The following is a 57,671-nucleotide window of genomic DNA, read 5'->3' as shown; positions in this document are numbered from 1 at the left end:
TAGCGCCGCCGTGGCAGCGCAGTGCCATGAGTTCCGTCAGCCTGAGTCAGGCGCTGGTGGGAATCAACATCCTTGTTTATCTCGCCATGGGCATAGTTGGCGGCGGACTGTTCTCCGATCCCACGTCGCAGCAGCTCATTCGTTCTGGAGCCAATTTCGGTCCACTTACGTTTGGCGGAGAATGGTGGAGGCTGCTCAGCTACGCCTTCCTCCACGGCAGTCTGCTTCACGTCGGATTCAACATGTGGTGCCTCTGGAGCCTGGGCTCGCTCTGCGAGTCCCTTTATGGGACATGGACCTTCGGCGCAATTTATTTCACTAGCGCAGTCGCCGGTGGACTTGCGAGCGTTGGAGTGCATCCGGAGCGGCTGAGTGTTGGAGCTTCCGGCGCGATCTTCGGGCTTGCTGGGGCGCTGATCGCCGGCTTCTATCTCGGCGAGTTTTCGCTGCCGCGTCCGGTGATCCAGGCGCAGCTGCGCAGCCTCGTTTTTTTCGTGGGATACAACATCGTCATCGGGGCGGTCTCGGGGCCTACCGACAACCTGTGCCATCTTGGCGGACTCGTAGCGGGATTGTTTTGCGGCGCGCTCATTGCGCGCGTCGCGCCATCGGAACACGACGTGGGAGCCCGCTTCGCGATTATCGGATTCGCCGCCCTCACTCTCGCGGGAATCACCTTTGGACTCGAGCGTTCGCGTGGTTACGTGATTCATGCCCGGCATGGAATCGAGCTCCTCAGGGAGCAAAAATACGACGCGGCGATCGCGGAACTACGAACCGCGGTGCAGATGAGGCCGGGCTATGTGCCTGCACGTTTCAATCTCGCGAATGCCTATTACGGCAAGCAACAGTACGCGCAAGCAGAGGCCGAGTTGAAGCGCGTCCTCGAAATCGACCCTGAAAACGACGACGCCACATATTTCCTCGGATTCAACTATCTCGCCGAGAAGCATGCGCCGGAAGCCCGGCAAACATTCTCGCGCTTAGTCGCCAAGCATCCCAATCTCCCTGGCGGGCACTATGGACTTGGCATGGCGCTGGCTGCCGAAGGGAATCTGCGCGAGGCCGTTGAGGAATTCAAGACCACTGCAAGGCTGCGTCCGGAGTTCGAAGGCGTGCACTACCGGCTGGGCCAGGCGCAGGCAGACCTGGGACTCTACGATGACGCCATTGCATCGTTCCAAAATGAAATTACAAATACCGATGATTACGACACAGAAATAGCGCTGGCTCACGCCTACGAGAAAAAGGGAATGCACGAGAAGGCGGCCGAAGCGCTGGAACGAGCGGAGAAGTTGAAGGGGAAGTAGAACCCTCTTTCACCACGGAGACACGGAGGCACGGAGAAAAATAAAAGCTAACCACAAAGGACACAAAGGCAGACGAAGGGAATCAAAGCCGCACGCCTTTGTGATCCTTCGTGTCCTGTGTGGTTTCCCTCCGGGGACTTTTCTCCGTGTCTCCGTGGTGAAAAGATTTCCGTCCAGGAGCCGGCATTGACCTCTTCCCACATCACGATTTCCAATACCTGTCGCAAGGAGAGATCCCATGCAACCTGCTGAGGTTGATTTTTCTGCGCTGAAGTCGCGGATGCGCGATACCTGGATGGCCGGCGACTTTGGCGTGATCGCGCGCTATGCCGAGAAGGCGATGGAGGAATTTGTCTCGCGTCTGAAATTGCGGCCGGGCACACGCGTTCTAGACGTGGCCTGTGGTACCGGCAACACTCTGATTCCAGCGGCACGAGCGGGAGCTGTAGTCACCGGCGTCGACATCGCCGCGAATTTAGTGGAGCAGGCCCGTGCGCGAGCCGCAAAGGAAGGGCTGAAGGTCGAGGTGCGCGAAGGCGATGCCGAGCAGTTGGAATTTCCCGACGGGTCGTTCGACGTCGTGATCTCAACCTTCGGAGCGATGTTTGCGCCGCGTCCCGAATTGGTTTCGCGAGAATTGTTGCGCGTTACCAAGTCGGGCGGGCTGATCGCGATGGCCAACTGGACGCCGCTGGGTTTCGTAGGAAAGATGTTTCGCACCAGCGGAAAGCACGTTCCACCGCCTGCAGGTATTCCTATGCCCGCGCTGTGGGGAGACGAAGAGGTAGTGCGTCAGCGCCTCGGCGGCGGAGCAAAGGAGATAGACTGTACGCGCCGCATCTGCGACTTCGAGTATCCGGTTCCGCCAGCAGAAGTGCTCGCGCTGTTCCGCAAATATTTCGGACCCACTCAGGTTGCGTTCTCCAAGCTGGACGAGAATGGCCAGGCGGCTCTCAATGCTGACCTGGACCGGCTGTGGAACGAGTACAACCAGGCCACCGACGGCACCACGAAGATCAGAGCGGAATATCTCGAGGTTCATGCGACTCGGGATTGACAAGCGCTTTCAACCACCGAGGACACGGAGGAAAACATGATCGAGCGGTTTCTCTGTGAACTCTGTGTCCTCTGTGGTTAAGACGTTGCTTACACCTTGCTCTTGAGGATTTGCTCGACGCGCTTGAGATCTTCCTCGGTATCGATTCCCACGGTGTCATACGGGGTTTCCGCGACGTAGATTTCGACGCCATGATCCAGGAAGCGCAATTGCTCGAGACGTTCGGAACGCTCCAGTTCCGATTCGGGCCATGAACAGAACTTCTCCAGCGCTTCGCGGCGATAGCCGTAGAAGCCCAGATGCTTGAATCGCTTCACGGCGCCGGTGTTGTCACGGTCGAAGGGAACGGTGGCGCGCGTGAAGTAGAGTGCGCGTCCTGCGAGATCGGTTACGACTTTTACGGCGTTGGGATTGTTTACATCGGCGGAGCTGCACGGCGTCTTCACGGTTGAAACCATCACGCGCGCGTCCTTCATTGGCGCCAGCAGCGCTGAGATGTGCTCGGGACGCGCCAGCGGCTCGTCGCCTTGGACATTCAGGTAAACGTCGGCTGCAATTCGCTGCGCGACCTCCCACATACGATCGGTGCCGCTGCGATGGGTGGGAGAAGTCATCTCAGCGCGCCATCCGTTCTTTTTGCAGACGGAGAGCACCTCGTCGGAGTCGGTTGCAACGATGACATCGGACAGTTGAGGACATTGGCGCGCGGCTTCGACTACATGGGCGAGCATCGGGCGTCCGGCTATCTCACGCAGAACTTTTCGCGGCAGACGAGTGGAGGCGAGACGGGCGGGGATGATGGCAAGAGCGCGCATGAGCAGCTTCTAAGCTACTAAGCTTCTGAGCTGCTAAGCAAAGGCAAAAGCGAAAGCATTGAACACGGAGGACACGGAGGGCTCAGAGGTAAAACCTAAAACCAACAGCAAGAACACGGATTTAACGGATTAGACGGATCGGACGGATGACGAGGAAGTTTGTGATTTTGTGATTTCGCGATTGAAAATCACCCAATCATCCGGTTACGAAATCACCCGATTTAGTTGTATCCGTCAGATCCGTTCGATCCGTGCAATCCGTGTTCTAGCTTTTGGTTTTACCTCTGTGTCCTCCGTGTTAAACGCCTTCGCTTTTGTCTCTGCTTAGCAGCTCAGGAGCTTTAGAAGCTCTGCCGTTTGACGCTCCATTCCTCGAAAACTTACAATCAAAAGCAGCGGCCGATCAGCCGGCTGCGGTCCTGAAGCCACCTCTTCAGGCTCTCTCCCGACCGAAATCCCAGGTCATTTGTTATGTGGCGGTGTAGCTCAGGTGGTTAGAGCGACGGTCTCATAATCCGTAGGTCGTAGGTTCGAGTCCTACCGCCGCCACCAATCAGGTAGTTGGCACAACCCATTGCGGAGTGCCGACTATGCACCACAAGCTGCAGATTTTTCCACCGAAGAACGACGTACAGAATTCCGTCGTTCGCAACAACAACTCAACTTCACCAGCAGAAATCGCCAGTAATGACGAGGGTTTGGCATCGGGCAAGCAAAGCCTCCTGCGAGACAGCCGTCGGCGATCGGCCTTCGCTGCGAGGTTGCTCGCTCGAATGGCTACGATCCGACCGGCGAAAATGCCGTCGCCTGCGGAGCGGCAGGGCAGCTTCTCTGCGAATACTGCGGACCGATGTGCTCCTCGTGCGCCGAGGAGACGTTCTGTTTCTACGGCGAGCACCGGTTCGTCGATCTTCAAAGTCAAACTGGGGCTGATTCAGGGGATTCCGAGGCACTTTCGGAGCCCTCGCAGCCGCTTTTTGAGGTCATTTATCTCGAGTTGAGGTGCGCTCAGTGCGACACGGTTCGCCTGGCGCTGCCGCGCTCGCACACGCCAGATGCAGACTGGTCAATCGTTTGCCCCATCTGCTCCAGGCAAACTACCTGGCGCTATCTCGCACACGGTCTCACACAACGCGAATTGCCTTTTTACGAATGCTTCGATCCTGACGCCGTGCAGCATGGCCGAATCCCCTGGGATCTGCTTGCTCCGCTGCTCGAGGAGGACGACGAATGAGCGGCGCGGCAGGCAAGCCGAGGCGCAGAAAAAAAGAATCTTTTGGAAAGTCGAGTCCTTTTCCTCATTCGGGAAGGCGGCATATAGAAAGAGTGGCGATGCGCGGGAAATCCACAAAACCGGCGATACCGTCGTTCCATAACCGGAATTTTGCCGTTGACTTTCGACCCCATTTCGTCGTACCAAGCATCTGCAGACGGGGAATGAAAACAAGCCCAGCGAAGCGCGATCGAGCTGGGCCGGCACATCACGAGAACTCGGCGGACCCAGGCAGGTCCGCCGACCACCGGCAGGAGCGGCGCTGCCAAAGATTTTCGGAAGACTCTCTTCCATCGGCCTGCACCTCTTGAACATTCGGCGACGTGTGACCGCCTGAATCACAGGCGGTTACTTCACCCGATCACCCGATGGCCCGATCACCCGATTGTCGGGGATACCTGGGACCAGTTTGAAACGAAATACTGAGGCCAAGTACATGCCCATTAACCGCGTACCTGTTTTTCGTCTCTTCCAGCCCACCTGGGCCGAACCCGCGTATTACGTGATGCGCGAGGTCGCGATCCGCATGGTTCGCGATCGCGCGGCTACCTGCATCAATCGCGGCAAAGCGATTCGGCTTGCGTTTCATCGTCCGGAGAATCTGCGTGATGAGAGCGCGCGGATTGGGCCGGCGACGATTCATGCTTATGCGTGTGGATCGAAGCGCGCGATTGCGGCAGTAGAGGGATGGGGAGGAATCGGGTGAAGCTAAAGGATGGGCTTCATCGTCAGCAACTCCCTTACGGTGATGATGCTTTCACTTCCTGGGCCGTAGACACGAGGAGGAATACAAGGGGTGTCGAAGAGTGTGTAACCGAACGTTGCGAGCACGAGCGGCTCGGTTTTGTACCCCGCAACAAAGCCGGTTCTAATCTCTTTGACCAGGTCCTCTCTAGCTTCCTGTGCCATGACTATACGGAAAAATCGCCTTAGCGTTCCGATCTGGGCAGAATCGATGTCCTTGAATTGTGCCTCCGGTAGGTGATCGTATCTGTACGAATCTGAGAATTTAACATTCACAGCCTGGGCTTCGACGATGCCACCATCCCACAGGATGTCTATCTCAGCCGTCACCTGCTTGAGTCCCATATTGCGCAGAACTTGCATGTAGGGTTTCTCAGCACGTTGTTGATGAGACTGCTCCTCCATTCTTAAATGCTCTAGCGCTAACTCTGATTTTGGAAACAATGCAAAGTAGTCCCTAAGAACTGCGTCGCACGAAGTCTGCGCTGCACTCTGCGCAACCCCAGAAACAGAAGTTACGCACACTAGGCAGCAAAGCCGGAACCAAAGCGCAATTTTGTGAAGCATTGTTCCTCCAGAGGCCGACTACACGGGACGAATAGCTTAACAAGCCGGCACAAGTCGGGGGCGGTGCTGCTAACGGCTAACGAGAACTCCCACAAGCACACTCCGACGGCGTTGAAAGCGGCTAACCCATCGCATTTCGGCGTCGCCGGAGTGCCCGCCATGCGCGGACCCTGCGATTACCGGCACGAGGCGCGGCGGATGATCAGGAAGACGAGAACTAGCGCGAGGATCATCCCGATAACTATCGTGAGAGCTCGCAGTGAGATCAAAAACATCACAGGTGCACATTATGCGCCTGAATGGTCAACTCTTATTGCTGCTGCTGGTAAGTCAGCGGCCGGAAACATGTCCGCCGGAGCACAGCGGTACCGGCGGCAGTAGCTGCCGGTTAGCGAGTCACGAGAGCAGTAGTCGCTTGCGCTCCCATCAACCCGGCGGCTACCGCCGCCGGTACTGATTTAGGAATCACTATGAGCGGAACCAACGAACAAGCAAAGCCGAAGAGAAAACGCGTTTCGCGCGCGGACGCTAAGGCGTTTACGCGGGCGTGTCGCAGAACGCTGAAACAGAAACCAGAAGGTTCGGACGATCCTTGGGGCGAGATATTGAGTGTGACTCTGTATGAGGTCGCAGTTCATCCTGAGTCGTCCTTGAGCCTGCGTCTGCAGGCAATCAAGACGGCCATCGCCTTGTGCGGCGATCAGCCCATTGACCTGGCGAAGGTGAAGCACGAGGAACCAGAGTCGAAGAGCAGCAAATCATGGCTCCAGCCGACGGCTGAGGAAGAAGCGCTGAGTGACGAAGACTTGGACGCGCAAATCGCCGAACTTGAAGGCCGCCTCGGCTCCATCCCGGCGATCAGCTAGTAAACCAAAAAGAGGCGACCGAGCCAAGCTCGGGCGCCTAAGGTATCTCAGGCGCAGGCACACAGCTGAGCGCGACCTCAAGGCATTTGTTCACGTCTTCTGGTCCATTCTGGAACCTACCACGACGCTCCAATGGAACTGGCATCTCGATCTCCTCTGCGACTACCTCAACGAAGTTGCGCAGGGTAAGTGCCGCCGGCTAATCATCAACGTCCCTCCGCGGAGCATGAAGTCGCTGCTCTGTACGGTGTTCTATCCCGTTTGGCGATGGTGCACCCAGCCAGAGCGGCGATTCATGTTTGTGAGTTACTCCGATGAGCTCAGCACCGATCATTCGGTGTTTCGCCGGAACGTGCTCAACTCCGCGATGTACCGCGCTGCCTGGGGAAATCGCGTGAGGTTCTCGAAGGATCAGAACCTGAAGACGCAGTACGAGAACACGCGCCGTGGCGTGATGTTCTCCACCTCGATCACGGGATCGGCGACCGGCAAAGGATGCGACGAGTTGATCGTCGACGATCCGATGAACGCGAAGAAGGCGTTCAGCGACCAGGAGCGTGAGGCGACGAATCGCAACTTTGACGCGACGTTCCGGTCACGGCTGAACGATCCCGCTACGGGAACGATCATCCTGATCATGCAGCGGCTGCACGACAGCGATCTCACCGGGCACGTTCTCAGTCAGGAGCCGAACGCGTGGACGCACCTGAAGCTTCCGGCCGAGTTTGAAGAAGACATGCGGTGGGAGGTCAACGGGCATACCTACGAGCCCACAGCCGGACAGTTGCTGTGGCCAGAGCGCTTTTCTCACCAAGTCCTCGCTGAGCTGAAGACCGGCATGGGTTCATGGGCGTATGCCGGCCAGTATCAGCAGAATCCGGCGCCGCTCGAAGGTGGCATCGTCAAGCGCAATTGGATTCAGTACTACCGGGAACTGCCGGCAACAAAAGGCACGTGGGTGCAGAGTTGGGATTGCAGTTTTAAAGATACTCGCGAGGCGGACTACGTGGTTGGGCAGGTTTGGCTGCGCTTGAACAGCAGTTACTACCTGGTGGATCAAGTTCGCGAGCGCATGGACTTTGTCCGCACCAAACAGGCTATCCAGCAGATGACGAACAAGTATCCGCAAGCCACGGCCAAGCTGATCGAGGACAAAGCCAACGGTCCTGCGGTGATCTCGGCGCTGCGAACGGAGATTAGCGGCATCATCGCCGTGCAGCCTACGGATTCCAAAATGGGCCGTTTGCATGCGGTCTCGCCGCTGTTCGAAGCTCGGAATGTATTTCTACCCGAGCTCGCGGCCGGGGGAGGCTGTGCCACATGGGTGGGCGACTTTGTCGAAGAGCTAACCCGCTTCCCCAACGCTCCGCACGACGATCAGGTCGATGCCTGCACGCAGGCACTGCTCCATCTGAATCAAGACAAGGGTGGCGTTTGGCAGTACTACAAGGAACTGGCCGAAGGGCTGCGCTAGGTGTGCGGTAGTTCCGCCGCGATCACACCTCGAGCAGTTGCGCGCACTGCCGGCCGCGTTTTGTGACCGCTTCGGCGAGGCGCTTAATGATGGGATGTTTCAGTTCGCGCTCAATGCGGCGCGCCACCGAAGTTGCCTGGTCGGGCAGCTCGGCTGCGAGCGTTTGCAGGCGTTGAACAAGCTGTTCCTCATCGAGACGAAGTTGGGTTGCCATGGCCTTCCATTGGCGGAGGCCGATCATACGCAGGTCGTAGTGACCTCCAATTTTCATCGCCATCTTTAGTTTCGGGACGTGGATCCCCGGATAGGGAAGAATGCTGGCGACGTCGTAGAGCGGAGCGAGACGAATCGTGCCCTGCGCGCCGATCAGTATTGAATAGTTTTTGGCGTGCGCATCGGTGCCTGCGATCAACCAGTTGAACGCAACGGCGTCAACGAAGGCGCTGAGATCTTCATCCGGGCGTTTGGAGTTGGTTCGCAACAGCTCTGCGATGTCTTGAATATTGGGACCGCCTTCGCTCTCGTACTTCCGCGTCGGCGGCAGACCCATGGCCTGGCATATATCTTCCTGATGGATTCGAATGAATCCTGAGGAAATTGGGATGCGGTCATAGCGTTCGATGACGATCGCGACTTCGTCCTGGAAGCGCTCCACCGTGGTTTTGGCGGCGATGAGACCCATGCGGGCGGCAAGCTCCAGGCAGAAGTGTTCGTTCTCGGCGTGGCCTTCCCACTCGCCCATTGGCGGTTTCAGAATGTGCGTGGTTGGTGTTCTCCCTGAGGGAACTCCCCATCGTCCTTTGCGAAACAGGAGTGCCGTTTTGGGCTGGGCGCCGGCGAGGCTAAACTGGCCGGTATCCCGAGCAATTCGCCAGGCAGAGTGATCCTCTCGTAATAGTCTCAGGCGCTCGGCGACGTCTTGCTCGGTCAGCCACTGGATCTCCGATTTTGCCGATTCGGTACGTAATTGTTCCCGGCGCTCGGGACGAATGAACTGGATGGCTCCGGCGCAGTCCTCGCCTACGTGTTTCATCAGAGCGAACGGGTTTCGGGCGGATACATGGAACCGTTGAGCCCATTTGTCGAGAACGTTTACATTGTCGGGCAGCAGTCCTAGCAAAAATGCCTCGATCGGAGCATGGCCATGATCGGTCATAATCAGCGGCATGGAAAGCGACATGGGAAAGCCGTCTGCATGGCGCTGCCAGGCGTGGTTGTAGGTAAAAGAGATACGCCCGCCCTGCTTCAGGACGCGCCCGACTTCAAAATTGTCTGCCAGCGCGATGAGTTCTTCAGTCATTGCGTCGCTTGAACGACTCCAGATGAGCGTCGAGATCCACTTGAGGAAACGATGGCGAGGACTTAGGACGACGCTCAGGCTGGCCCGAAGTGTTGACCTGCAACGTTACGCCAAGCGAACGAAGGGCTCTCAGGATTAAACCAACAGCAGCACGGGGTTTTCCGGCTTCTACTTCAACGATCCATTTGCGGCTGGTTCCAACGGCCTTCGCCAGTGCTTCCTGGTCCAGCTTGAGTGCGATTCTTCTCTCTTTTATGAGGGCTCCCAGGTCAGCGGGTGTTCTTATCAGCATGATGGTTCACTGAGGCGTACGGGCTTGGCTTTGTTTGTAAAGTAACCGATCGGTGACATTCCACAAAGTAACCGATCGGTGACATCTTTGTCAAAGTAACCGATCGGTGACATTCCACAAAGTAACCGATCGGTGACATCCTGGTTATCTCTTCTGTGGCCGCTGCGATTGATTCCGAGCTCGGCACCGGGGCTTTGGTCTTCTTGCGGTGCAATCCAACCTTCCTACCTAAGGAGCCTTCATGAATCGAATCATCTTGCTCGGCCTGCTTGCAGCGAGTGCGGCGCTCATTGCCATAGCGCAATCGACCAACATTCCGCCGGATGTGGACAAGGGTGGAAGGACCATCACGCCGCGGCCGCAGCCTCACTTGGTCTACTCACCCGCGGACCTGGCACACAACGCGGTCACACTTCCCGCATCGGGAACAACCATCGTGAGCGCCGTGGTGAATATGAGTGCGGTTACCAAGTCGACGCTGTTCGTGAATTGCACGCAACCGGTCGACGTACTCAAGGCTTCATCCGTCGTTCGCTGTGGAAAACCGCTTTGCGGAGCAAGGACCGGCGGGGCTTTTGTTGCTAAAACAGTCTGGGAGTCTTTTTGGGAAGAGCCCGGCCGAGGGCGGCCGGAACCACGTTAAACGCAACTCACGTTAACCGAACCATCTTTGCACACTCGGCAGAGTCATTGGATTCGGCTAGTCTTGTTTGCATGGCTCATGAACATACGGATCTTCTCCATGTGGAGCGGCATTTTGCTTCGGGAAATCTGGTACGGGACATTGTCATTGGAATGGCCGACGGTTTAACTGTGCCCTTCGCGCTGGCGGCAGGATTGACGGGCGCCGTGAGCCAGACTCGGCTGATCGTCCTTGCAGGATCGGCCGAGATTGCGGCTGGCTCGATCGCTATGGGACTGGGCGGATACCTAGCGGCCAAGGGTGACGCGAGTCACTATCACAGCGAGCGCCAGCGCGAGGAGCGTGAGATCGTCGAGCGTGTTCAGGATGAAGAGCGGGAGATTTACGAGATCTTCAGCACCTATGGTGTGAGTCAGGAGGAGAGCACGCCGGTTTTGAATGCACTGAAGCGTAAGCCGCAGGCCTGGGTGGATTTCATGATGCGCTTCGAGCTTGGGTTGGAGAAGCCTGAGCCGCAGCGCGCGAGGAACAGCGCGTCGACGATTGCAGCGTCGTATATCGTGGGAGGACTTATTCCGCTTGCGCCTTACATCTTTCTGCACAACGTGTATTCGGCGCTGATGTGGTCAGTGCTCATCACGATCGTGGCGCTTGCGGTCTTCGGTTTCATTAAGGGGCGAGTTGCTGGAATCTCCCCGCTGCGCAGCGCGATACAAACGACGCTCACGGGCGGCCTCGCGGCAGCCGCTGCGTTTGGACTGGCACGATTGTTTTCGGTAGAGTAAGAGAAAATAACCAAGAATTCCGATGTACTGAATTTCCATCCCGGCTCGATTCAACAGCGCCCCAAGAATTGCGGGCTTTCCTGAGTCTGTTAGGTTCGTTCCATAATCTTCTCTAGTACTCAATTCAGGATTTTTAGAAGATACCCCTCGGGCCGAAGAACCGGGATGTTGCAAAGCAGTTCGAGGCATTGCGGGAGATTCTTCGGCCAACTTCAGGCCTCAGAATGACAGGTTTAGATTTTCAGGGTTCGATTCGAATTGGAACGCAAATAAATATGACCAAGAGATTTCTCCAGGAGATTAAGTCGGAAGCCCGCAGCGTGTTTACGTTGGCGTGGCCGCTCGTCCTGGCTGAGATCGGGTGGATGGCGATGGGCCTGGTGGACACCATCATGGTGGGCCACATGCCCAACAGTGCTCAGGCCATCGGCGGCGTCAGCCTGGGCGGCGTCATCTTTTATACGGCTGCCATGTTTGGCGGCAGCGTTCTGTTTTCACTGGACACGAAAGTTTCACAGTCTTTTGGCGCTGGAGATTTAGCAGACGCGAACCATTCACTGCTCAACGCGATATACATCGTCGCTCCGCTCGCGCCGGCTTCCATGTTCGTTGTGTGGCTCATCGGGCGGCTGCTTCCCGGAATGGGAGTGAATCCCGAAGTTCTTGCGCAAGCGTTGCCGTTCTTGAGAGCAATGAATTGGAGCACGCTTCCTTTGCTGCTGTATTTCGCATTTCGCCGCTATCTTCAGGCGGTGAATCTGGTGAAGCCGGTGACCTTCGCGCTCATCTCGGCCAACGTTGTGAACCTGGTTGGAGACTGGATTCTCATTTACGGGCATCTGGGATTCCCACCATACGGCGTTGCGGGATCGGGATGGTCCACGTGCATCTCGCGCACATATATGGCGGCTGTGTTGTTTGCGGTCGTAGTGTGGCAGCACCGTCGGCACAATCTGCCGCTGCTCGATCGTCCACTACGTCCCGATTTTGCACGAATCTGTGAGCTGGTGCGGATCGGATTGCCGGTGGCCGTACAGATGTTCTTCGAGATTGGCGTTTTTGCGACGGCAACGGCGCTGATTGCGCGTCTCGATGCGGCGTCGGTTGCTGCGCATCAGATCGCGCTCAACTGTGCGAGTCTGACCTATATGGTTCCCTTGGGTGTTTGCTCAGCGGCGGCGGTGCGCGTTGGGCAGGCGATTGGACGTCGCGATCCCGTCGCGGCCGGCCGTGCGGGATGGGCGGCGCTGTCAATGGGTGCAGGATTTATGACCCTCGCCGCGCTGGTGCTCGTGTTTGCGCCGCGGATGATTGTCCGGGCTTTCAGCCCCGATCCTCAGGTGATGCGAGTTGGCGTGATGCTGCTTTTGGTGGCCGCAGCCTTTCAGCTGTTCGATGGACTACAGACCGTTGCGACAGGAGCCTTACGCGGAGCAGGCGAGACGCGCATTCCGATGTTCAGCTCGTTCGTCGCATATTGGGTTGTGGGTTTGCCTCTTGGGTATTACCTAGGATTCACGCGCGGTTTTGGCGCAGTGGGTGTGTGGACTGGCCTGGCGGTTTCCCTTGCGGTTATCGGAACGGCTTTGGTGTTTGCTTGGAGACACAAAGTGCGAATGTTGGTCGCGAGTGCAGGAGTGAAAGTCGCATCGGTTGCGTGAGCTCGCAGATTCTCTCTCATTGTCTCGGGGGCACGTGCAGGTGCCGTCCCTCCGGGACTCGAATTCAAAATAGAACCTGAACCCAGGGCTCACGCCGCTGGTCTGCTTCTTTTGGCCCTTCGGGCCTAGATGACGTTGGATGTCCTACTGCAGCAGATGAGGATTCTTTCCTGACTGCAGCACCTGCTGGGCGCGGGAATAGAGTTCCAGTACTTCGAGCGGTTTAGTTACGTGGGGGAGCATAGCGATTTCCAGAATCTCTCGCGTTTCGCGGCTTGGCTTCCGTGACACCGTGAGCAACATTCGTTCGGCGAGTTCCGGCCGGTTTTCGCGGACCCACCAGACCAATCGCTTGCTGGAGAGAGGTTCTTCCAATTCGTCATCCAGAACGATTGCGTCCATCTTTGTGGTTCGAAGGTGATCGAGCGCGTCGCTGGCGGAAAGTGCGGGAATTACTTCGGCACCCAGGGCGCTCAGGACCGAGCGCTGGAATTCGAGCACGGCTTCACTGCGCTGCACGAGCAGAATGCGTGCTCCGGCGTTTGCTTGTGGAGTGGTCGTTTGCCATATCGGCGTGGCCGCTGCTTCCGTCTTTGGCTTAGACGGAGCGATTGGCCGCTCGAGTTCTGCCCGCGGGACGGTTGGAATATCGCTTCCCCGTAGTTTTTGTAGTTCCGAGCCGGTGGAGAATGTGGCGATGACCTTGCGTGCCTTTTCGATCTGCTCTTCCATGCGCGTGACCAGATGCGCCGAGCGTGGCTCCACGGATTCGGCCTTCAGCAATTCGATGTAGCCAAAGATCGCCGTGACCGGATTGATGAGATCGCGGGCTACGCCCCCCACCAGCTTCGAGAATTCGTGATAGTTCGCCGCCTCGCTGCTTTGCAGCGTCTGACGGCCTGCTTGCGATTCCAAACCCAGGCGGATCACGTGCGCGATCAGTTCAGAGATCTTCTGCTGAGTGCGGTCGAAGCGGCGCGAGGCGTGATCGAAGAAGGCCAGGGTACCGAAAGTGTAGTCTTCGTTGCCGAGTGAGATCCACAGCGACGCACAGCAGGAAAAGTCGAACGAGGGCAGAAGTGTGCTGAGTGCGTCCCAGTCGCCGGAGACGATGATGCGCCGTGGCTGACGGCGCAGATAATCGCTGAAGGCCGTGGGGAGGTTTTCGGGAGTCTCAAGATCACTGCCGGCGCGCTGGTTCACGCGCAAGGTGCCGATCTGACCAAATGGAGAGCCAGTTGCGGGATAAAAGACGACGCAGCTCACCTCCAGCAACTCGCCGGCGGCCTGCAGTGCACAGAGGAGAAAATCCTGTTCACTGCGGCAAAGGGCTGCGGCCGATCCTGCAGTGATCATCGCATCGCAAATCTCTTCAATTGAGTACAAGGTGCGAGTTCCCCGATTCGCGGTCGATCTTTTTTCTCAAACTCAATCGCGGAAAACACGAATGCAGATTTTCACGCCGAATACACTCGATGCCCCGTGAGGCGTCCTACAAGGTCGCAAGAAAGCTTGTCGATATCTGCCACGGTGACCTGCGCCGTCTTTTGTTGTGGCAGCAACCGTGTGGCGCTCTTGTTCTCCAGATCGCGCCGTAAGTGCACCAGCAACGCCTGCACCACACTCGAATCGAACTTCGACGGAGATAGCCTGACAAGTTCGTGACACACGCTCATCACCGAATTAGATTGCCGGTATGGACGATCACTAGTCATGGCGTCAAACGTATCGGCGACAGCGACGATGCGTACCGAAAGCGGAAGCTCGTCGTTATGAAGGCGATCGGGATACCCCGACCCGTCGGCACGTTCGTGATGCCAGCGGACGACCTCCGGTACCTGCGGCCAAGGGAAGCGGGCTGAGGAGACGATCTGGTGGCCCATCACAGTGTGGTCGGCAATTGCGCGAAACTCCTCCGGCCGCAGCGTGGAGGCTTTAGCGAAAAACTGCTTGTCCACCGTGACCTTGCCGATGTCATGCAAGTGGGCAGCCGCGCGAATTCCTACAACCTCGTCCTCGTTCATTCCCAAAGTGGTCGCGATTCCGGCAGAGAAACGCGCAACATGGACCGAATGTCCTCGCAGATAAGTATCCTTCGAGTCAATCGTGGTGGCGAAGGCCTCGAGAGCATCGTCATAGGAATGGTGAAGCGAGCTGAGCAGCCGGAGATTGTCTGCGATCTGATGACGCAGTGATTCGGCGAGGGAGTGATTGTGCAGCACCAACGCCAAGTGCGGAGCCAGCATCTCCAGCGCTTCGAGGTCAGCGGCGCCGTAGGTTTCCTGGCCTTGCCGTGCACCGAGCACGAGAGCGCCAACCGGGCCAGTACTCACACGCAGCGGCGCAAAGCATTTGATGGAATTGAGGAAAGGAGTCTGCGAAGAGCCGAAAAGTTCCTGGATGTCCTGCTGGCGGTTGGTTACTCGCGGTGCTCGCGTCTGGTTCCAGTGATGCTGGGGAACGCCAACGAGCGGCAGCACACAGTGAGCAGTCAGGCCAGCAAATCCGGTGGCAGCGACGCAAGTGAGCTTCGCAGCGGCACCATCCAGAAGCAGGAGCGCGGCCTGCTCGGCATCAAAAGCGCGCAGGATGCGCTCGAGAATCTGCCGGGCAGCATCGGAGAATTCGTGATCCGCGGTGGCCACGGGCCCGACCTCGGCAATCGTTCTCAGGACGGCAAAGAGGCGGAAGATTTTCGAATTGTTATCCACCACAGACGAAGTGACGGATGTCGACAGAGCAACTACAACATAGCACCGGGTTTAGGGCAGCTAGTTGAAATTGTGATTACTAAGTTAGTTGCTGATTTGGTTCAAGCAGGTACTCGGGTGGATGATTACGTGCTTTGGGGTGTTCGTTGCGATGCATCGACTAACCCTGTCCCTTCTTTTCTTTCGCCAGATCAATCCCCAACTGCTGGCATTTCTTGTAGAGATGACTGCGCTCCACGCCGAGCGATTTTGCCGTGTTGGTAATGTGGTGCTTTTGGCGATCGAGTTCGGCCAGGATGATGCTTCTTTCGACTTGATCCATGCGCTCAGCGAGAGTGCCGTGACCATCGGGCGCAGAACTTGCCGGCATGCTCTCCGTTGCAGGTAGCGCCATTCTCACCGTTGCCTCATCAACAACATTGTTGTTCGCCAATAGGAGCAGACGCTCGATCACGTTACGCAGTTCGCGGACGTTTCCGGGCCAGGGGTACCTCTGCAATCCTGCGATGGCATCGGCTGTAAATTCGGCCGGCTTCCAATTGTTCTGGCGGGCGATCTGTTTTTGGAAGTGCTCAATCAGGACGGGAATGTCGTCGCGCCGCTCGCGCAGTGGTGGCAGCGTAAGGGGAAAGACATAGACGCGGTGGAATAAGTCCTGGCGAAACTTGCCTTGCCGAACCTGCTCGGCGAGATCGCGATGGGTCGCCACTATCACGCGTACGTCGACCTTCACTGTTCCAGTCCCCCCGACGCGCTCTACCTCTCCTTCTTCCAGGACGCGCAATAGCTTGGCTTGCATGGCCAACGGCATATCACCGATTTCGTCCAGAAAGAGCGTGCCTCCGTTGGCCTGTTCGAATTTGCCAACATGACGGGCGGCAGCTCCAGTGAACGATCCCTTTTCGTGCCCAAAAAGTTCGCTCTCGATTAATTCAGCCGGCACAGCGGCACAATTCAGCGTTATGAACGGCTCTGCATTGCGTGGACTCTTCTGATGAAGCGTACGTGCAACCAGCTCTTTTCCCGTCCCGGTCTCTCCAAGAATGCACACGCGAGTCTCGCTCGCGGCCACGCGTTCAATCTGTGCCATCAGGCGGGACATTACCTCGCCGCGCCACACCAGTTCATGTTTCCCCAGCGTGCCCCTCAGCTCGCGGTTTTCTCGCTCGAGACGAGTGAGCCGCATCGCGTTTTCGAGGGTCAGCAGGAGCTTGTCGGTGGAGATGGGTTTTTCCAGGAAGTCGATTGCGCCCAGTTTGGTTGCGCGAACGGCCATCTGCACGTGCGCCTGGCCGGACATCATGACTACGGGCGTTGTGACTCCAAGTGCTTTAATCTCTTCGAGCAATGCGATCCCATCTTTTCCCGGCATTACGACATCGGAAAGGATCAAATCGAAAGCCTGGTTCTTGACGAGTTCGAGCGCCCGCGCAGGTTGATCGCAAACCGTGGCTTCATGCCCAGCGAGGCGGAAAGCGCGCGACAACGAGGCCAGAGTATTCGCTTCGTCGTCGATGATCAGCAGATGCGCCTTGGCCACGCTAAGCCCTTCCTACTACCGCGTCGTTGCTCCGTTTCGCGGGCTGCCGCGGAAATTCCATGCGGAAGGTGGTGCCTTCCCCTGGACGGCTGTGTACCGAGATTCTCGCTCCATGGTCACTGATCACTGATTGAACAATGGCTAATCCAAGACCGGTGCCGTGTTGCTTGGTCGTGTAATAAGGAGTAAAGACGCGACTCGCCTCCTCGGCATCCATGCCGGCGCCTGTATCTGAGATCTCGACAGCCACGCTCCCATCATCGGCCGAGGTAGCCATTCGCAAAACGCCACCGTCCGGCATGGCATCGATCGCGTTCAGCATTAGATTCTCAAAGGCCCGCCGCAGGAGTTCTGGATCAGCGGAGATAGTGGCATCGCTTGAGCACAGCTTGGTCTCCAACTTAATCGGCTTGGTTGCCGAGGCCAGCTGTGGAGTAAAGAGCTTCGCGATCTCCTCCAGGATTTGATTTAGGTTCACGCGCTGTAACTGCGGAACTGGCATTTTCGAGAAGTCGCTGAAGCGGCCGACGATCTTCTTTAAGTTGCCGAGTTCGGCCAGCAGCGTCGATGCGCTCTCCGCGAAGATCTCCTCGAACTCAGGCGAGTTGTGCTGACGGGCTTTCATCAGATTCTCAATCGTAATCTGAAGGGGAAACATTGGGTTCTTGAGTTCGTGCGCCAAGCGTCGAGCGAGTTCACGCCAGGCAGCCACGCGCTCCGCTTGCAGCGCGCGATCACGTTGCCGCAGCAACTCATCGGTCATCTGATTGAACGATGCCACGAGCTGCGCAACCTCATCCTTATTATTGCGGGAAGCAGCGTCGACCTTGCGCTCCCAGTTACCTGCAGCGACGTCCTGCGCAGCTGCAGAAAGTTCCTCGATCGGACGACTGATGCGGCCCGCAGACCATCCGCTCGCCAAGATACTCAGCACGATGCCACCAATCGCCACAACAAGGCCAATATTGCGAATCTGTTTCTGAAGATCGCGAAGGTCGCGGCTGCTGCTGGCGACCACCAGGATGGCGAGCGGTCGTTTTGAATCGCGCCCGGTTTGCGGAATCGCATGCGTCATGTACGCACCATCTGGACTGTCGTCCAAACGAATGCGCTGCTTCACTTCTTGCCTTTGCCGCATTGATTGCTCGAGCACCGGCCTCAATTCCGCCGGCACGCTCACTGTTCCACGATCATCTTTCAGTTCTCCCGCGCTGCTCGATGGTTGCCATAAGAGCACGCGAGTGCCGTCTGGCACAACGAGGTTCCTCAAGAAGCCGGAGTCAATTCTCTGGCCGGTTACGATAATGAATCTTCTGTCTACCACTGCCAGCTCGCGGACCGACACCAGGGCCAGTTCCGCGGCGTCAGGCGTTTCCTCATATTGCAAGAATGCCCGCTCGCGGTTCCAATTTGGGACGTCCTCTGCCCAGGGCAAGTGCACACCAAAACGTGCAGGCCACTGTGCTGACGAGATTATGGTTCCATCCTGGGAAAGAATCTCCAGGAAGTCGAGTTGCTGTTCGGCAGCAAGCGAGCCTGCAAGATTCAGGTAAGGCGCTCGATCCCCGCCGGGCGAGCTCAGGGCCAGCGCCATATTGCGCAACGGCTGTGAGCGCGCGATTGCAGCCGCGCGCAGCGACAAAGCGTCGCCCTGCAGCTCAAACTCCCGCTGAAATTGGCCCGCGATTGCAGTGGCTCGCTGATTGTCTACTTTTTCAAACGATCTTCGTGCTCCAACCGAAACAGCGTATGAGATCAAAGCAACCGTGATGACAACGATTCCGCCGAAAACCAACAGCAACCGCGTGCGCAGGCTCATTTCGGAGCCTCGACCCACAAATCGGCAAGCCCTATGTCTCCCCAGCTCGTCATCGACCAATCGTGAACAGTAGAGGCCCTGATGTACGCCTCGGGAACGTGGGCGATCGGAATAATCGAATAGTCTTTGAGCGCATCGCTTTCGACGGCGAACATCGCCTCCGGCGTTGCCGCTGATTGGGCTCCCTGGAGCTTTGGAACATTAAGAATGCTGCCTATTTTGCTGAGCGTCGTTCCCTTATCGGGCGAGCCCAGGCGCAATCTAACCAACCTTACATCGGCATTGAACCAGCGAAATGACGGATTCTCAGCGCGAGGTTGTAAGGTTATCCCCGCTTCACGGGCATTCAACGCAGCGCGTTCAGCAACAAGCCGAGCCAGATCATCATTGGCGTCGAAGGTGAGCGAGAGCGGTAGAAGTGAGCCCAGCGGGTTGCGGAGCTGCCGCGCCGCGGAAACATCCTGTGTGCTCTTAAATAGATGATCGTAGCCAGAGATCCATTCGGGCAGCAATGACGCGCTGGGCTGCCCTTGCCTGTGCAGCAATACGGAATGGATGGAGTTACGATCCAGCGAGCGCGCTAACGATTCACGCACACTGGGGTCCGCATTCGCAGGATGATTGGGCGTGAACGCAAGCGCGAACAGTTCAACCGGTTCTGTAAAGCTCAAAGTTCCGGCAGCGGCGGGACGTGTTTGCGTAGGATCGCTTTCGATCAGATCGGCACGTTCTGTTTGCAAGTCGGCCGCCTGATCGGCAAATGATCTGCCCATCTGAATGCGAACGCGATCGAGGAATGGACGTCCCTGCCACGCGTCATCGAAGGCGCGTAGTTCAATCTGCTGTCCCGGTTGGAAGTCGCCGATCTGAAGTGGACCGCTTCCGATCCATTGTCCGTTGTTGCCCGACAGGCAGATGGAATTATGCGGTGCCGCTAACTGGTAAAGGATGTTTGGGACGGGCGTTTCAGATTGGATCAGTAGTTCATTGCCAGAGGCTCGCGCGTGCCAATCTGGATTCTGCGCAGAGAGCGCCGTGATAACCGCCTGCGGCGTCAGCACGGTTCCGCTCTGCAGGTTCACGCCATCGCGGATTACGAAGTACCAGGTTCGCGCATCGCGCTCCGAGCGCCAGGTGGTTGCGAGCGACGGCTGTGGATCGCCGTTTGCATTCAGAGTAATCAGGCGATCGCAGACATTACTCAGGACAAGATCCCGCAAAAGTGCGCGGGAAGCGTTGGCGTCGTCCGTGATCTCGAAGGAACTGATTGCTCCGCGCACCTCGACGCGCAGCGTGCCACCGAACCGTGGACGACTGGCCGTCCAGGCTATCGGTGCGAGACTAAGTGCCGCAACGAGCAGTAAGCAGATACGCTTCATAACGTCCGAAGGGAGTTGTGGCAATTGCGATCGCCTGTTGATGGTCCGTGGCGGTCTTCAAGCTCATGATCGGTCCGGTGAATGCCATCGATTCCGAGACTGGTCTGAATTCGGAGTTCACCACTTCATAGGCAGACAGTGAATCAGCAGTTTGAAAGTCGCCTGCAGCACTGGCCAGAGCCAGATCAGTCCGACACGAGCTTTGAACGGCAGCGATCGAGCTCCCCCACTTTCCCGCAATTGGCGCTGACTTGCCGGCTTGAACAACGGATGCATGCCCGTCCACATTCGTGAAGGCAACGCGGTCGCTTAGAATTGCGGCAGAGAAGAAAGCATTCACCGTGCCGCTCTGCCCATTGGGAGAGGAAAGCACGCCATTAAAGTAGTTCCGGCTCGGAGCATAAAAGGCAAGGGATTGGCGATCGTCTGCCAGCGGCCAGGGATCGTCGCTTTGGCGGCACGAGAAGTTCAACGAACTAGTTGCCGTTCCTATGCAGTGGACTCCAGGAAGATAGGCATCGAAGCCGCCGCTTTGGTTCGATGCGATTCGTCCACGCATGTCTCTGCCAGGCAGCGGACCGCGACCCAGCGGTTGCGTTTGCAACGGACGCCATTTACCAGACTGCAACTGAAAGAGCTGGATCGCAGCCGTGGTAAGCGCCAGCAGATGCGCGCCTTCACCAACCTTTCCTTCCGGAAGAGTAACGTCGAGCAAAGGGCTCTCCGAGGAAACCAACAGATATCGTGAAAGCGTGATGTGATTGTCTGCCTGCGCCCGGCCAGAGATTCCCTTCACCAGCTCGACGATTCGCACTTCGCGCGAAGTCGCCTTGCTGATCTCCGCAGTCCAGACATAGTTTCGATAATTTTCATTCAGCGTGATCGCGATTGCGACTTCATTGCCTTCGGGCCTCCCGATTTTCCATCCACGCGACTGCAATGCCTGCAGAAGTCCGGCTCGGATCGTTGAGACAGTTGAATCATTGAGAGAAGACCGATTGACTAAAGAAAAAGAAGCGGAAGCCGGAGCCACTGCCTGGCTAATTTCGGCAGAAAGTTGATTCGTGCCGAAGACAAAATCCTGACCTGCAGCGGGCAAAGCGGCAAGAAAGCAAACGTTCAATGCCAGCAACCAGCGGCAAGTCCGTTTCAACATGGGATACGCGGAGTGTAGCACGCATCATGGAGAGCCTGAGATAACCCCGGATGAAACCATGAAGGACAAGAAGGTCACGAAGGCTGGTTTCGGGTCCTTCGTGTTCCTTCGTGTCCTTCGTGGTTTCACCCGGGTTGACACGAACCTCAAGTGCCACAGCATTTCTCCAGTGCCAGAGCCGCGGTTACTCCGCACCGTCCCGCTCGCTTGCTCCACTCGGCTTGGCGACTCTAAACTGTATGGTTCATTCTTTTCAGTATTTTTTTCATTGCTTCCGCTGACTTTTATCCCTCGGTGCAGTTAATCGCGCCAGGTGAACCGGGGCAGCGGGGAGGGTACATGCGTCTTTATCTGGTCACCCGGATGCTCCTGCTTTGCGGGGCAGCCGCGGTACTGGCATCTTGTGGTGGTGGAAGCAGCTCCAGCTCGACTTCAAACACTCCAGCAACAATCACCGCAACACCGAGTAGCCTTTCGCTCACTCATGGAGATGTAGCAGGCTTTTCCGTAAGCGTCGCCAACTCAAGCGGTACGGCGATTACTCCCACTCCGACGGTCACGTACACTTCAGCCAATCCGGCCCTCGTGACAGTAACCTCCGCCGGATTGATCTGCGCCGGCGTGTTCGACAGCAACAACATCGTTTGCCAGACGAAGGACAGCAGCGGAAATCCGTTGCCTGACCAGGTGGTCAACGTGACCGCGACGTCTGGCGGACTCACTGCCACTGTGCCTGTATATGTCCACAGGCATGTGGACAACATTATCGTGTCCGGTCCCGCCAATCCTCCGGTTTGCGTCTCCCAGAATCAGACGGAACAGTTCACGGCAAGGGTTTTCACGAATGTACCCGGTAACCCGCAGCCGGTCGACATCACGGCTAACGTTGGTCCACTGACGTGGAGCACAGGCTCGGGCACTGTAGCCACCGTGGATTCAAATGGCGTGGCCACATCGCGGCAGCCCGGAGCAACTACAGTGGTTGCTTCGGTCGCAAATACCACGGGCACTCCCGCAGTAGTTGTCGCCTGTCCTCCCAAGACGATCTCGCTACATCTGACAGGCGTAACCGATACCACGTTCAGCGTCGCCACGGGCACGACGGAGACACTTGTGGCCGATGTGACCGACATTCTGGGTCAGCCGATTACGGGCGCCTCACTTACTTTTTCCAGTTACATTCCAACTGCAGCTGCGATCACGAGCGCCGGAGCGGTCACAACGCCAGGCGCGGGCGTGACAACACTCATCGCTTCATGCGTGCCTCCAGGATGTAACCAAGCGTCCGGTCCGAATGTGAATTTCAACGGCACCGGCGCTGGTCTTGCGGTGTACAGTAATCCGGTAATTGGAACCGTTACTGGAACAACGGCGACTACGATCTACGTAACCGGAAGCGACAAGCCCGATAGCACGGCGAATACCTCCCTCATCCCCATCGACAGCGCTGCCAACACGGCCGGAACGGCGATCACTCTGCCTGGATCTCCGAACTCGATGGTCTTCAGTCGTGCCGGCAGTAAGGCCTACCTGGGCAGTTCGGTTGGCATGTTGATCTTCGATCCAGGCACGAACACGGTGACAGCGACGGCAAGCGGGATCACTGGAGTGGTACTGACCGTCTCGAACGATGGCAACAAGGTTGTTATCTCAGACACATCAGCAGGCAAGGTGTTCGTCTTCGATGCCGTTGCAAATACGGCTCAGACGTTCGATCTGGCGGGGGTCACCAACGCCGATTTCGATAGCGATAACAGCAAGGCCTACTTCACCAGTGGCTCGGCGTTGTACGAGTATTCTCCCTCAACTGGTTTGAAGACTCTTAGCGGAGCTGCCGATGGTGTTGCCTTCACCCCGCAGGGTGCAGTGGCGTACTTGGGGGGTAGTTCCATTTTAGGACTCGCAGTGTGCAACGATTCCCCCCTGCCTGGAGCCGCCGGGGCTGCCAACATTCTTGCGCCGATGCCCGATGGTACTCACATGGTGGGTGTCGGATCGGGAGGCTGGACAGATGTCAGCTATAGTGTCGTCAACAGCAACGGGTGTCCCCCAACCACCAGCAACACCGGCCGCAATGCAGCTCTCCCCGCATTCGTGGGAACGCCCACGAGCATAGCCGTGGCTTCAGATGACTCCAACGCATTCCTCACGGGATACAGTGGCGGCAGCGCAGCAACGGGAGTTCCGTTCTATCACTTTGCGGACGGCACGACGGGAACGATCGCGCTGGTGAATCCAGGTGGCGTATTGTTTTCCGGCGGACTCACGCAGGACGCCCACTCACTGTATGTGGGGACTGCAGCCAACGGCAGCACAGGTCCGTTCGTGCATCGCATCGACCTAACGGCTACCGGAGGTCCGACAGACGCAAACCAGATCTCCGTGACCTTCAATCCGAGAATTGTGGTGGTGAGGCCGAAGTAGGTGCCGCTATCTCACACCCACAGCCATGATCGCCGATGAGTGCCTGCGACGCGCTCGCGCCGCAGGGGTAGTCGCCGCGACAGTTTGGGCAACGTCGTAGTTCAAGTCGTGCGAGATTATTTTGTACTCTCCGCCGAAGCGTAGGTGTGCCATTGCCTGCGTTTGAGTTTGCAGCCACATGCCGGCAACCTCGGCATAGTCGATTACTACATGGACATCCTTCACCCAAAAGGAAGGACTCTTTACGGGATCGCCTTCGATCCGCAGGATTCGGTATGAACCCTGGTCCACCCAGATGATGGCGTTGAGCAAATCCTTTCGTTCGTGTCGGGGCGTGATCTCCAGCTTGTAGCATCGAACTCCACCAACAACGCCTTGGCCTGCGTAAGCGAAATCGTAATTACTCTCGTTCACCATCATCATCTTGGGATCGCGGGTGGAGTCCACTTCGTGGTCAAGAATGCGGCGAACAACTTTCTCACCCATTCCACCGGTGCTCTGATCGATCCCGTAGCTCTTCACATTGGGAGGCAGAAAATTAACCTGCGCAAGCACCTCCGTGCGTGGCCGATTTACCCCCGAGCCAAAGACTTTGTATTCACGTGTGACTGAATAAGGTTTCGCACGCGCACGATTGTCTAACTGCGCCTCGATGATTCGTTTCACCAGAGTAGCCATGTCAGGGCGTTCGTTAGCTGCGCTCCCGAAATCGGCGGCTTCTGCGTTCGCGTTTGCAAAGAGCAAAGCAAGCAGCAGGGCGGCGGACATAGCCGTCGTAAGGGTGGACTGATAGCGGGGGCCCGGCATGACACAACTCCAGATAGTTAGGGGCGAACACCTGTTTAGAAGCGAAATCCGAGCTTAAGGAAGGCCAGATTCGGTGGAATTTTGTGAGTACCCGAATCAAGTGCTACATTCCTCGGGCAATGAAATTGCCTAGGTTCTCCGCCTTCTTCCTTGTTTTTCTTATTCTTACAGTTCTTATGGTTTCGGAGCGTGGCGCGTTCGCTCAGGACAGGCCGAGCGCTACTGATCCCGGACCCGGACTCAGTGCTTCTAGCCCGGACGCCAGAAAAGGGCTGGACGACTTTAACCGCGCCTTCATCAATGCCTGCCGAAGCATGAATCATGATGCCGCCGTTCAGTTGTGGACCGATGACGGAGTCGACCTACTGCCCGGCATGGAGCCCATGGTCGGCAAGACCGAAATCTCCGGCTGGCTCACGGGGCTCAGTGAGAAGATGAAGGGCGTAAAGGTGCTGCAGTGCGACGTCGATTGGCGGGGGACACGCATCGCCGGCGACGTTGCCTATGAATGGGGGATCAACACTCAGACTGTGTCGGTTCCCGACCGCGCTGAGCCAGTCAAGAACAAAGGCAAGATCACCCTGATCCTGCGGAAGCAAACCGATGGCTCATGGAAGCTGGCGTTAGAGTCGTGGAACGGTAGTCCGCAATGATGTTGTTCGGGCTCGCAGAGAACGTCAACTGCAAAAGCAAATACTCACGCAGATAAACGCGGATATGAGTATTTGCTTCTTGCTGCCCCTACCTCGCCATTAGAACTCCGCCGCGGGTTCTTCGCTCGGCGTACAGCGGAAAGTGCTCGGCCAGCTCGAATACTTGATGACGAATGCGATCCAGAGCCTTGTCGTCCGCACGACGCTCGAGTGCTTCGGCGATCCAGCGGCCGATCTGCTTCATATCAGATTCTTTCATGCCGCGCGTTGTGACCGCCGGCGTTCCAATTCGGATTCCACTCGGCTTTAGGGGCGGATTCGTGTCGAACGGAATTGCATTCTTGTTCACCGTAATGCCCGCCTTGCCCAGCGCCACTTCCGCTTCGCTGCCCAACATCCCTTTGGCGAAGACATCCACCAGCATGAGGTGGGTATCGGTTCCACCCGAAATGATGCGGAAGCCTGCATCTTTCAACGTCTGCGCCAGCACCTTCGCGTTGGCGACGATTTGCCGAGCATAGTCGGCGAAGGTGGGCTCCAGTGCTTCTTTGAACGCGACTGCCTTCGCCGCGATGATGTGCACGAGCGGCCCGCCTTGATGTCCGGGAAAGACGTTCTTGTCGACGGCCGCCGCATATTCCTGCTTGCAGAGGATCATGCCGGCGCGCGGCCCCCGCAACGTTTTATGTGTCGTGGTGGTCACAATCTGCGCGTGAGGAACCGGAGAAGGATGCACGCCGCCGGCGACGAGTCCGGCGAAATGCGCCATATCGATCAGGAGCAGGGCTCCGCAGAGGTCGGCGATTGCCCGCATTCGCTGGAAATCGAAGATGCGCGGATAAGCGCTGCCCCCTCCGATAATAAGCTTGGGCTTTTCGCGCATGGCGATTTGCTCAAGCTCGTCGTAATCGATAGTTTCGGTATCCTTGCGCACGCCGTAGGAGACGACTTTGTAAAGTTTGCCGGAGAAATTCAGCTTATGGCCATGCGTGAGATGACCGCCATGAGCAAGGTCGAGTCCCAAAATGGTATCGCCTGGCTGCAGCACGGAAGAATAAGCCGCAGCATTGGCTTGGGATCCTGAATGCGGCTGCACATTTACATGCTCCGCGTGAAAAAGTTGCTTCGCACGCTCACGAGCCAGGTTCTCCACTACATCCGTGAACTCGCAGCCGCCGTAGTAGCGCCTGCCCGGGTAGCCTTCCGCATACTTATTCGTGAATACGCTTCCCGCAGCTTCCAGAACTGCTTCGCTGACAAAGTTCTCTGAAGCGATAAGCTCCAGGCCCTCATGTTGACGGCGCTGCTCGTGCTCGATGGCCGCAAATACATCCGGATCGGCTTCCGATAGCGGGCGCTCCATGCGGTCGGCCATTAGCGCTGCACCTTCTCTGCTACGGATTTTGCCTGGGTGAATAAATATAGATAATCGGGGCCGCCAGCCTTGGAGTCGGTGCCGGACATGTTAAATCCGCCGAAGGGATGCGCGCCCACTATAGCTCCTGTGCACTTGCGATTGATGTACAGGTTCCCAACATGGAAATCGCGCTTGGCAGCTTCTATCTTGTCGCGCGAGGAGGTATAGATGGCGCCTGTTAGCCCGTATTCGGTGTTGTTAGCTATGGCCAGCGACTCCTCAAAATCCTTCGCCTTGATAACGGCCAGAACCGGACCAAAGATCTCTTCCTGAGAGATTCGTGCGTTTGGCGCCACGTCGGCGATGACTGTCGGCTGGACGTAATAGCCGTCACCATGTTCAGTCGCGCGCCCTCCCCCGTTGATGAGTCGCCCTTCTTTCTTGCCGATCTCGATGTACTCAAGAATCGATTTCATCGCGCCCTCGTTGACAACCGGGCCGGTGCTCTTGTTCTCGGCGGGATCCCCTTGCGCCAACTGGCTCACTCGATCGCGTAGTCGGGAGACGAAAAGATCGTAGACAGGCTCTTCGACGATCGCGCGCGAGCATGCCGAACACTTTTGCCCGTTGAAGCCGAACGCGGAGGCGACCACACCCTCGACAGCCGAATCCAAATCGCAATCCGCCTGCACGATAATGGAGTCCTTCCCACCCATCTCCAGTATCGTGCGCTTAATCCATATCTGCCCTTTGCGCGGTTGGGCTGCGCGCGAATGAATGTCGAGCCCAACCCCTTTCGATCCGGTGAAAGCGATGAAGCGGGTCTTAGGATGCTCCACTAGCGCGTTGCCGAACGTGGCTCCCGATCCGGGACAGAAGTTCACAACCCCGTCCGGCATTCCCGCTTCCTGCAGAGCCTCAAAAAACTTTGCTGCGATTGTGGGCGAGTCACTCGATGGTTTCAGGATCACAGTATTTCCGCAGACGATTGCAGCCGAAGTCATACCGGCCATGATCGCGAAGGGAAAGTTCCACGGTGGAATTACGGCACCGACGCCGAGAGGAATGTAGAGCAACTCGTCGCGCTCCCCGGGGAGTTGCACGGGCGTCTGCACTTTCGACAAGCGCAGGGCTTCTCGCGCGTAGAATTCGAGGAAGTCTATGGTCTCGCCGGTGTCCGCGTCAGCTTCAACCCAATTCTTTCCCACCTCGTAAACCATCCAGGCGTCGAATTCCAGCCGCCGCGACTGGATAATCGCGCTCGCATTCAGCAGCAACGCCGCTCGTTCCTCCCAGGATGTGGTGCGCCAGCTCTCGAATGCATTCAGAGCAGCGTGCATCGCAGGTTCCACGTGCTCGGCACCTGCCTTTTGGTGAACACCCACTAACTCCGACGGTTTAGCAGGATTTACCGACTTGATCTTTTCCTTGGTGCGGATCATTTCCCCGCCGATTACCAAGTCATACTCGGTCCCGAGCTGCGCGTGAACTTGGCGCAGAGCATCACGCATGGCCCGAGCATTCTCCGGACTGGTGAAGTCGATTGGTGGAGTATTCCGAAACTCGCCGCGAGGCGAACGTAAGGAAATAGCAGGAAGGGTCTCGACGGTTGCTGCCATTGGAGGATCCTTTTAGGAAGGTGTACTGCGGCAGCACGAGAGCTTGCCGCAACCTGATAGTTTACACCGCGTGTGACGCCCGCAAATGGCAGTACTTAGGCTTTCGCAGCAGCAAAGCTCTTTGCTGACGCTATGCGCCGCGAGACGGCAGGATGCGAATGGAAGAGGATCTCAATCACACGCGACGGCTTCTTCTCGGAGAGGTTTTGCGCGCTGAGCTTGTCCATCGCCGTGATGAAGGGATCGACACTCGGCACTGATTGCCAGCAGTAACGGTCTGCCTGACGTTCGTTGTAGCGTGAGTACGCGTTCAGCGCCGGCATCAGGATCAACGAAAGCCCTGCGGAAACGAGAGCCAGTAGCGGCAGATTTGCGAAATCGGAAAGCAGATCGAACATGTGCCACTGATAAGTCGCGTAGCGCAATACTTCATTCGCGGCCCAGAAGCCGACCAACGTGACGACCATCTGCAGGACGATGCTCTTAAGAATGTGCCGGTGCACATGATGTCCGAGTTCGTGGGCGAGCACCGCTTCGATCTCGTCATGCGAGTAGTTCTGCAGTAGCGTGTCCGCCAAGATGATACGGCGAGTATTCCCTAAACCTGTAAGCGCGGCATTTGCTTTCTTACTCTTTTCTGAAAGCTTCCATTCGTAGACTCCGCGCACACGGGTTCCGGCGCGCTCACTCAACTTTACGAGCCGATTCCGCAGCTCCTGATCTTCGAGCGGAACGAATTTGTAGAAGATAGGAAAGAGCACAACCGGGGCAAGCTGTGCGAACACCACAAACAGCGCCGTAAATGCGATCCAGGCGATGAGCCACCAATAAGTCGCTGCACTGCGGATAATCCAATAAACGAGTTCCGCCAATAGAGTCGCGAGCACCAGCCCGACGGCCCAGCCTTTTATTTCGTCGAGCATCCAGGCAGGTGCGTGTTGGTTCGAGAGATGGAAGCGATGTTCAAGGTGGAAGCTGTAGATGTCGAGCGGAAGGCTGATGGCTTTGCTGATAACAGTTAGGAGCAGCACATAAAAGAAGAGAGCCAGCGCATAGTGCTCGTGCGCAAAGCGCAAAGCGAAATCGCGGAGATCGCCCGTCCATCCCATCGCCAGCAGTACCACGAGGAAGGCGATTCCCAGTGTGGTATCCGCAACAGAAATCCAGCGGCGGATGCGGCTATACTGCCGCGCCTCGGGCGTGTCGGCATGGACGTGGCCGGCGACGTCGGTGTTGGTTGCAGACATCAGTGAGCTGCTGTTCCCGCCATTTCGTCCTGATAGACGAAGGCCTCAGCTGATTTTAGTAGCTGTTGCACAATTTCAGGCGATCCGGCCTCAGAGTAGACACGTAGCAATGGCTCCGTTCCGGAAGCACGCAGCAGTAGCCATGCCTCCGCCGGTGGCGCCGCGGTTCCCGGCCTTCCCTTTGGCGCATCGAGGAAGAACTTCACCCCGTCGAGGGTCTCGACACGCAAGACTTTGTTTCCGCCCATCTCGCGTACTCCGGACTTGGCGCGCGCGATCGCCGACTCTTTCAGCTCATTCGGGATGTGCATGTCGAGACGCGCGTAATAGTGCTCCCCGTATTTCTTCTGGAGGTCCTGCACCAGTTCGGCCAGCGTGCGCTTTTCTTCCGCCATCACGTTTGCGAGGAGAAGAGCATTGAGAATGCCGTCGCGTTCTGGCAGATGCCGCGTAATTCCGATCCCTCCGGACTCTTCGCCACCGATCAAGATATCGCGTTCCAGCATGAGATCGCAGATGTTCTTGAAACCTATACCGCATTCGTGCAGCTTGCGTCCATGCTCGGCGGAGATGCGATCGATCATCTTCGTCGTGTTGAATGCCCGCACTACCTCACCCGGCCACTTTTTGCGTTCAAGCAGCCAACGAAGCAGGATGGAATAAATCTTGTGCGCATCGACGTAACTGCCATCTTCCGCCACGGCGCCGATGCGATCTGCGTCTCCGTCCGTAATCAGGCCGCCATGGCAGCCTTCACGCACGACCGCCTCCTGGGCCTCGCGCACGTGCGGCTCAATTGGCTCCGGATTGATTCCAGGAAAGAGCGGATTCACTTCCGAGCGGATTTCAACGTGCTTGATGCCGCGTTCGGTGAAGATGCCGGAGAGCACACCGCGACCTGAACCGTACATAGAGTCAATCAGGAACTTGAATCCCGCGGCTGTGATCTTGTCGAGGTCGGCGAATTTCTTGATGGCAGCCCCGTAAGGCTGCTTGAAGTCAGTGTCGGTAATCGTGCCTGTTCTGGATCCTTTAGGTACCGGCTGGTCGAGCTCAGCTTCGATAGCTTGCATAATTGCCGGCCGACCCGATCCGCCATAACTCGCCTTGTACTTAACGCCATTCCAGTTGAACGGATTATGGCTCGAAGTGATCATCACGCCGCCCGCTGCGCCGAAGTGCTTCACACCGAACGAAAGCGCAGGCGTGGGTGTGTAGTCATCGGCCAAGCGAACGTCGATGCCCGCGGCAGTCAGCACCTCGGCAACGGCTTGCGCGAACAGGCGCGATCCGAATCGAGTGTCGTAGCCGACCATGACGCCACGGCGGCTGTCTTCATTCTTCAAAACATAGTTGGTAATGGCTGAGGCGGCGCGCCGGACGTTGGCGAAGGTGAAATCGTCAGCAATAATGCCCCGCCATCCGTCGGTTCCAAATTTAATTGGCTGCATAGATCGGCAAAAAGTCCTTCTAGTTTAGACGATTAGCAAGGTGCGAGCACCATACCGGCACCCAGTCCTCAAAGTTGGATGCAGAGTTGCCGGATGCGGACAAACCGGTTAAGGACCTGCGGCCGCCCTCGGCCGGGTGTTTGCTACGTGTACTTAGAGTGCGTGCTCGTGACCGTCAACTGGCGCTACCTGAATCTTCGTCTTGCCAGCAAAACCCGCGCGAGGGCGCGCGGGGGTCCTAGGAAGCTTTGTTTCACGAGTTCTGGCCTAGATCAGCTTCGTCAGCTTCTTCTCGGCCAGGTGCTTCACAACCTTGCCCACGTCCTGGGAGTGCTCCCGAGTCGTGATGAGGATGGCGTCTTCGGTCTCCACAACTACGAGGTTCTTCACGCCCACTGCCGCCACAAACTTCTTCGGCGAATACACGTAGTTGCCCTCGGCATTGAGAATGAATTGATCTTCGGCGTCGATCACGTTGGATCCGTCGCAATTGTGCGTGTTGGAGAGCTGGTGTTCGAAGAGCGCCGTCCACGATCCGAGATCATTCCATCCGAAATCGGCGCGCAGGCAGTACAGGTTCGACGAGTGCTCGCCTTTGGCGGAGCGCGGCTCCAAGACCGCATAGTCGATGCTGATGTTTTCGCACTTTTCGTAAAGGTGCGCGAAGATCGAGTGGAACTTCGCTGTTCCCCACGCCGCCGCAATCTCCTCGAGATAGGGCGCGGTCTCAGATAAATGCTCACGCATGGCGTTGACCAGCGTCTTCGCCGACCACAGAAAGATTCCGCTATTCCAGTAATAGTTGCCGGCGGCGAGGAACTCGTCGGCGCGTTGCTGATTGGGCTTCTCGGTAAAGCGATGCACGCGATACAAACCATCGCCAAGCTTCTCTCCGCCTTCGATGTATCCGTATCCCGTTTCGGGACGATTGGGCGCGATCCCCATCACGACGATATTTTCGCCAGCCGCGGCAAGTTCGACTCCTTCAGCGAGAACCTTGCGAAAGTTCTTCTCGTCCTTGATCACGTGGTCTGCCGGGAACATGCCAATGACTGCATTGGGGTTCTGCCGAGCGAGGAGGAATGCTGCCAGTCCGATCGCAGGAGCAGTGTTGCGTGCCACCGGTTCGGAGACGATCTGCCTTTTCGGCACCTTCTTTAGTTGCCCGCTGATTACTTCAAAGATGTGATCGTTCGTGATGACCCAGAAATTGTCTTCATCGGCCAGCGGGAGCAAGCGCTCGACGGTCTGCTGAATCATCGACTGGTCGCCGTCGAGGTTCAGAACCTGCTTAGCCATCTTGCGCCGGCTGCGCGGCCAGAAGCGCGTGCCGCTTCCGCCAGCAAGGATTACAGGATAGAAATTTGACATCTTTGTCATTGAGAGATCACGTTAGCGAGCCGCAGAAAATAAGTGCGCCGGGCTCTCGGTTTCTGGCTCCTTCGCGCTGGCAGGTACAGCCGCTCGCACAAACTCAAACTCCCATTGCGGCCGAATCCGGTATGGGCCAATGCAAGCTGGTACCACCGCCGCTTCGCCGCGCCCTACGCTTATTGCCGGAGTTCCATCGCATTCGATAATCCCGCATCCACGAAGTCCGATAATGCAGTGTGGGGACGATCGCCCGGGCGCCTCTTCAGTGCTTAACGTCTTGGTCTCTTTCAGAAACATCTTATCGACCACGAAAGACGGCGACGAGACCAGCACTACGCGGCCGTTGCCGCCACGGCTCTTTACTTTTCCTGCGCGCGTTACTTCTTTCATCGCCTCCAGACCCAGATCCAGATGCAGCTCGCGCGGACGCCCGTAATCGTACAGCCGGTAAGTCGTATCAGAGTTTTGCTGGGTTTCAAGCAGCACACAATCCGGACCAATCGCGTGAACAGTGCCGGCGTCGACATAAATCATGTCTCCGGTCTTCACCGGAATCCAGTTCAGCAATTCCTCCATGTTCTTGCCACGAATCGAAGCCTCAACCTCTTTTCGGCTTGTTCCGGACTTCAATCCTAGTCCCACTTTGGCACTGGGAGCAGCATCGAGCACATACCAGCACTCGGTTTTGCCGCACGGCAATCCAACCTTCTTTGCTCCTTCGTCGTCAGGGTGGACCTGTACTGAGAGCTTGTCTTTCGGAAAGATGATTTTTACCAGCAGGGGAAAGCGTCGTTCCCGTGCCAGGCTGCCGTTCAGCTTTTCTCCAAACTGCTGCGAGACCTCGCCGAGCGTGCGGCCTTGAAGAGTTCCGTTGGCGACGCGACAGCCCTCGCCCGTGAGCCAGACTTCGCCGATTGGCTCATGTCCAACCTTGTGGGAAGGATAAAACGCGCTCAGATCGTTCGTGCCCCAGATTCGCTCATGGAATTCCGGCAGCAGCAAAAGTGGATACAGTTGTCCCATGGGGAAGGAATGTCCAGTGTAGCTGAAATCCAGCGACGAGCTTCAGAATCAGGCGCTTACGCGATATTAGACGCAGCTCCCGCCAGAGATGTTGGCTGGCACCAACCGGCCACCAACCAGATTCTGCGCGACCCTGATGTCAGTTCTAGATGAGAGCCGCGAGCCACTCGACTGCTAATGAACTGGCTCCTGCGCCTGAATTGGAGTTTGTGGCTTGGGTTGCCGTTGCAGTAAGCCCGAGTCCACGGTCTGCCCAGTTCGCGAGATTGTCTGGAAGTACAGCTTATCGCCACTGATCTCGACCAGCATGAAGGTGCAATCCGTGTCGAAGCCGGCTGCCATAATGTTCGAGCCTTGACGCAAGTTGTGGTACCGCAATTGGCCCGAGTTGCCGACCAAAAAGAAGTAAATCCCCTCTTCCGGTTTGAAGCGCTCGTAAACATGGTCATGACCAGACAGCACCACATTCATGCCGTACTTCGTAAAGATCGGCATGAGCCGCTTCCGCAGGTCCAAATCGGGACCATGAAAACGACCATCCGAGTACAAAGGATGATGAAAGTATGCAATCTTCCACTTCGCCGTGGATCCGCTCAGCTGGTTTTGGATCCAGTCGAGCTGCCTTGAGTCCATGTAGTTGCTGTCGAGAACAAAAAACTGCAAGTCGCCCTTCTTGAACGAGTAGTAGTGTTGGCCGTTCATGTTGAAAGGCTTGTACAGCGTCTCGTTCGAGTCGTCGTGATTTCCCAGGCACGCGTAGAACTTCACTCCGGCGTCAAGCAGCGGCTTGTAGGGAGCTTCGAATTTGCGTTCGATGTCCTTGGGCTTATGACTTCCATAGATGTTGTCGCCCATCATGGTCACGAAGTCATATCCGACGACCTTGCGGTATGCCTCCATCTCAGCGGCGACTTCATACTGGGGCGTATCTCCGGTTCCGTTGTCCCCAATTACGGCAAAGCGTACGGATTTATCTTCCAGAGGCAGCTTCACATCGACCGGAGCCGGGGCCGACGCTACGGCTTGTGGGGCGTGCGCGAAGATGGCTGCGAGCTGAGAAGGCGGACGAAGAGAGACGAGGCCACAGCCGAGGACAACAACAGCAACAATGGCCAGGATTCGGCGACTCATTTCTTCTGCGTCATGGTCAGATCGGGAATTACATCGACGATCAGGTTCGATTGAGTATCGCGCAAGATCAATTCACGTCCCACAAAGCGATACTCCAACTCCTTCGGCAAGCGAGGTAGATTGAGCAGCAGAGAGGGTGGCATTGACTGTAATGGTAAGCCATCCGGATAGGCGGCATTTACCTCCAGGTGCCCGCCCTTAAGAGGCTCAGCCCGCTGGAAGCTCGTGCGAATGAGTGCACCATCCTTGCTGCGCATGGCTCCTGTAACCAGGTGCTGGAACAGTCCGGCAACTTCCGGAGTGAAGATGTCGCCCTGCTTAGCCTGAGGACGAAGAGTTCGAATACTGTCAGAAAGCTGCTTCTGAAACTCAGTAATCTTGGACGGTGTCTCTGTGTTCTTCGGGACGGAGAGCCCACTTAGGGCCTTTTGGCGAAGCTTCATGTAGTCCGCTACGTTTTGCTCGAACTTTGCCCCGATAGCCGCATTGGCATTCACCGGCGGACCCGATTTTTTCTGCTCTGCCGCGACAACAGCCGTGCTCAACAACAGACTACTCAGAATTAGGGACTTGATTCGTGTCAGGGCATCGACTTTGAGTCGTGCCGTTAAGCGGCGCATTCCTTCATTTCCGCTCCGCCGAAGGCCTGCGCGTAGCAAAGGGGAGCGCAAGAAAAAAAGAATGCTTTTCTCTTTGTCGCTGTGCCCTTCGGTCTCCGCTCTAGCCTGCGGCAGCGAGGAAAGGGGCGTGTCACAGGCATCTCTCGGCACGACTGAAAGTCGATGCCCTGACACGAGGCAGAAGCCGCCTTCATTGCTCCGTGATGGAACTAACATTCCATTTCGAAACATCGTCGATTGTTGTCCTGATCTGCGCATTATGCTTCCGGTTCGCGCTGTTGTTCTACTGCGTCTTCCACTGACTCACGCACCACTTGTTTCACCGCCTGCTTAACCGCAAGCTTTACGGTCTCCTCGATCTCTTCGTGGTCGATTGCCACGCCATTGCCGGGCTTTAGAACATCTTTCACTACCTCTTCCACGACGGGAGCTACAGGAGGCAGAATTTTGGTCACTGCCTTGGCGACTTTTTTTGCGACCTTCGCGGCCGGCGGTTTCACTACATCATCCGCATCATCTCCGGCTGTAACTACGCCCGCTTTCCAATCCTCCTCGAAGACTTCCATAACCCTCGCGATCGCTCCAGCACCGCGAAAGATCGCGCCAATTTCACGGCGGGAGTCGAGCTCGAGCTCGCGCATGCTCTGGCTTCCAATGAACGCTTCTTTGCGGTCACGGACGATCGTTCGCGTATGCAGCCGCAACTCCGGCAATTGCCGAATTGAAATCTGGCTGCTATGGCGCGCCATCTTCCCGATCACTCGGATTTCAACGCCATCGCGAGCTCGTTCCTCGAGCAGTTTGATCATTTCGCGATCGCTGATCTTCACGTCGTAAATCAGCAATTCCTTTTTTGCGCCTTTAATGAACTTGGCGAGCTCCTCGCGTGCGTTCAGCGGACTAACTAAGAAGCGAGACGATCTCGGCTTGTATGGACGACGCTTGCAATCGCAATCAAATAGTTCTTCCGCCCCTTTGAGTAATTCTTTTTCCCGAGTGATGAGGCCAAAGCTGCGGCTGCGCTCGATGTCAACTTGCGTGTAGTTGAACGCCAGAAGATGGAGTTCCTTGCCATCCACAATCATCATTTTGCCGTGATAACGCACGAGATCGTCCGCGGTGCGTGCCACGGTGACACCCCGCTCGAGAAAACGCATTTCTAGTTTGCGCAGATTCCTCTCTCCACCTCGATTGGTGAAGGTGATCAGCGCATCTACGGAGACGCCACGCTTTACCGCATCTTCGAGCGCCTTCTCGATCTCCAGCCGGTCAAACCGGAAGATCACAATCTGAACGCTTTTCTTCGCTTTCTTAATGGCCTTAACCAGTGGCCCTATGCCGTCTCCCGGCTGGACAAGCAATTTCAATTGAGTCGATTTCCTCCCGCCATCTGAGTTCCTGCAAGCTTGGATGCTGAATCCAGAAGAGATGCGAGGGTTGCACAGCAATGTAGGCAGCCTATTCAGGTGTTCTGGCTATCTAACACCTCCAGCCGTCGCCCGGATCCAAACGAGGACCTTTGACTGGCGTAAGCGGCGGATCAGAGCATCTGTCGCTCCGTCCTTTGGATACCTGTGATTTAAACATGCGCAAAACAGTCAGGCACGTTTCAATCTTCCTTTTCCTTCTCGGCCTTCCGGGATTAGGTTTTGCCCAAAACGAGAAGACGAAACCTGCTCAAGCCGAGCCGCCGTTGATTTGGCGAGATCCCGGCGATATCTCCTCTCGCAATCTGCTTTGTGGCTCCGGCGGTGAGAAGGGGCGGCCCGATTCGTCTGTTACCTTCGAGAAAGAAGACACCGAGGGCTCAAATCCCAAGTTTGATGTTCACGACCAGGATGGGGAAAAGTGGAAGGTCAAGCTCGGGGTGGAAGCCCGTCCGGAAACTGCGGCAACCCGCCTTCTATGGGCAGTAGGCTACTTCACCGAGAATGACTACTTAGTACCTGAACTCCGCGTCAAGAATCTGCCGCCACATTTGCATCGCGGCCAGAATTTCATAAGCAGCGGAGGCTTAGTCAAGGATGCCCGCGTTAAGCGTCACCCGCAGCATGCGGAAAAAAAGGATACCTGGCGCTGGAAGAAAAGCCCGTTTTATGGCACCCGCGAGTTCAACGGACTGCGTGTGATGATGTCCCTGTTCAATAACTGGGACGTCAAGGACGAGAACAACGCTATCTACCAAGATAAGCGCAGCGGTACGGAGATGTACCTAGTCAGCGATGTCGGAGCTTCATTTGGAAGCATTGGATACCGGCTAGGTGCAGGACGCGGCAAAGGTTCGCTAGATCTCTACAAGAAATCAAAGTTCATTTCCCGCGTCCACGACGGCAAGGTGGACTTCGCCTCCCCAGCGCACTCCACCGTAATCGGACTGCTCGGCATCTTCTCAATTCCCAATTTTGTAACCCGCATGCGCCTGCGCTGGATCGGACGCAACATCCCAGTCGAAGACGCCAAATGGATCGGCGGCTTACTGGCACAGCTCAAACCCGAACAGATTCAAGACGCATTCCACGCCGCAGGCTACTCGGACAAAGACGTGATGACCTACTCTGATGTCGTGGAGAAGCGAATTGCAGAGTTGAGGAAGTTGTGAACGCTGCGCGTCGGCGCTCCATCGCTTAAATCCAGTGAGTTACGGCGTTCCCTGGGCAGATTTCCATATCCATTCCAACCTCGAATACGTACTTTGATTAAAAGGGGAGAATGCGTACCAAGTTCTCATGAGCTATCGGTTGCACGCTCCGACTGGGTATACGCTTTCCCACGGTACTGACTGTTTATGAAGTGGCAATTCCCCTTGGTTTTAAAGGGGTTTCGCAGCTAAGTTCGTTGTATACTTCGTTAACTCTTCCGTACCTCACTTCCCAGAGACAGCGTCTATGGATCGCCACGATCGACGACACGAGGACCCGACTATGGCCGGCAACGGTCCGGCCATCAAAGATTCGAGTTCCGGATCGGGCATTCCCAGTCCCTTTTTTGGACGCGGCGATGAGACCGGTGTTGGGCCGATTACACCTGAGCCGGGGGCTTCCTCCGGACCCATTGGTCCCAGTTCGGGCCCGGTTGGGGCGAGGTCTGCCGCTGGTCCAGCCCCTGCGAGTGATTCCATACCGATTCCCGATTTTGGTTCACGGTACAGAGTAGAAGGCAAACTCGGCGAAGGGGGAATGGGGGCCGTCTACAAGGCCTATGACCTCGAACTCGATCGGATGGTGGCGCTTAAGGTCATCCGCTCCGAACTGATGGCAAATACGGACATTGTGCAGCGCTTCAAGCAGGAATTGCTGCTCGCCAGCCGCATTTCCCATAAGCACGTCCTGCGTATTCATGACTTGGGCGAGGGTGCCGGGGTGAAGTTCATCTCGATGGCCTACATCGAGGGCCGCAGCCTTGCGGAGGTCTTACAGCAGCACATCATCTTGCCGTTGGATAAAGCGCTCGATTTCGGCAAACAGATCTGCCAGGCCCTGGCCGCTGCCCACCAGGAAGGCGTGGTGCACCGCGACCTGAAGCCGCAAAATATCCTGATCGACCAGGCGCAATGCGTGTATGTCTCCGATTTCGGCCTGGCAAAGTCGCTGGAGGCTGACGCTCTGGCAGTGACCGCGATGACCGCGGTAGGGCAGGTACTTGGCACTCCGCGCTATATGTCGCCGGAACAGGTGGAGTGCTCTGCGGTCGACGGCCGTAGTGACATCTATTCGTTTGGTCTGATGCTGTACGAGATGGTCACCGGGGATTTGCCTTTTCAGGGCAACACGCTCCAGCTGATGCTCGGACGTGTTCAGTCCATGCCCCGGAATCCGACGCTGCTGAACTCCAAGCTGCCGCCTTATCTGGCCGGCATCATCATGCGCTGCCTGGAGAAGGATGTTGCTCGACGGTATCAAACCTTCGACGACGTGCTTGGTGACTTGGAAGCCGAGCATTGCACGCCTGCGGGAAAGACACGGAAGACAAAGCAGATTACCCTGCCGCACTTTTCGGCGGCTTCCATCATTGTCACCGTGCTCGCTCTGGCCGTTCTCATCGGTGGCGGAATTGCCGTTCGGCGTTACATGCTGGAACCTGGTACATCGAACCAGGCGGTTGCCGCTCCTACCAAGTTCGTGGCTGTTCTACCCTTCCGGGACATGAGCCAACGGAGCGGCGAGGACTACCTCGCAGAAGGTATCAGCGAAGCGCTCTATACCAAGTTATTTGGATTGAAAGACGTACAGGTCGCTTCGCCGTCCGACGTGCAACGAATCAAAAACGTTGACGATCTGGCAAACAATATCGGACGAGCGTTAGGAGTAAAGTTTGTAATTAGAGGCACTGTAGAATCCGATGGCGACAGGCTGGTGATTGGCGTGAAGCTTGACGACGCTGCCACCGGCAAACGACTCCTACAGAAGGACTTTCGCGGAGTCCGTCAAGACATTCTTATTACTCAGGATCAAGTCTACTCTGAGCTTCTCAAGATTATTGAGGGCAAGCCATCCGACGAAGGTGTGTCGCGCACCAGTCTTCACCAGACCGAAAACTATGCCGCGTACGAGCAATATCTGAAAGGCAAGAGTGCCATGCGCGGTCAGCTTGACGTTAAGAACGTGAAGAATGCTATCCACTTCTATGAGTTGGCTATTAAGGAAGATCCGAGCTTCGCGATTGCGTACTCTGGAATCGCCGACGCCAACCTGAGAATGTGGAAGGCTACCAAGCAGGGCGACTGGGCACAGCAGGCATTGAGCGCGGCCCAGGCGGCGCAAAGTCAGAACGACAACCTTCCAGAAGTCCACTTTGCCTTGGGCAGTGCTTACATCGCGACGGGCAAAACTGCGGAAGCTGTATCCGAGATAAAGCGAGCCCTGGAATTGGCTCCAAACTCCGATGACGGCTATCGGCGGTTAGGAGACGCATTCCGCGCTGGGAATAACAAACAGGAAGCCTTGGCAGCTTATGAGAAGGCGATCGAACTGAACCGGTACTACTGGTTCAACTACAACGTGCTCGGTAGTGCGTGCGTCAAGTTCAGCGAGTACCCAAGAGCCTTAGAGGCATTCAAACGCGTAACGGAACTAGAACCCGGGGAAGTAGCGGGGTATCAGAATCTGAGTGCCGTTTACTTAAGCATGGGGGACTACGAAAAAGCCGTTCCCATCCTGCAGAAGTCGTTAGAGATCAAGAAACATTCAGTCGGGTATTCGAACCTTGGGACTGCATACTTTTACCTGAAGCAGTATGACAAGGCCGTCGAGATGTTTAACGAAGCTGTGAATCTGGATCGTGCGGGCGGCGACGCTTCCGAAATCCATCTCGGCAATCTAGCCGATTCTTATCGTTGGGCGGGCAAGACCCAGGAAGCGAATGCAACGTATGATCAAGCCATTGCCCAGGGATTCAAAGAGGTACAAGTGAATCCGAAAGATGCCTCGCGCATGGGGCGAATAGCGCTGTATTACGCGAAGAAGGGCGACAGCAGCAAAGCCGCCGACCTGATTCGCCGCGCCCGGGCCATTGATGCCAACGACGCTACGCTGATCTACACGCAAGCTGTCGTGCAGTGGCTCAACGGACGTCAGGACGACGCTCTTAATAGCCTAGGGCAGGCTTTGGACAAGAAGTATTCGTTGCGCGAGATCCAAAGCGATCCAGAACTCTCCAAGCTCGTTGCGCTTCCTCAGTTCACAGACCTAGTAAAGCAAGTCCAGCAAAAATCTAACTGATGCTGGGGTACCAGCGGTGGCCGCTGGCTCCGTGTCGGCCATCTAGGTATCGTCGTGTTACCGGCTACGACCGCCCCGGAGTGTCCTCGTACCGCTTGGGCAACGGGCACCTCTAAAGCAAAACGGCGCGCCACAAGAAGTGCGCGCCGTTTCCGAGTCAGTGAACGATCTAGTTTCGGCGGAACTTAAGCTTCCTTCTCATTGCGAAAATCGCGCCCGTTCCAAACAGGAGAAGTGACGATGGTTCAGGTGTCGAGATAAAGGAGGTGGTCGAAGCTGTGCCGAGATTGGCGATGGCCGTAAACGACTGGTTCGGCTGCCACCGTAAGTTCTGCAACCCGGTATTGTCCCCCAAGAGGATATTAATAACATCGCCAGGTGGGAAGCTTCTGGAGCCGCAGTCACTGCATGAGTGGAAGAACATGTTCGTTACTCCACCGATAAATGAGACGTCGCATTGGAATACATTGCTTGAACAGACAACATCCGTTGTGCTAGCGAAAGTTCCCAAAGTTTGCACATTAAGATCGGTGAACGCTGGACCGAGCGGGTTGACCTCGAAGAAGATGCTGCCGCTGCCGTTAGCGTCGGCAGAGAAAGTGAACGGCACCAAAGCATTGACCAGCGGAGCGCAGGTGCCAAACTCACTTGTGCAGATCGGATCGTTGATTTCTATCGCAGGATCCGCTGGCAGTCCGTCTGCGAAGGCAAAACCGCTCCAGGTAAACATCAGGACCAAGAACAAAAGTGCTCGAATACCTTTCATGTACTACACTCCTCCCGAGTTCGAAGGTACTTCCAGTGCAATAATTGTGCCAATTCGGAAGAGAACTAACTCTATCTAAAGCAGAGACTTGGGTGCTGTAACGATCTTTATAGTTCCCTAATTCCTGCAAAGTGTTGCAGCCCAAGTGGCAATTGAGTGGGATTGAGAGGCACTTCGCAGGTTCGCAGCGTCGTTCCCTTGAAAGGCGCCGCAGTTTCACGTACAAAGCCTCTGCATGCGAATCGCTTCCTTGTTCTTCGTCGCACTAGCCTCCTCTGTGTTTGCACAGACACAACCGACGTCATCCGCGCCTGGGGAGCACACGACCTACATTTTCTGCGGCTCGCTGTTCAACTCTGCCTCCGGCCAGCTCGCTTCTCGGCAATTGATCGAGATCAGGGATGGCAAAATCACGGGAGTTCGCGGTGTCGGTCAGCCTCTGCCAAGCGGCACGATTGATTTGCAAACCGAAACCTGCCTGCCCGGACTCATCGACACCCACACTCACGTACTGCTACAGGGCGACATCACTGCTGAGGACTACGACAAACAGTTGTTGAAGGAGTCGATCGCCTATCGGGCGATTCAGGCTACCCGGTCGGCGGTGCGGGCGCTCAACAATGGGTTCACCACCATTCGCGATCTGGAAACCGAAGGCGCGGGATACGCCGACGTCGATCTGCGTAACGCGATCAACCGAGGCATCGTTCCCGGTCCGCGGATGAAGGTCGCTGGCCGCGCGATGGACGTCACCGGCTCATATCCGTTGCTCGGCTATGCGCCGGAGGTCCAGGTGCCGCACGGAGTCGAACTTGTCGATGGTACGGACAACGTGCGAAAGGCGGTACGCGAGCAATTGTCCTACGGCGCAGACTGGATCAAAGTCTACGTCGATCGCAGCTACTACGTTCGGCCGGATGGCGTGCTCGACGATATTCCGACGTTTACGCCGGAAGAACTCCGCGCTGCAGTTGATGAAGCTCATCGCCAGCGCCACAAAATCGCTGCGCACGCGATGGCGCTGCAAGGTGTCCATAATGCCGTGGAAGCCGGAGTCGATTCGATTGAGCACGGGAACTACATCAGCGATGCCGACTTGAAAACGATGGCCGCGAAAGGCATCTACTACGTGCCCACCATCTATGTAGGCGAATATGTCGCCGAAGGCCGCGCCAAGGCCGGAGCTCCTGTGTGGCTGCAGATGCTCAAGATCCACGAAGACACCTTCCGCCGCGCGCTGAAAACAGGCGTAAAGATCGCATTCGGAACCGACGTTGGCGGCTTCGATTGGAAGATCAATCCAGCCGTCGAATTCCCTCTGATGGTGAAGTACGGCATGACTCCGGTGCAGGCGATCCAATCAGCCACGCGAAACGCCGCCGATCTGCTGAACATGTCAGACCAGGTTGGTTCAATCGATGTGGGAAAGTTTGCCGACATTGTCGCTACACCAGGCAATCCGCTGGAGGACGTAGGCGCGCTGCAGAAGATCGACTTCGTGATGAAGGGCGGCGAAGTGTATAGAAAACCCTGACGAGCACACGCCGTGGCTGTTCCCATTATGGAACGAATAATTCCCTGGGCATTCCCTGTTATTTTTCTGAATCGTTTTACCGGCTGAGCTAAGTGTTGAGCTGACGGAGTGTTAGGGGGAAATCCGCAGAGTTCGCTGTTAATTCCCTGCGGTTCGATGAATTTTGCTGGTTTTGGGCAGAATTTGAGGATTTCGAAAGCAAATTCGAAATCCCCCTGCATTTTTCCTTGATATTCGAAATTAGTTATCCCGCAACGTCTGCATCGGATTCAGATTTGAAGCCCGCCAGGCCGGCAAATAACTGGCCATGAGCACTACTGCTGCCAGCAAGGCAGATGTGATCAACAAATTCGCCGGATTGTAGAGCTTCACCTGATACAGCATGCTTGAGAGCGTTTGTCCAATCACAAACGTCGCGAAGATTCCCAGGATCGATCCGATCACAGCGAGTTCTGCTCCGCTCTTCAAGATCATCTTGCGAACGTCGGAGCGCTGCGCTCCCAGCGCCATGCGCACGCCAATCTCCCGAACGCGCATCTTGACCATGTAGGTGACAACACCGTAGAGGCCGAGCACGGCCAAGAACAAGGAAAGGCCCGCGAACGTCGAGAGCAAGACCACCAGGAATCGCCGACTCACCAGCGAGCTGTCGACCAACTCCTCCATGGTGCGGGAATCGTAGACTGGCTGGCTTGGATCAACCGCGCGAATCGCGCTCTCAAGCTGAGATCGAAGCTGCTCGGGATGCGAGAGATTCGTGCGGACTACGAACGCTGTGTCCGAATCAGGTAGCTGCGCCATGGGGAAGTAATACGTACCCTCGATCGAATCAGAGTCGAGCGAGGAAAAACGCGCGTGGGCCACTAACCCGACAATCGTGTAGTACTTCGGATCAAATCCGATTTGCTGTCCCAGCGGGTCCTGATTCGGGAAGTACTGTTTTGCCAGCACGTCATCGATAACGACTACCTTTTCCGTCGACGCGCGATCCTCGGCGGTGAACTCTCGGCCGCGTAGAAGCGGAATACGCAGGGTGCGGAAGTAGCCCGCGGATGCGAGACGAATGTTTGCATGCGGTCCGGGATCTCCCGGCGCAGTCGGCCGTCCCTTAATGTTGAACGACGACTCGCCGCCCTGACCATCAAAAGGCAAAGAGTCGGCCCACGCTGCGTCGGTCACACCGGGAACATTCCTCAGCTGATCGAGGGCGGCAGCATAGAAGGCCGCCTTCTTATCGTCGGAAGAATAAACGCTGCGCGGCAGTGAGACGCGGCCCGACATCACTCCATGAGGCTCGAACCCCGTCTCAACCTGCTGCACCTTCTTCAAGCTGCTTACAAGCAGTCCGGAGCTCACCAGCAGCAACATTGCGACGGCGATTTCGCACACGACAAGTCCCGAACGCAGACGCTGACGTCCCCGACTCGCGCTGTCAGAACGTCCACTCTCGCGGAGCGCCTGCACCCATTTGAAGCGCGTCATCTGCCACGCCGGCGCGGAGCCGCAGAGCAGTACCGCTAACAACACGATGCCGCTGACAAACAAGAGCACCGGAGTCTGCAACTGCACCTGAATATTGCGCACTAAATTCTCCGGAGCCAGCAGGAGCAAAAGGGGGATTACAGTCTTCGCGAGAACGAGTCCAACCGCCAGTCCGCCACAGGCGAGTAAGAAGCTTTCAAGAAAAGCTTGAGCAACGAGCCGCCCACTTGGCGCACCTAACGCGACGCGAATCGAAGTCTCTCGCTCGCGATCAGATGCGCGCGCCAGTTGCAGTCCAGCGATGTTGAGCGACGCAATCAGCAGCACGAGCGCGACCGCGCCGAGCAGCAGGAAGAGGGGCTTGCGCAGATCGCCGGCGACAAAGTCAATCAGCGGCATGGCAAACATGCCCCATCCTGCACGCTGCCCATAGCTGTTGGCGCCTTCACCCGCGATCACCTCTTGCGCGCGCACGTTCAAGTAAGCATTCGCCTGCTCGAGTCTGGCATTCGGGCGTAATCTCGCCACCGCAAATAGATTTTCGTTGTAGCGGAAGTTTTTATCGAAGAAGCGATTCGAGGGGAGCGCGAGCGGAGTCCAGAACTCGGCTTGATTGGGCCATCCAAACTCCGGACCCATGACGCCGATCACTTCATAAACCTGCTGGTTGAGCTGCAACTTGCGTCCGACGATATTCGGATCACCTCCGAAGCGCTGCTTCCATGTCGTGTACGAAAGAACAATGGAATAGTTCGCATTCGGCTGGTCGTCCTCAATGCGGAAGTTGCGTCCGAGAATCGGCTTCACCTGGAAGACATCGAACCAACGCCAGGAGACTTTCGCTGCCTGCAGACGAACAGGTTCCCCGTCGCTTGCCGCATAGTTAAAGCTGCCGGGCTGCATGACCGCCGCCGTATCGAAGAGGTTGCGGCCTTCCAACGCGTCCTGAAAATCAGGAGCCGACATCGGAATGTTGTTCATCCCGCCCAGGGTGTACTTCGCCCGAAGCGCAACCAGTCCCTGCGGATTGTGCAGGCCGCTCGGATTCAGGAGCACCGCATTCATCACACTGAACACAGCCACGTTCGCGCCAATCCCGAAAGCCAGCGTAAGAATCGCCGTTACCGTAAACGCCGGCGACTTGCGCAGCTGCCGCATGCCATAACGAAGTTCCTGAAGCAATTTATCCACTTGCACTCCTCACGCTCAGCCCGGGTTTGGACGAGGCCAATCGAAGCAAAGAGCGCACGTTTAGCACCAACTGGCTACAGCTGTATGTTGAGTCAGAACAGAGTGTTATTTGAAGTTAAGAGAAGAACGAACGTTCGTCGCTGGTCCATGATGTCCGATTGTGAACAGCTGCTAGCCGACGGAAGCTTATTCTGGCCCTTACAATTGCTTGTTCGGTTTCGCATGTACCTGATTTACTCAATTTTGTACGCGCTGGCCTCGATACTCAGCCTTCCTTATTGGTTGATAGGAATGGCGCGCGCCGGCAAGTATCGTGCGGGATTCAAGGAACGATTCGGTTCAGTGCCGCCGCGGCTCAAACTCCCACAGCATTCAGAAGGCTCAATCTGGGTGCACGCCGTCTCTGTTGGTGAAGTGTTGGCGGTTAGTGAATTGGTGCAAGCGCTCAAGGCCGCGTTTCCCGAGAAGCGCATCTTCGTCTCGACAACCACTCTCACTGGTCAAACCCTGGCGCGGAAGCGATTTGGCGAAGAGAGCGTGTTCTATTTGCCGCTCGATTTGCCGTTTGCAGTGAACGCTTATCTGAAGAGCATCGCTCCTCAACTGTTGATCCTCGCGGAAACTGAGTTCTGGCCAAATCTCTTGCACCTCGCGAAGCAGCGCGGCGCAGAAATCGCCGTTGTGAACGCGCGAATCTCCGATCGCTCGTTTCCTGGCTATCGCCGCTTTCGTTTCTTGTTGCGCGACGTGCTCCGAAACGTGGAGCTGTTTCTCGCGCAGACGGAAAGTGATCGCGAACGGCTCATCGCCATCGGCGCGCTGCCTGACAGAGTTTTGGTCGCCGGCAATCTGAAATTCGACGTGAAGGCGCCGCCTGAATCTGCGCTATCGAGCGCACTGCGAAGATCCATTGCTCCCGATCAGAAGGTTCTCGTCTTTGGCAGCACGGTTGAAGGTGAAGAGGCGCTGCTTGCGCCGTGTTTCAAGAAAATCTTCGGCGAGTTCCCGCAGGCGCTCGTCGTTCTCGCGCCGCGTCACCCGGAGCGCTTCGATGCCGTTGCCGACCTGCTGCGCGAGTCTGGCATCAGCTTCTGGAGACGATCTTCCTGGAGTTCGTCTCCGCTGGGCGGTGGCGTGCTATTGCTCGACACGATTGGCGAGCTTGCATCCGTGTATTCGCTCGCTGATGTGACATTTGTCGGGGGATCGCTGGTTGCGCGTGGCGGACACAATATTCTGGAACCTGCGCATTTCGCGAAACCAATCTTGATTGGACCTCACTACGAAAATTTCCGCGGGATCGTCCAAACCTTTCTCAAGCATGATTCTGTCCGCATTGTCACTCCAGATCAAGTCACTGAAGCCGTGCTTATGCTCTTGCGATCGCCGCACGACGCGGTGCAGCTCGGAGACCGCGCCTGGGCCGTGATCGAGAGCGGCCGAGGCAGCACGCAACGCACCGCTGCGAAGTTGCGGGACCTTCTCGCGCGAGACCAGTCGCCGAGTGAGCAGTTGAGCATGCCACGCACCTCATGATTCTCGACGGCATCTATGGCGAAGTCGTCTCTGCGCGCAATGCCCTCTACGACCGCAGGATTTTCAAGCCTCGCCATCTGAACTGGCCGGTCGTAAGCGTCGGCAACATCTCAGCCGGCGGCTCCGGCAAAACGCCTTTTGTCATCGCCCTCGGTGAATTACTTCTCAAAAAGGGAATCGGGATCGATGTGCTCTCGCGAGGATACCGGCGTTCTACTTCGGGAGTGATGAAAGTGGACCCGTCGGGAACTCCGGAGCAATTTGGTGACGAGCCCCTGCTGATCGCGCGCAAACTGCGTTGTCCGGTGATTGTTGGCGAAAGCCGCTATTCGGCTGGTGTTTACGCCGAAGATGAAGGTGCGGGAGCATCGCAGAACCGAATGCACCTCCTCGATGACGCCTTCCAGCACCGCCAGCTCCATCGCGACTTCGATATCGTCCTTCTCAATACCGAAGACCTCGACGACAAGCTGCTTCCCTCCGGAAGATTGCGCGAGTCAGTTGCATCTTTGTTGCGCGCCGATGCGGTGATAGTGGACTGCGAGTTCCCCATCGGCAGATTGCCAAAAGGTAAGTTTCAGCTGTGGCACATTGAAAGAAAAATGGAGATTCCCGAATTCCAGTCACCAGTAATTGCATTTTGCGGAATCGCGCGTCCCCAACGATTCTTCGATGCCTTGCGATCGGCAGTAGTCGACTTACGCAAAGAGATCGCATTCCGTGATCACCACCGTTACACCGCCGCAGACGTGCAGCGCCTTACCGCCATTCGAACTGGTCTTCCCGGCTCCATGTTGGTCACCACAGAGAAGGATGCCGTCAATTTAGGCGCGCACTTGGATAAGCTTCGCCCGGTCGTAATTCCAATGAAAATTGAACTGCAAGATTCGGAGAACGCAATTAAGCACCTGCTTGGCATATTGGCGGAGCGGGCTGTGTGCCCGCATCTATGACAACCAGCCCGCCTTTTTGTTTTGCATGGCAAGAATGATACTAAACATGGCATTCCTGCCCCTAGGACAAGTACGCGATCGGGCGTAACTTCGGAACAGGCCGCACTTCGGCCTAAGGAGAATTAGAAATGCTTTCACTCGGATTGTTTGTACGACTTGAGGCGAAACCCGGGAAGGAAAAAGAAGTCGCCGCCTTCCTGAAGCAGGGTCTCGAGATGGCAAATCAGGAGGCCACCACCCCGCTGTGGTTTGCGCTGCGCCTGGGCCCGTCTACGTTCGGCATATTCGATGCGTTTCCCGACGAGTCTGGAAGGCAAGCTCACCTCAACGGACCCATTGCCAAAGCACTTATGGCGCAGGCCCCAAATCTTTTCGCCGTGCCGCTTTCCATAGAAAAAACCGAGATTTTGGGAGCCAAGGTTTCTGAAGAGATTCGAAATGCCGCGTAACCTTCGGACAGCTCTGATCACCGGCACCTCACGGGGAATTTGGTCGGCACGGCCGGGAGGGTGGCCGTGCCGCCTCCCTCTGGCGCTTCAGGTTCGAGCGTAGCGAGGTTCAGGCGATCCTTTTGATTTCCTTGATTCCGAGTTTTAACCGGCGCCGCAAAAGGTTCCGCAAAGTAGTACCGTCGGCATATCCGACGCGGGCCGCGACTTCATCGACACTGGCGCTGCTGGTTTTGAGCAGATGGACAGCGCGCTCAACCCGCAGACTCTGGAAATACGATAGCGGGGATTTGCCCAGCACCGCATGCATGTGGCGCGCGAGGGTTCGCTTGCTTGACCCAACTGCCCTGGCAGCATCGTCTAAGGAGAATCCACGTTTCAATCTCGCGCGAGCCCAATCTTCAAAACGCTGGACAATTGGATCAGAGTGGACGAGGTGATCGGTCAACGCATAGGCGGACTGCGATGGCCGCGAGTCGACGATGAGATACTTCGCCGTGAGCGAAGCGAGGCGCGGGCTGACTCCCCGGATGATCCACAACGCAAGGTCCATGTGGCTAAGCGCCGCTCCTGCAGTCACGAAACGTCCGGACTTTACCAGCATGTTCGATTCGTCGAGCAACACCTTCGGGTAACGCCGGCGGAACATTGGTACCAGCCACCAGGTGGTGGTAGCGCGTTGATGATCGAGCAGGCCAGACTCGGCCATTACGAAGGTCCCAACGCAGGCGGCGGTCATCATTGCGCCTTTTCGAGCCCACCGCTGCAAGAGAACAGCGGCATCCTGAATGTCTGGCCGCGCGAGTGCTGCCTCTAAGGGCTCAGGCATCTTGAACCCAATCGCCGGAACCACGACGCAGTCAGGTACCTTTGAGCCAATCGCCTGCACCGGGACAGTCAGGCCTTGCGAGGTCTTGATCGATTTGAGGACGCTGACGATCTTCACATCAAATCGCTCGCCAGAGATCCCAGACATCTCGGCGAGTTCGTTGGCCGTCTGAAAGGCATCGAGGACAGCGGATAACCCCAAATCGAAAACACCATCGAGCACAAGGACATGGACGCGCATGGCAAATATGATACTAAAAGTATCATTCCTGCCTATACCTCTGTCGTTGCTTCATGCTCACAAAAGTGGAATGCAGCCGACGCACACGCGACAGGAAGGACGAAACCATAGCCAGCGATTGCCAAGAACTGAATTTTGAGGTGGCCGGAAGCTTCGGAACAGCACGAAGAAAAAGACAGCTAAGTCGTACAGTCATCCTTACACCGCACTCAAACCAAGACGTGTCATCCTGAGCCCTGCTTTTGGGCGAAGGACCTTGCGGTTGGTGTTGCTGTTGCGGTTGGGGCTAAAGGCTCTCCCGATTACCTTCGGAACCTATCTGCTCTCGTTGGTGTCCATTAGCATCGAGCAGGGTTAGCATGCTCCGGAACCGCCCAATTCGAAACCGGCTTGTCAGCGGCATCAACACAACCGTCTTCAGCGTTGCGATGTTCCTCGTGGTGTTTGTCGTGTTTGTCATTGAGGTGAGCTACGCCCCCTCGTTTCACCACCAGTTCAGCACGTCCGAATTCCCGAAAATCACGCACTCGGTGCCGCTGCGGCGAGCGCTTAAGCAAGGCGCGATCACATTACCGTTACGCGTGACTCAAAGGTCTTGTGTGGCAACGACCTCATCCTTGTAGAGGACCTTTCGTCAAGAATCTTGCGGGATCTGCGCCAGGGCGCGGAACCGAAGGTCTACCTGAAAGTGGACGAAAGAGCGCCGTACCGTACTGTGAAAAAGGTCCTAGCTTCCGTTCAGTCCGCAGGCATACAGAACATCGCCTTCTTCGCACAGGTCCCTGATGCGAATTCGTCGCAAGGTCAACCGGAAACAGGCGAATTTGCTTGGGATCTCGAATCCTGCTGGGGTTGCTCCGACTCTGGAGGTCCAGTAGCGACACTCGCAGTCGGTCCTATTCTGGGAGTTCCGCTTGGCCTTTCAGGGATTTTAAGGCGACGATATAGCAAACTCGACGCTTCTCGTCGTATTTACAGTCTCGAAGCATGAATGCGACTGATGTCGTGAGTCTCGACTGGGACACACTACTTGAGCAGCTAGATCCTAAAATCATCCTTACACACAGCACTTAAACTAAGACGTGTCATCCTGAGCCCTGCTTTTGGGCGAAGGACCTTGCGGTTGGGTGTTGTTGTTGCCTTTCCGGCTTCGGCTTTCACAATCCGACCATCAAGCTGAAACACCAGCCCATACTTCTTCTCCCATTCCAAGACTAAGTCACGTCATTGCGGATTCATCGAGGCTACAAGCGCGTTCTTCTTTGCTCGCGTCCACCCTTTAATCTGCTTCTCGCGGGCGATCGCCGCACGAACAGCAGCAAACTCTTCGTGATACACCAGTCGGAAAGCACGATATTGTGCCGTGAAGCTCTTGGGATTTTCTGCCTGTCGATGCTCAAGTACACGAGTGGTAAGAGCGTTTGTGATGCCGGTGTATAAAGCACGCCGCGAGCTGCTGTTGAGCATGTATACGAAATATTTGTAGTCGTGCATGACTTGCTCTTAGGCAAGCGCAAGAACATTAGCAAAGGCAACACCAAAAACCAACAGCAACCACAAGGTCCTTCGCCCAAAAGCGGGGCTCAGGATGACATACTTAAGTGGACCTGTAAACCTTCGCCGGACGAGGGGCTGTTCAGTCGGTTGGCGCTCGTTCTCTAGTAGTGTCTCAGTTGCTGCCGCCCGAACCCGTCGGTACGAACTTTATCCCAAGTTGGTCAAAGATGAACGCATTCACATCTGCGGCTTGTTCGATCCTCTCGCTCAACGCAGTGCCGAAGCCATGACCGGCTTTCGACGTTGTCCGCAGGAAGACAGGGTGCCCTGAGTTGGTTGCCGCCTGCAGAGCCGCAGTCATTTTGCGCGAGTGCGCCGGGTTCACACGCGCGTCGTTGTCGCCAGTAAGGAAGAGCACCGCGGGATAGTTCGTTTTCTCCTTCACATGGTGGTACGGAGAATACGCGTACAGAGCCTGGAACTGCGCCGGGTCCTTCACAGTCCCATATTCCGTCGTGTTGAAAGAGCCGTTAGGATCCAGTTCCGTCCGCAGCATGTCGTAGATACCAACGTACGAGACGACAGCACGAAACAGCTCAGGATGCTGCGTCAGCTCCGCGCCCATCAGCAAGCCACCGTTACTTCCACCCATCGCAACGAGATGTTCCGGCGAAGTGTACTTCTGGTCGATGAGATATAGAGCGCATGCCGCGAAGTCATCAAAGACGTTCTGCTTCCTGGTCAGCATGCCCGCCTGGTGCCATTCCTCGCCGTACTCGCTTCCGCCACGGAGATTCGTGTCGACGTAGATACCGCCCTGATCCAACCACAATCTTCCATTGATTCCGAGAAATGATGGGGTCTCAGTGATACCGTAGCCACCGTAGCCATAAATCATCGTGGGATTCGAGCCGTCGAGCTTGGCGTCTTTCCGGCGGATTATGGTCATTGGAATCTTCGTGCCGTCTTTGGAGGTTGCTTCCTCCCGCGTGACCATGGTGTCGGAGAAGTTAACGGGCGAAGTCGTTGCCAGGGCGGTCTTCACGGGATTCCCTGGGCCGTTGTACCGGTACCAGGCAGTTGGCGTAGTGAACGTTTCAGCGTTGTAAAGGATCTGATCGCCCTCGATCGCGACCACCTGGTTTACGGAAGAGACGTCCGCAATCGGAACTTTTCCCTGAGGCTTCCCATCGTGATCGTACGAAATCAGCTCGTTGGGACCGCCGTTGACGGTGAGAACATAAAGGCGACCAGCAGTCGGAATAATGGTCCGATAAGCAAGATCACCGCCAATTCCCGGATTGGTAATGCTTCCGGTTTGCTCGGGCACGATCGTCGTCGCCGCGCTCAGTCGTGGATCGGAAGCGGAAAGCTGCAGAACCTTTCCTTTCGGAGCTCCATCGCGCGAGAGCAAATAGATGTTGTCGTCGGCAGTGACCGTAGCAGAGACGACCTTGTCCTGAAATCGCGTAATCTGCTTCCAGGAGTGTTGCTGTGTGAGTAGGAAGTGCTCGAACTCGCCCCCGTCGCCATTCGCGACCGTCGCCATCACATACTTGCCATTGCTGCTTTGTGAATCGAGTGTGATTTCGGCGATTCGCGGGAAGTCTTTGCCGAGGATGTAGCGATCGGATTCTGCCGGGTCTGTGCCCAGAGAATGAAAGTAAATCTGCTGATAGAAGTTGGCGTCGGCCTTGGGCCGCTCGGTTCCTTGCGGATACCGCGTGTAATAAAACCCGGCTCCGTTGCTGATCCACGCCATGCCGCCGCCGGCGGTTGCGTAGTTCACGCGAGGGATAACGTCATCCAGTTTTTTCCCGCTGGCGACCTCGAAGACGTAAAGCGAAGCATCCTCACTTCCGCCCGGAGACACGGCCACACCAACCAATCGTCCGTCCAGGGACGGGAAGTACCAGTCGATGGAAAGATTCTTGGCCGGCATCTGCGCGGGATCGACGATAATGCGCTCGCTGGAAACATCATCAGGCGACTTGAGCGTGACCAGCACCGGCTGCTGCTTCTGCGGATCAAGCTTACGCGCGAAGTAGACGTGGCCGGCATACTGAATGTCGCTATATCTTGGCGAACTCTTCTTGTAGAACTCTTCGATCTCGCGTTTAATCGCGCTCCGCGCCGGAAGATGATCGAGATAATTGCGCGTGTACTGATTCTGCAGCGCGACCCACCGCTTTACTTCGAGACTTTGCCCGTTCTCAAGCCAACGGTAATATTCTGTGACCTTCGTCCCGTGATACTCCGTAGTGACCGGAACCTTGCGAGTCACCGGCGGTCCCGACGGCGCAGTCGTTGTTTGCACCCCAAGCAGGCTCGCACACAGCACCGCGACACAGAGTCGCGACAAAGTCGAACCTTGCGAGTATTCAGTTCCGAAAAGACAGCGGAGTCTTCCGAGTAGCATGCGTTTCTCCCGCAGCACTGTAGCCGAAGTGAGAGTGTACTCTCATCGATTCCTCAGCCTTCCAACGATGAAGCGTAAAGCAGGCGAGTCTAGTGTAAAGATATGGACGAGGAAGTGGTGGCCGCTACTTGCACAGCTAGACCCTAAAATCATTTTTACACCGCACGCAAACTAAGACGTGTCATCCTGAGCCCTGCTCTTGGGCGAAGGACCTTGCGGTTGATGTTGGTGTTGCCTTTCGGCTTCGGCCTTCACGATTCGCCCATCAAGCTGAAATACCAGTCCATACTTCTTCTCCCATTCCAAGACTAAGTCACGCCATTGGGGATTCATCGAGGCTACAAGCGCGTTCTTCTTTGCTCGCGTCGACCCTTTAATCTGGTTCTCATGGGCGATCGCCGCACGAACATCAGCAAACTCTTCGTAATACGCCAGCCGGAAAGCACTATATTGAGCCGTGAAGCTCTTGGGATTTTCCGCGCGTCGATGCTCAAGTACGCGAGTGGTAAGAGCGTTTGTGATGTCGGTGTATAAGGCACGGCGCGAGCTGCTGTTGAGCATGTATACGAAATATTTGTAGTCGTGCATGACTTGCTCTTAGGCAAGGAGCAAGAACAATGGCAAAACCAACAGCAACACCACAGGCAACAGCAACCGCAAGGTCCTTCACCCAAAGGAGGGGCTCAGGATGACACGCTTAAGATGACACGCTTGAGTGGACCAATAAACCTTCGCCGGAGAAGCGCCGTTTAGTCGGCTGGAATACAGAGCATCGCTTTCTTAGTGGGTCGCTTCCGGTTTTTTTCCCGGCAGCCACTCCGGAACAAAGTCCGAGTTGGCGAGCCAGCGCACGGGCTCGACGAACGACTGGATCGCCTGCGTCATGAAATCGAAATCGAGATGAGCGATGTCGTCGTCGGGCTTGTGGTAGGTCGGTGGTGTGCCCCAGCCTCCTACCGTGTGAGCTACCACTCCCTTGAGCGCCAAAGAGTAATTGTCCGAGCGCTCAAAGAAATGTTGCTCCGGGTAAGGATCATCGCCTAGCAGTGCTCCATGCTGGACCAGAGTGGGACCAAGATTTGAGCGGTCCCAGCCAGTGAGGAGCAATTTCCCTTTTGGCATTTTGGGATCCTGGTTGCCGATCATCTCGAATTCAATGTTCGCTGCGATGCGGTCGAGGGGAACTGGCGTGTGGTCGCGGAAGTAGGTCGAACCCAGACCTCCGAGTTCTTCACTTCCGTAGCAAACAAAGTAGATCGTTCGCTGCGGCTTGGGACCAACTGCGAGTGCGCGCGCGAGTTCAAGGACAGCAATCGTGCCGGAGGCGTCGTCGTTCGCTCCGTTATAGATTGAATCGCCGTTTACCGGCCTTCCGATTCCGAGATGGTCGAGATGGGCTGACAGCAGAATCGTCTTGGCGTTGGCGCTGGCATCTTTGCCAGACAGCACTGCAACGGCGTTGTAGGTGGAACGCGGCGTGTCCTTGGTGTGGATGTCGAAGGAGACCACAGTATTGGGCGCGAGTTTTGCGAGGCGCTCGCTTACATCCTTGGTGACCGCGAGAAGCGTAAAGCTTCTGCCTAAGGACCGTCCGGTCTCGGGAAGATGAGGTTCGATCGCGCTGCGTTCGTCCAGGCTCCTGGCAAGTGTCTCGGCTGTCAACGAGGGGTCTTCGCGGAGGATCGCTTTCGCTCCAGCTCCATAAGCGCGCCTGCCCACGGTGCCCGCTTGTGCGCCGAGGTCGCTGCTGAGCAAAAGAACGGCTCCGGGTTGGATTTGAATCGTGCCAGCATTTTCTGAGTTGACCACCTGCAGCGGTCCCGAAAAGCTCTCGCCGCTGGTTCGGATCAAGCTGAAGTCTTTGCCTTCTTCGAATGGTGCAAGATTCGAACTCTGCGGAGCCGTGATTTTGGCGGGACCTTCGACAACCGGTTGAACGAGCTCAGCGCGTTGGATGTAGGTTCCGTCCGGCAGTCCGGGCTTCAAGCCGTACTTCTGGAATTCCGAAGCAACGTAGGTCGCCGTTATCCATTCATCAGGAGTAGCGCTGCCGCGTCCGCGCATAGCGTCGCTGGCAAGAAACATTTCATGAGCGCGAACCGCTTCTGCCTTGACCTTCGAATCAGAAGGATTTTGGCTCCAGGTAAAGCGGCAAGAAATGAAAAAGATGAGGGCGAGTCGCAGAAAACGTGAGCTGATCGGCATTGCTTGCAGTATATAGGCGGCAAAGTTCGCACTAAGATAGGCTGCGACTTTCAAAAACACGACACGGATCTCACGGATTCTACGGATATCACGGATTAACGAAGGGATTTATTCGTACTTGCACTTTCACTATCCGTGCAATCCGTTACATCTGTGTGATCCGTGTCTGGTTTTGAAAGTCGATGCCCCTTCACAAGGGGGTAAGTCAGAACACCCTTCCGCAACGGTCGGAGCCGACCGCACGTGAGAAAATCTAGGGTGCAATTCCGGTCAAAGTAGCGATGCGCATATTGATCGTTCGTCTCAGCGCCATGGGCGACATCATCCATGCCATGCCCGCCGTGGCGGGATTGCGTGCGCAGTTTCCCGATAGCCGCATTGACTGGGCGATCGAAGAACGCTGGTCGCCGCTGCTGACCTCCAGAGCAATCTCCGACACGAGCGCCTCGATTTCTCCCGAACAGCCGCTCGTCCACTTCGTCCATCAAGTCCACATGCGACGGTGGCGCCAGCATCCGTTTTCTTCAATAACGCGCGAAGAGATGCGCGCATTGCGCTCGCGATTGCGTGACCTGAACTACGATCACGTCATTGACCTGCAGGGAGCGATTCGCTCGGCGTTGCTCACGAAAGTGAGTGGCGCAAGGGTACGAGCCGGAGCAATGCATCCGCGCGAGTTGCCTGCGCGGTGGTGGTACAACGTGAAGGCACGCACACCCGGACGACACGTCGTCGATCAGGCGGCGGAGATTGTCTCTGCTGCCGTCGGAAGAAGCCTCGACCCCATCCAGCCGCCGTTTCCAGTCTCCCCAGAGGCTGAGCACTGGGCCGACGAGCTAACCGGCGCAAGTTCTGGCTCATTCGCGATCGTCAATCCCGGCGCTGGGTGGGGGGCGAAGTGTTGGCCGGCGGAGCGGTATGGCGCATTGGTACGCACCCTGGGAGAACACGGTATCAAAGTCCTTGTGAATGCCGGACCGGGCGAGAAAAACCTTGCTTACGAGGTAGTCCAGGGCAATGAAAAATCGGCGCAGGTTGTGGAGTGTTCCCTTCTGCAACTGATCGCGATCTGTCGTCGGGCTGCATTGTTCGTCGGTGGAGATACTGGGCCCTCGCATCTTGCGAATGCGTTGGGAACGCCGGCAGTTGCTATCTTTGGCCCGACGGACCCGGCCCGAAATGGTCCTTATGCAGGACGCTATGTAGTGCTTCGGAGCCCGGAGAGCAAGCGCGATCACAGTCGCCGTCGCCAGCCCGAGCCAGGCCTTTTGACCATAACCGTCGAGCAAGTCACCGAGGTGGCTCTGGCGTTACTGGGAGTTCCCGCGTGAGCGCCGGCACTGTAACAACCACTGTGCCGAGCGGATGGTCCCGAATTGCGCGGCGCATTCGCGTGCCGCTGGGATTCGTGTTCGCTGTGATTTATCTCTGGCTGGCACGGCCATCGCCTGGAGCCATCGTCGCGGGCTCAATCGTCGTGGTCGCCGGCCTTGCCATTCGAGCCATTGCCTCCGGACAACTGAAAAAGAACGAGGAGCTGGCGACCTCCGGTCCTTACAGCTACACGCGAAATCCGCTGTATCTCGGCTCAATCCTTATAGGAATTGGCTTCGCGCTGGCTGCCGGGAGTCTTTGGATATGGTTTTTGCTGGTAGCGATGTTCACCGCGATCTATGTGCCGGTGATCCGCAGCGAAGAAGCATTTCTGCGGTCGCGCTTTCCCGATTTTGAACTCTACGCTCGACGTGTGCCCCG

Annotated in this window: 46 protein-coding genes and 1 tRNA gene (1 of these 47 cut by a window edge); 20 read left to right on the top strand and 27 right to left on the bottom strand. The window is 56.5% G+C overall.

Going from position 1 to position 57,671, the window contains the following annotated elements; translation table 11 throughout:
• The first annotated feature begins 26 nt into the window (after nt 1–26).
• Both VNX88_07705 and VNX88_07700 read left to right on the top strand, forming a co-directional pair.
• Nucleotides 27–1,310 (top strand): rhomboid family intramembrane serine protease, encoded by a 1,284-nt coding sequence (locus VNX88_07705; GenBank protein HWY68535.1) that lies wholly within the window; start codon nt 27–29, stop codon nt 1,308–1,310.
• Nucleotides 1,311–1,548: 238 nt separating this feature from the next.
• Nucleotides 1,549–2,367 (top strand): class I SAM-dependent methyltransferase, encoded by an 819-nt coding sequence (locus VNX88_07700; protein HWY68534.1) that lies wholly within the window; start codon nt 1,549–1,551, stop codon nt 2,365–2,367.
• 89 nt (nt 2,368–2,456) lie between these two features.
• On the opposite strand, the gene kdsB is transcribed toward VNX88_07700, so the two are convergent.
• Complete coding sequence (kdsB, locus tag VNX88_07695) at nt 2,457–3,182, bottom strand: 3-deoxy-manno-octulosonate cytidylyltransferase (GenBank protein ID HWY68533.1); 726 nt, start codon at nt 3,180–3,182, stop codon at nt 2,457–2,459.
• 475 nt (nt 3,183–3,657) lie between these two features.
• Between kdsB and VNX88_07690 the strand changes: the two genes are divergently transcribed.
• The 3 genes from VNX88_07690 to VNX88_07680 all read left to right on the top strand — a co-directional run bounded on the left by VNX88_07690 (nt 3,658) and on the right by VNX88_07680 (nt 5,161).
• Nucleotides 3,658–3,734 (top strand) — tRNA-Met (locus tag VNX88_07690).
• 298 nt (nt 3,735–4,032) lie between these two features.
• Nucleotides 4,033–4,416, top strand: a complete 384-nt coding sequence (locus VNX88_07685; GenBank protein HWY68532.1) for a hypothetical protein — start codon at nt 4,033–4,035, stop codon at nt 4,414–4,416.
• Between the two features lie 448 nt (nt 4,417–4,864).
• On the top strand, nt 4,865–5,161 hold the full coding sequence (locus VNX88_07680) for a hypothetical protein (GenBank protein ID HWY68531.1): 297 nt from the start codon (nt 4,865–4,867) through the stop codon (nt 5,159–5,161).
• A 2-nt stretch (nt 5,162–5,163) separates the two neighbouring features.
• On the opposite strand, the gene VNX88_07675 is transcribed toward VNX88_07680, so the two are convergent.
• Complete coding sequence (locus VNX88_07675; protein ID HWY68530.1) at nt 5,164–5,562, bottom strand: hypothetical protein; 399 nt, start codon at nt 5,560–5,562, stop codon at nt 5,164–5,166.
• 674 nt (nt 5,563–6,236) lie between these two features.
• Between VNX88_07675 and VNX88_07670 the strand changes: the two genes are divergently transcribed.
• Together VNX88_07670 and terL are read left to right on the top strand one after the other, a co-directional pair.
• A complete protein-coding gene (locus VNX88_07670; protein HWY68529.1) occupies nt 6,237–6,632 on the top strand; it encodes a hypothetical protein in 396 nt (131 codons plus the stop codon).
• Nucleotides 6,562–8,106 carry a phage terminase large subunit gene (gene terL, locus VNX88_07665; protein ID HWY68528.1) on the top strand — a complete coding sequence of 515 codons (1,545 nt, stop codon included), beginning with the start codon at nt 6,562–6,564 and terminating at the stop codon, nt 8,104–8,106. Before VNX88_07670 ends, terL begins: the two co-directional genes overlap by 71 nt.
• 22 nt (nt 8,107–8,128) lie before the next feature.
• Here terL and VNX88_07660 read toward each other — a convergent pair whose 3' ends face one another.
• Nucleotides 8,129–9,406 carry a type II toxin-antitoxin system HipA family toxin gene (locus VNX88_07660; protein ID HWY68527.1) on the bottom strand — a complete coding sequence of 426 codons (1,278 nt, stop codon included), beginning with the start codon at nt 9,404–9,406 and terminating at the stop codon, nt 8,129–8,131.
• Nucleotides 9,399–9,698 carry a helix-turn-helix domain-containing protein gene (locus VNX88_07655; protein HWY68526.1) on the bottom strand — a complete coding sequence of 100 codons (300 nt, stop codon included), beginning with the start codon at nt 9,696–9,698 and terminating at the stop codon, nt 9,399–9,401. The genes VNX88_07660 and VNX88_07655 overlap by 8 nt, the downstream gene beginning before the upstream one ends.
• A gap of 241 nt (nt 9,699–9,939) precedes the next feature.
• Between VNX88_07655 and VNX88_07650 the strand changes: the two genes are divergently transcribed.
• From VNX88_07650 to VNX88_07640, 3 genes are all read left to right on the top strand, one after another.
• On the top strand, nt 9,940–10,341 hold the full coding sequence (locus tag VNX88_07650) for a hypothetical protein (GenBank protein HWY68525.1): 402 nt from the start codon (nt 9,940–9,942) through the stop codon (nt 10,339–10,341).
• A gap of 71 nt (nt 10,342–10,412) precedes the next feature.
• Complete coding sequence (locus VNX88_07645) at nt 10,413–11,126, top strand: VIT1/CCC1 transporter family protein (GenBank protein HWY68524.1); 714 nt, start codon at nt 10,413–10,415, stop codon at nt 11,124–11,126.
• A gap of 275 nt (nt 11,127–11,401) precedes the next feature.
• On the top strand, nt 11,402–12,787 hold the full coding sequence (locus VNX88_07640; protein ID HWY68523.1) for an MATE family efflux transporter: 1,386 nt from the start codon (nt 11,402–11,404) through the stop codon (nt 12,785–12,787).
• A 144-nt stretch (nt 12,788–12,931) separates the two neighbouring features.
• Here VNX88_07640 and VNX88_07635 read toward each other — a convergent pair whose 3' ends face one another.
• The 6 genes from VNX88_07635 to VNX88_07610 form a co-directional block, all read right to left on the bottom strand.
• A complete protein-coding gene (locus VNX88_07635; protein ID HWY68522.1) occupies nt 12,932–14,173 on the bottom strand; it encodes a hypothetical protein in 1,242 nt (413 codons plus the stop codon).
• A 71-nt stretch (nt 14,174–14,244) separates the two neighbouring features.
• A complete protein-coding gene (locus VNX88_07630; protein ID HWY68521.1) occupies nt 14,245–15,432 on the bottom strand; it encodes an HD domain-containing phosphohydrolase in 1,188 nt (395 codons plus the stop codon).
• 226 nt (nt 15,433–15,658) lie between these two features.
• Entirely contained in the window at nt 15,659–17,038 is a 1,380-nt protein-coding gene (locus tag VNX88_07625; GenBank protein ID HWY68520.1) for a sigma-54 dependent transcriptional regulator, read from the bottom strand.
• Nucleotide 17,039: 1 nt separating this feature from the next.
• Nucleotides 17,040–18,857 carry an ATP-binding protein gene (locus tag VNX88_07620; protein HWY68519.1) on the bottom strand — a complete coding sequence of 606 codons (1,818 nt, stop codon included), beginning with the start codon at nt 18,855–18,857 and terminating at the stop codon, nt 17,040–17,042.
• Nucleotides 18,854–20,236: an ABC transporter substrate-binding protein gene (locus VNX88_07615; GenBank protein ID HWY68518.1), complete on the bottom strand. Its 1,383-nt coding sequence runs from the start codon at nt 20,234–20,236 to the stop codon at nt 18,854–18,856. The genes VNX88_07620 and VNX88_07615 overlap by 4 nt, the downstream gene beginning before the upstream one ends.
• Nucleotides 20,199–21,392 carry a hypothetical protein gene (locus VNX88_07610; protein HWY68517.1) on the bottom strand — a complete coding sequence of 398 codons (1,194 nt, stop codon included), beginning with the start codon at nt 21,390–21,392 and terminating at the stop codon, nt 20,199–20,201. Before VNX88_07610 ends, VNX88_07615 begins: the two co-directional genes overlap by 38 nt.
• Nucleotides 21,393–21,731: 339 nt before the next feature.
• Here VNX88_07610 and VNX88_07605 point away from each other — a divergent pair, with 339 nt between their 5' ends.
• Complete coding sequence (locus VNX88_07605) at nt 21,732–23,816, top strand: hypothetical protein (protein HWY68516.1); 2,085 nt, start codon at nt 21,732–21,734, stop codon at nt 23,814–23,816.
• 6 nt (nt 23,817–23,822) lie between these two features.
• Here VNX88_07605 and VNX88_07600 read toward each other — a convergent pair whose 3' ends face one another.
• Nucleotides 23,823–24,623, bottom strand: coding sequence for a hypothetical protein (locus tag VNX88_07600; GenBank protein ID HWY68515.1), 801 nt, complete (start codon nt 24,621–24,623; stop codon nt 23,823–23,825).
• A 176-nt stretch (nt 24,624–24,799) separates the two neighbouring features.
• Between VNX88_07600 and VNX88_07595 the strand changes: the two genes are divergently transcribed.
• The gene (locus VNX88_07595; GenBank protein HWY68514.1) at nt 24,800–25,276 is read left to right on the top strand and encodes a DUF4440 domain-containing protein; all 477 of its coding nucleotides are present in this window, start codon (nt 24,800–24,802) and stop codon (nt 25,274–25,276) included.
• An 88-nt stretch (nt 25,277–25,364) separates the two neighbouring features.
• Here the strand turns inward: VNX88_07595 and glyA are convergent, their stop codons facing one another.
• The 9 genes from glyA to VNX88_07550 form a co-directional block, all read right to left on the bottom strand.
• Nucleotides 25,365–26,651, bottom strand: coding sequence for a serine hydroxymethyltransferase (gene glyA, locus VNX88_07590; protein ID HWY68513.1), 1,287 nt, complete (start codon nt 26,649–26,651; stop codon nt 25,365–25,367).
• Complete coding sequence (gene pruA / locus VNX88_07585; protein ID HWY68512.1) at nt 26,651–28,252, bottom strand: L-glutamate gamma-semialdehyde dehydrogenase; 1,602 nt, start codon at nt 28,250–28,252, stop codon at nt 26,651–26,653. Before pruA ends, glyA begins: the two co-directional genes overlap by 1 nt.
• Nucleotides 28,253–28,347: 95 nt before the next feature.
• On the bottom strand, nt 28,348–29,499 hold the full coding sequence (locus VNX88_07580; protein ID HWY68511.1) for a M48 family metallopeptidase: 1,152 nt from the start codon (nt 29,497–29,499) through the stop codon (nt 28,348–28,350).
• The gene (locus VNX88_07575) at nt 29,499–30,950 is read right to left on the bottom strand and encodes a phosphoglucomutase/phosphomannomutase family protein (GenBank protein HWY68510.1); all 1,452 of its coding nucleotides are present in this window, start codon (nt 30,948–30,950) and stop codon (nt 29,499–29,501) included. Before VNX88_07575 ends, VNX88_07580 begins: the two co-directional genes overlap by 1 nt.
• A gap of 267 nt (nt 30,951–31,217) precedes the next feature.
• Complete coding sequence (locus VNX88_07570) at nt 31,218–32,330, bottom strand: mannose-1-phosphate guanylyltransferase (GenBank protein ID HWY68509.1); 1,113 nt, start codon at nt 32,328–32,330, stop codon at nt 31,218–31,220.
• Nucleotides 32,331–32,342: 12 nt separating this feature from the next.
• Entirely contained in the window at nt 32,343–33,347 is a 1,005-nt protein-coding gene (locus tag VNX88_07565) for a type I phosphomannose isomerase catalytic subunit (GenBank protein HWY68508.1), read from the bottom strand.
• Between the two features lie 174 nt (nt 33,348–33,521).
• Entirely contained in the window at nt 33,522–34,478 is a 957-nt protein-coding gene (locus VNX88_07560; GenBank protein HWY68507.1) for a metallophosphoesterase, read from the bottom strand.
• A complete protein-coding gene (locus tag VNX88_07555) occupies nt 34,475–35,098 on the bottom strand; it encodes a hypothetical protein (protein HWY68506.1) in 624 nt (207 codons plus the stop codon). The genes VNX88_07560 and VNX88_07555 overlap by 4 nt, the downstream gene beginning before the upstream one ends.
• A gap of 257 nt (nt 35,099–35,355) precedes the next feature.
• Nucleotides 35,356–36,465, bottom strand: a complete 1,110-nt coding sequence (locus VNX88_07550; protein HWY68505.1) for a phospholipase D-like domain-containing protein — start codon at nt 36,463–36,465, stop codon at nt 35,356–35,358.
• A 218-nt stretch (nt 36,466–36,683) separates the two neighbouring features.
• On the opposite strand from VNX88_07550, the gene VNX88_07545 reads away from it, so the two are divergent.
• Both VNX88_07545 and VNX88_07540 read left to right on the top strand, forming a co-directional pair.
• Entirely contained in the window at nt 36,684–37,697 is a 1,014-nt protein-coding gene (locus VNX88_07545) for a hypothetical protein (protein ID HWY68504.1), read from the top strand.
• Nucleotides 37,698–37,983: 286 nt separating this feature from the next.
• Nucleotides 37,984–40,815: a protein kinase gene (locus VNX88_07540; GenBank protein HWY68503.1), complete on the top strand. Its 2,832-nt coding sequence runs from the start codon at nt 37,984–37,986 to the stop codon at nt 40,813–40,815.
• A 169-nt stretch (nt 40,816–40,984) separates the two neighbouring features.
• On the opposite strand, the gene VNX88_07535 is transcribed toward VNX88_07540, so the two are convergent.
• Nucleotides 40,985–41,581, bottom strand: coding sequence for a PEP-CTERM sorting domain-containing protein (locus tag VNX88_07535; GenBank protein HWY68502.1), 597 nt, complete (start codon nt 41,579–41,581; stop codon nt 40,985–40,987).
• Nucleotides 41,582–41,816: 235 nt separating this feature from the next.
• Here VNX88_07535 and VNX88_07530 point away from each other — a divergent pair, with 235 nt between their 5' ends.
• Nucleotides 41,817–43,115, top strand: a complete 1,299-nt coding sequence (locus VNX88_07530; GenBank protein ID HWY68501.1) for an amidohydrolase family protein — start codon at nt 41,817–41,819, stop codon at nt 43,113–43,115.
• 240 nt (nt 43,116–43,355) lie between these two features.
• On the opposite strand, the gene VNX88_07525 is transcribed toward VNX88_07530, so the two are convergent.
• A complete protein-coding gene (locus VNX88_07525; GenBank protein ID HWY68500.1) occupies nt 43,356–45,788 on the bottom strand; it encodes an ABC transporter permease in 2,433 nt (810 codons plus the stop codon).
• A 222-nt stretch (nt 45,789–46,010) separates the two neighbouring features.
• Here VNX88_07525 and VNX88_07520 point away from each other — a divergent pair, with 222 nt between their 5' ends.
• The 3 genes from VNX88_07520 (at nt 46,011) to VNX88_07510 (ending at nt 48,726) form a co-directional block, all read left to right on the top strand.
• Entirely contained in the window at nt 46,011–47,324 is a 1,314-nt protein-coding gene (locus VNX88_07520; GenBank protein ID HWY68499.1) for a 3-deoxy-D-manno-octulosonic acid transferase, read from the top strand.
• Entirely contained in the window at nt 47,321–48,277 is a 957-nt protein-coding gene (gene lpxK / locus VNX88_07515) for a tetraacyldisaccharide 4'-kinase (GenBank protein ID HWY68498.1), read from the top strand. Before VNX88_07520 ends, lpxK begins: the two co-directional genes overlap by 4 nt.
• A 128-nt stretch (nt 48,278–48,405) precedes the next feature.
• Nucleotides 48,406–48,726, top strand: a complete 321-nt coding sequence (locus VNX88_07510; protein HWY68497.1) for a hypothetical protein — start codon at nt 48,406–48,408, stop codon at nt 48,724–48,726.
• A 109-nt stretch (nt 48,727–48,835) separates the two neighbouring features.
• Here VNX88_07510 and VNX88_07505 read toward each other — a convergent pair whose 3' ends face one another.
• The 5 genes from VNX88_07505 to VNX88_07485 all read right to left on the bottom strand — a co-directional run bounded on the left by VNX88_07505 (nt 48,836) and on the right by VNX88_07485 (nt 55,976).
• Entirely contained in the window at nt 48,836–49,795 is a 960-nt protein-coding gene (locus VNX88_07505) for a helix-turn-helix domain-containing protein (GenBank protein HWY68496.1), read from the bottom strand.
• A gap of 1,224 nt (nt 49,796–51,019) precedes the next feature.
• Entirely contained in the window at nt 51,020–51,289 is a 270-nt protein-coding gene (locus VNX88_07500; GenBank protein HWY68495.1) for a GIY-YIG nuclease family protein, read from the bottom strand.
• Nucleotides 51,290–51,464: 175 nt separating this feature from the next.
• Nucleotides 51,465–53,711 (bottom strand): prolyl oligopeptidase family serine peptidase, encoded by a 2,247-nt coding sequence (locus VNX88_07495; GenBank protein ID HWY68494.1) that lies wholly within the window; start codon nt 53,709–53,711, stop codon nt 51,465–51,467.
• 171 nt (nt 53,712–53,882) lie between these two features.
• The gene (locus tag VNX88_07490) at nt 53,883–54,299 is read right to left on the bottom strand and encodes a GIY-YIG nuclease family protein (GenBank protein ID HWY68493.1); all 417 of its coding nucleotides are present in this window, start codon (nt 54,297–54,299) and stop codon (nt 53,883–53,885) included.
• Between the two features lie 192 nt (nt 54,300–54,491).
• Complete coding sequence (locus tag VNX88_07485; GenBank protein ID HWY68492.1) at nt 54,492–55,976, bottom strand: M28 family peptidase; 1,485 nt, start codon at nt 55,974–55,976, stop codon at nt 54,492–54,494.
• A 221-nt stretch (nt 55,977–56,197) separates the two neighbouring features.
• Between VNX88_07485 and waaC the strand changes: the two genes are divergently transcribed.
• Both waaC and VNX88_07475 read left to right on the top strand, forming a co-directional pair.
• Entirely contained in the window at nt 56,198–57,247 is a 1,050-nt protein-coding gene (gene waaC / locus VNX88_07480) for a lipopolysaccharide heptosyltransferase I (protein HWY68491.1), read from the top strand.
• On the top strand, nt 57,244–57,671 hold the 5' portion of the coding sequence (locus VNX88_07475) for an isoprenylcysteine carboxylmethyltransferase family protein (GenBank protein ID HWY68490.1). The gene runs 154 nt beyond the window's last position; 428 of the gene's 582 nt are visible here — the first part of the coding sequence; it begins with the start codon at nt 57,244–57,246; its stop codon lies beyond the right edge, outside the window. Before waaC ends, VNX88_07475 begins: the two co-directional genes overlap by 4 nt.

The organism is Terriglobales bacterium (assembly GCA_035567895.1).
Classification (GTDB): domain Bacteria; phylum Acidobacteriota; class Terriglobia; order Terriglobales; family Acidobacteriaceae; genus Gp1-AA112.
The sequence above is the reverse complement of the archived record's forward strand: the minus strand, read 5'-3'. Positions and strand labels throughout refer to the sequence as shown.

What these genes read in the sequence shown, in the direction of transcription:
- VNX88_07575 (HWY68510.1), bottom strand. Translation starts at nt 30,950, where the DNA reads ATGCAGCCAATTAAATTTGGAACCGACGGATGGCGGGGCATTATTGCT.
- VNX88_07520 (HWY68499.1), top strand. Translation starts at nt 46,011, where the DNA reads ATGTACCTGATTTACTCAATTTTGTACGCGCTGGCCTCGATACTCAGC.
- VNX88_07505 (HWY68496.1), bottom strand. Translation starts at nt 49,795, where the DNA reads ATGCGCGTCCATGTCCTTGTGCTCGATGGTGTTTTCGATTTGGGGTTA.
- VNX88_07705 (HWY68535.1), top strand. Translation starts at nt 27, where the DNA reads ATGAGTTCCGTCAGCCTGAGTCAGGCGCTGGTGGGAATCAACATCCTT.
- VNX88_07700 (HWY68534.1), top strand. Translation starts at nt 1,549, where the DNA reads ATGCAACCTGCTGAGGTTGATTTTTCTGCGCTGAAGTCGCGGATGCGC.
- VNX88_07660 (HWY68527.1), bottom strand. Translation starts at nt 9,406, where the DNA reads ATGACTGAAGAACTCATCGCGCTGGCAGACAATTTTGAAGTCGGGCGC.
- VNX88_07535 (HWY68502.1), bottom strand. Translation starts at nt 41,581, where the DNA reads ATGAAAGGTATTCGAGCACTTTTGTTCTTGGTCCTGATGTTTACCTGG.
- VNX88_07490 (HWY68493.1), bottom strand. Translation starts at nt 54,299, where the DNA reads ATGCACGACTACAAATATTTCGTATACATGCTCAACAGCAGCTCGCGC.
- waaC (HWY68491.1), top strand. Translation starts at nt 56,198, where the DNA reads ATGCGCATATTGATCGTTCGTCTCAGCGCCATGGGCGACATCATCCAT.
- VNX88_07640 (HWY68523.1), top strand. Translation starts at nt 11,402, where the DNA reads ATGACCAAGAGATTTCTCCAGGAGATTAAGTCGGAAGCCCGCAGCGTG.
- VNX88_07600 (HWY68515.1), bottom strand. Translation starts at nt 24,623, where the DNA reads ATGCCGGGCCCCCGCTATCAGTCCACCCTTACGACGGCTATGTCCGCC.
- VNX88_07545 (HWY68504.1), top strand. Translation starts at nt 36,684, where the DNA reads ATGCGCAAAACAGTCAGGCACGTTTCAATCTTCCTTTTCCTTCTCGGC.
- VNX88_07685 (HWY68532.1), top strand. Translation starts at nt 4,033, where the DNA reads ATGTGCTCCTCGTGCGCCGAGGAGACGTTCTGTTTCTACGGCGAGCAC.
- lpxK (HWY68498.1), top strand. Translation starts at nt 47,321, where the DNA reads ATGATTCTCGACGGCATCTATGGCGAAGTCGTCTCTGCGCGCAATGCC.
- VNX88_07670 (HWY68529.1), top strand. Translation starts at nt 6,237, where the DNA reads ATGAGCGGAACCAACGAACAAGCAAAGCCGAAGAGAAAACGCGTTTCG.
- VNX88_07500 (HWY68495.1), bottom strand. Translation starts at nt 51,289, where the DNA reads ATGCACGACTACAAATATTTCGTATACATGCTCAACAGCAGCTCGCGG.
- kdsB (HWY68533.1), bottom strand. Translation starts at nt 3,182, where the DNA reads ATGCGCGCTCTTGCCATCATCCCCGCCCGTCTCGCCTCCACTCGTCTG.
- VNX88_07540 (HWY68503.1), top strand. Translation starts at nt 37,984, where the DNA reads ATGGATCGCCACGATCGACGACACGAGGACCCGACTATGGCCGGCAAC.
- VNX88_07580 (HWY68511.1), bottom strand. Translation starts at nt 29,499, where the DNA reads ATGTCTGCAACCAACACCGACGTCGCCGGCCACGTCCATGCCGACACG.
- VNX88_07675 (HWY68530.1), bottom strand. Translation starts at nt 5,562, where the DNA reads ATGCAAGTTCTGCGCAATATGGGACTCAAGCAGGTGACGGCTGAGATA.
- VNX88_07605 (HWY68516.1), top strand. Translation starts at nt 21,732, where the DNA reads ATGCGTCTTTATCTGGTCACCCGGATGCTCCTGCTTTGCGGGGCAGCC.
- VNX88_07610 (HWY68517.1), bottom strand. Translation starts at nt 21,392, where the DNA reads ATGTTGAAACGGACTTGCCGCTGGTTGCTGGCATTGAACGTTTGCTTT.
- VNX88_07555 (HWY68506.1), bottom strand. Translation starts at nt 35,098, where the DNA reads ATGCGCCGCTTAACGGCACGACTCAAAGTCGATGCCCTGACACGAATC.
- VNX88_07655 (HWY68526.1), bottom strand. Translation starts at nt 9,698, where the DNA reads ATGCTGATAAGAACACCCGCTGACCTGGGAGCCCTCATAAAAGAGAGA.
- glyA (HWY68513.1), bottom strand. Translation starts at nt 26,651, where the DNA reads ATGGCCGACCGCATGGAGCGCCCGCTATCGGAAGCCGATCCGGATGTA.
- VNX88_07510 (HWY68497.1), top strand. Translation starts at nt 48,406, where the DNA reads ATGCTTTCACTCGGATTGTTTGTACGACTTGAGGCGAAACCCGGGAAG.
- VNX88_07565 (HWY68508.1), bottom strand. Translation starts at nt 33,347, where the DNA reads ATGGGACAACTGTATCCACTTTTGCTGCTGCCGGAATTCCATGAGCGA.
- VNX88_07560 (HWY68507.1), bottom strand. Translation starts at nt 34,478, where the DNA reads ATGAGTCGCCGAATCCTGGCCATTGTTGCTGTTGTTGTCCTCGGCTGT.
- VNX88_07570 (HWY68509.1), bottom strand. Translation starts at nt 32,330, where the DNA reads ATGACAAAGATGTCAAATTTCTATCCTGTAATCCTTGCTGGCGGAAGC.
- pruA (HWY68512.1), bottom strand. Translation starts at nt 28,252, where the DNA reads ATGGCAGCAACCGTCGAGACCCTTCCTGCTATTTCCTTACGTTCGCCT.
- VNX88_07530 (HWY68501.1), top strand. Translation starts at nt 41,817, where the DNA reads ATGCGAATCGCTTCCTTGTTCTTCGTCGCACTAGCCTCCTCTGTGTTT.
- VNX88_07595 (HWY68514.1), top strand. Translation starts at nt 24,800, where the DNA reads ATGGTTTCGGAGCGTGGCGCGTTCGCTCAGGACAGGCCGAGCGCTACT.
- VNX88_07615 (HWY68518.1), bottom strand. Translation starts at nt 20,236, where the DNA reads ATGAAGCGTATCTGCTTACTGCTCGTTGCGGCACTTAGTCTCGCACCG.
- VNX88_07620 (HWY68519.1), bottom strand. Translation starts at nt 18,857, where the DNA reads ATGAGCCTGCGCACGCGGTTGCTGTTGGTTTTCGGCGGAATCGTTGTC.
- VNX88_07650 (HWY68525.1), top strand. Translation starts at nt 9,940, where the DNA reads ATGAATCGAATCATCTTGCTCGGCCTGCTTGCAGCGAGTGCGGCGCTC.
- VNX88_07495 (HWY68494.1), bottom strand. Translation starts at nt 53,711, where the DNA reads ATGCTACTCGGAAGACTCCGCTGTCTTTTCGGAACTGAATACTCGCAA.
- VNX88_07645 (HWY68524.1), top strand. Translation starts at nt 10,413, where the DNA reads ATGGCTCATGAACATACGGATCTTCTCCATGTGGAGCGGCATTTTGCT.